The organism is Chryseobacterium sp. C2(2020) (assembly GCF_014218915.1).
GTDB lineage: Bacteria > Bacteroidota > Bacteroidia > Flavobacteriales > Weeksellaceae > Chryseobacterium > Chryseobacterium mucoviscidosis.
Genome location: NZ_JACLCT010000003.1, coordinates 115,344 through 173,014 on the forward strand (window position 1 = coordinate 115,344; position 57,671 = coordinate 173,014).

Consider the following 57,671-nt stretch of genomic DNA (forward strand, 5'->3'; position numbering starts at 1 on the left):
TTTTGTTCTCTTTCCCGAATTCCGTCTGAAATTCGAGTCCCATACTTCTCCGCTGATATTTAGCAAAATAATTTTTAGCTTCCACCAAATCCAGATGTCCCGCTCTCAATATCGATTTATCCTTGATATTAAGCTGCATATAAATTTTGTCGAATTCCTCAAGCGTTTGTGTATATCCATCTGCCTGAATCGGAAGATTGTGATCCGAAATACTCGCAAGAATAGTTACATCTTTCGAAAGTCTTCCGGAAATCTGCAAATCCATAGAACTTTGTACAGATTGCCCCTGATTGTTACCAAACGTAATCCCGCGAATGATGGATCCTTTGGAATTTAATTCCCCTAAAAATCTTTTTTTATCATTCTTTGCGAGAACACCTTCATCTACAATAATGCGGTTGTTGGTCTTTACAAAATCGAGCGTGTCTTTTGCGAAAATATCCTGCTCAAATCTGGCAGCGAGAATGCTGTCCTGCTTAAGACTGTCATTCTTAAGAGTGTCTTGCGGAAGATTGGGATTTTTCCATGTAAATACCTGAGCATTTCCTGAAAATATGCCCACGAACAACAACACGAATATCAGAATAAAATTTCGCAAATCTCTAAAAATAAAGCGTAAAAATACTTAAAAATACTTTATGGAAAGGGTTTTAGTATTATTAACAGAAAATTAACCTAATTATTGCATTACTAAAAAAAAATGGTGTACTTTTGGCCTGTAAATTATTAATAATTAAATTTTTTAAGTCATGAAAAAACTTTATTTCTTAGCCTTAATTGGCTTTTCAGGATTAACTTTTGCACAAGGGTCTGAATCATTTACAAATTTAAATGCATCAGCAAGTTCATATGTCGGGGGAAGTTATTCTGGAGATAATGGAGTTACTTGGACATATTCAGGAGCAAGAAAAGTTACCTCTACAGATAACGTTACAGGAACTTCCGTTGGGTTTGACTCAAGTGGAACAAGAAATGTAAAAGCCAATTCAGGAGCAAACGGAGTGGGTACAATTACTTATACTGTAAGATCTTATTTTACTGCAGGAACTGGTGCTAACAGAACGATGGCTGTGTATGTTAATAATATTCAGGTAGATAATTATTCATTAGCAGCAATGGATACGAATTATACAAGATCTGTAACCGTAAATACTCCTGGAGATGTTGTTATAGAATTTAGATCAACAGGAAGTAGACAGATTGTTTTAGATGATGTTTCATGGACGCAATTGGGAGGAACATTATCTGCTAACGATTTATCTAAAGCAAAAGAGACTTTTGTTAAAAACTCTTTAATAACAAATAATGAAATTGTTTTCGGAGCAGACTCTAAAGAGGTGAAAATTTATACAATGAATGGACAAATGATAAAGTCTGTTTCAGTAAAAGAGAATCAATCTGTAAATGTTTCTGAACTAAAAGAAGGGAACTATATTGTAACGGGAATACTAAACGGTAAAAAAGTTTCTGAGAAAATTATTAAAAAATAATTTTAATAATTTGTTAAATACTCACCACCATTTAATTTAAATGGTGGTTTTTTTGTAAATTTGTTCGTATAAAATATTAATATTTAAAGTTTTAAAACAATGAAAAAGATCTTTACTTTTTTGAGTATTATTGGGATAACAGCTTTAGCGAACGCCCAGATTGTAATTAATGAAATCTACGGTGGTGGAGGAAATAGTGGCTCTACTTATAAGAATGATTTTATTGAATTAAAGAATATTGGATCAACAACTGTAACATTAAGCGGTGCAACCTTACAGTATGGATCGGCTGCTAATGCTATTGCGCAGTATCATACTTTACCCGATATTACTTTAGCACCTGGTAAAACTTATCTTGTTCAGGAAGCGTTGGGTAACGCAGGAACAACAAACCTTCCAACTCCCGATTATATTGCTCCTATTCCTACAAATTTCGGAACAGGAACTAATACTACTGCTGGTTTTGCAATGTCAGCAACGGCAGGAAAAGTTGCTTTGGCAAGTAATGCAACACAAGTTACTTCGCCTACTGATGGTAATGTACTTGATTTTGTTGGATTTGGAACAACAGCAAGCCAGTATGAAGGTGCAGGACCCGCTCCGGCTCCCTCAAATACAAACTCTGTAGCAAGAATTTCAGGAGATACGAATAATAATAATACTGATTTTGCTGCGGGTGCACCAACTCCACAAAATTCTACATCAGGAACCTTAGCTGTTACAGATTTATCTACTGTAAAAGGAGGTAACTTCGTTAAAAATACTTTTGTTAAAAATGATGAGATTACTTTCGGAGCTGATGCTAAAGATATAAAAGTGTACAACATGCTAGGACAGATCGTTAAAACAGCTTCTGTAAAAGAAAATGAATCTGTAAGCGTTGCTGAATTACAAAAAGGAAATTACATTGTAACAGGTACTGTAAACAATAAGCCAGTTTCTCAAAAAATCCTGAAAGACTAATTTAGCTCTTAAGCATTAAAATAAATAAAAGCCTCAGATTTCAAATCTGAGGCTTTTTTATGAAGTAATTTCAGTTAATTTTTTAATACCAACCTCTTCTTGCCGCATTAATAATAGAACTCAGATTAAGAATTAAAGTATATCGTATTCTTTTTCCGTAATCTTTAAAGCCTGGTTCAAAACCTAAAGAAGACTGCACCGGAAGATAGATTTCAAGAAAATCGGGGATGATTCTCACTTTTACGCCACTGTCCCAGATAAATTTCGTCGATTGGTTTTTGTTGTCATAAACTCCTGCATCTGCATAGACGTGGAAAATTTTCCATACACTTGTATCTACGTTTACTGAAGCAATCCATTTATTTACACTTCCCGGAATGAAGGATTTAAATCCACCGTCTGCCAAAACATACTGTTGGGAAAGAATTCCGCCTGTTGCACTCTGTCCCAATAAATTATAGGAAAAGGAGTAGTCTGAAACTCTGGAAATCCCGTAATTAAAAGTATTGTTTCTGGTATTGTTTTTAATAAAATATCCTGCGAATAATCGTACACTTAGTTTTTGTCTTGGCGCAAATTCCCATCGGTAAAATCCTTCTGCGGTTACTTTATGAAAATCTTCCATCCACTGTGTACTTACACCCAGGCTTTTTTCATGAATACTCTGGCTGTCGTTGTATCCATATCCAACGCTCCAGAGATTATACCGGTCATAGTCGTTATTGGCAATCATCAACGCATTAAGATCTCTTTCAAAATAATTATAAGAAACACCTAAGCTTCTGCTTACCGTACTTCTCGGGTTTTTTCGGAAATTTAAATTCGAATAAATGGAAGCTTTTCGGTAGGCGAGATCATAATCATAGTGAAAATAAGAGCCTGAAACTCCGAAAGTAAGACTTCGGATGATGCTTTCAGCCGGAAGAAAAGAATAGGCAATTGCTCCCGAACCTGTCAGTTTTCCTGTTCCGGTACTGTAAGTCGGAGTAATGGAATACAGAAATTTCTGATCGAAAAACGACTGATTTTTAAAGTTAAATCCGATCAGAAATTTATCGTACGTATTGCTGAAACGTACTCTCGGATTGATGTATATTTCATTGAACTCAGGATTCGGAATATCTTTAATCAGTTTAAGCTTTATTTTACGCATATTGGAAAAGAAACCTTTTGCATACAAAAAGTTATCTATGTAATTGTCTTCCGGGAAAATGTAATCGTCATTCAGTGTTATTTTATAGGTATCTAAAGCCGGAATTGAGAATTTTTTTTCCTTTTGGTTTTCATCTGTTTCAACCCAATATTCTGTGGTTTCACCGTTTTTTGATGTCGTCTGTAATTTTACCGGAATGTTTGCAAAAGTATTTTTCTGGATGGTTACATTCAGAGAATCGCCTTCTCTTTTAAATTTTCTCAGCCTGAAATTTACCCTGTTTTTGTGTTCAAGAAATTCAGGAAGGTAAGATGTTCTTTTATCTTTTTCTGCTAATTCTTTTAAAAAATCAGCAGGATCAATTTCTTTGTCGGTATTTTTGGCAATAAAATCTTTTACAAGAGCTTCAAAATTTCCGTAACCCATTTTGTCGGCAGAATAATTGAAAAGCGTTCCAGTTTCAAAATTACTGATCGCCATATCGTTAAAATTACTCAGGTCAGAATAATTTTCATCAATTTTCTGATCCAGATTCTGAGACATGATATATTGATACGCCAAACCGTATCTTTCAATCAGTTTTACATCCGAAGCATGAAATAATTTTAAAGGTTTTACCCCGAAAATTTTCGTTTCAGGTAAATTTCCCAGCAATTTAGTATCTGCGTAGAATTTTTTGAGGTACTGAATTTCCAGATAAGATTTCAGTCCGTTTCGGAACCAGTGATGATCCTGTTTATCGGTAATGGTGATTTCATCTAAAACTTTTTTGGCAATAATTCCGAAATAGTCAAGATCCGTTTTTTCGGCATCGGTAAAAAGCTGGAATCTGAATTTCCAGAAAGCGATATCATTATTCCCAAAAAAATCTTCCTTATTTCTGAATTTATCTGAAATAAAAATTCTTTCAGGAACAGAACCGATTCTTTCTTTGATGAATTTTAAATGTAAAGGAAGATAAAATTCCAGACTTTCTTTTTCTTCAGGCTTTAAATTGTAACCGAACTTAATTTCCGTATGAATATCGTTCGTATTGATATTAATGGAGGGATATTCATTTTGTGAAATCAGGAACTCAGGATCAGAATCCAGATAACCATTGAAAGAATTGATCTGGGTCTGTAAAAGATTACTTTCTGCAAAATAATTAACCGGAAGATCTAAGTTTACCGTCCAGAATGTATTATAACTTACGGTTTCTTCGATGTCGGCATAATCTCTTTTGGAAATATTGTCCGGATCAAAGCGATCCGGAACAATAAAGAAATATTTTAACGCTACGTTGGTATCAGAAGTTCCGTATCCTGTAAATTTCTTATCAGGAAGCTGAATCTGATATTGAAGCTGAAGTTTTACTTTTTCTCCGGGTTTCAAAGTTTCTTTCAAAGGAAGAAAAATATTTTCCTCTGAAGTTTCTCCTACAGGAATTTCTTCGCCTGAATTTTTAACCTGTAAATTCAGCAGCTTACCAAGCTCATTCTTTTTAGCAAAATGAAGATCGGTATTTCTGTCTTCCAGTTTTCGGTAGACCAGAGAAGTTCCGCGCCTGTTGTAAGCGGCGACCCAATTCAAAAGCTTAATGGTGTTGAGATCTTTCTCCGAATTATTGAAATACACAATTTCTTCGGTTACATCAAGCATCTTTTTATCCTGAGATAATTTAGCCCCAATGTAAATACTATCTTTCTGTGCAGAAACTTCTGCAACACCTAAAAACAAAATAAGACAAATACTGATTCTTTTCAAAATTCCTGATAAAGTATCAAATATAACTTATTTTGCAGAGATTCCGCAAAGATTTTACTGCTGAACTGCTTTTTTTTCTAAAGAATTTAAATATGCTTTCCAGCCTTCGTTTTTATAAGTCTGAGCTGCCTGTTCTGCATTTTCAGCTTTATAAATTCCTCTTCCTACAATAATGAAATCTGTATGAAGTGTTTTAAAAACGTGTTCCGGAGTATTGTACTGCTGTCCTTTTCCGTCTCCTGAATCGGCTAAATTTACACCCGGCGTGAATAATAACATTTCCTCAGGAAGCGTATTTTGAGATACTCCTCCAATAACATTCGGGTGAGATGAAGCTATTTTTAACGCTTCTTCACGATAAGCACTTGTTGTTAATGCACCTTTCGAAGACATTCCGATGATGGCTACAACGCCTACATTTTTGAAGCAGTCTAAAGATTCAAAACCTCCGATCACCTGAGAAGTTACAAAATCTGCCCAGTCTGTAATTTTAAAAACACCGCTTGTAAACTGAAGTTCCTGCGTGTTTCCGATGTCTGCAAATTTTCTGTCTTCCATTAAAAGGAAATTGTGTTTTGCAGCAAGAGCTTTTAGCGGAGTAATGGTTTTTTCGTATTCAAAATCCGAAATAATATCGATGTGAGTTTTTAAAGCAATAACGTGTGGCCCCACTTTTTCAGCTAAATCTAATAATTCCTGAGTGGTGGTAACATCTGCTGAAGCGATTAAATTAGACTGTTTTGCTAAAGCAGTTTCCAGTAATTTTTTGGAAACGGAATGCTGTGCGGCTTCTAATTTCTGTTCGTAAGAAGGTCTTATTTTTTCTTCAAACTGAATGTGGTTTCCCTGTAAAAAATCCTGAATTCTCTTTACTTCATCATCGGTAAGTTCGCCGTTTTCACGAAGAATGGTGCAGACTTCAGAAATATTGAATAGGGTGTGAACTCTGTAACCACGGCTTTCCAGAAGCTCTTTTCCGCCCTGTTCTCTGTCTAAAACCACAACAATATCTGCAACTTTGATGTCTTCCTGCTCAACTTCTGCAATGGTTTCAATTAAAGATTTTCCGGAGGTAATGACGTCTTCCACCAAAAGACAGTTTTGTCCTTTCTGGTAAATTCCTTCGATCAGTTTTTTAGTTCCGTAGTTTTTAGCTTCTTTTCTTTTAATAATTAACGGAATATAGCTTTCCAGAGACATCGCTGTAGCCATCGGAAGTGCTGCATAAGGAACTCCGCAGATCAGATCAAAATTATCCAGAGGAAGCATATCCAGTAAATAATTGGCTAAATTTTTTAAAATTTTCGGATCTGAAGCCAAAGGTCTTAAATCTACATAAAAAGGGCTTTCGATTCCGCTTTTCAGGGTAAATCTTCCGAATTTAATGATGCCCAGTTTGTAGCACTCCAAAAAGAATTCTTTTTTACTTTCCATTATTTTTTATTAGATGTTGCAAATTTAAGGAAATGATGTTAAATGTCAATTGTGAATTTTGCTCTGTTTTTTTAACACGAATGACACTAATGTTTTCACGGATAACACAAAAATTAAAAATATCAGCATATTCGAAATCAGTAAAATCAGCGAGATTAAAAAATTACGATTCGCTTTTAGCATTTCTCCATAAAAAAACCACTCGTACGACGAATGGCTTATAAATATTATTTTCAAATTATTTTACAATTTCGGCATCAATTACTTTCGTGGTGCCTGAATTATATTTTTGCTCGGTTTCCCAGAGAAGGAATTTATCTACCTCCTTAATCAGTTTCGGTATTGCCAGTGATAAAACAGCAAGATCATCCAAAACGCCGATCACTGGGACGGCAACTTCCGGCAGAAGATCTATCGGGGAGATCACGTATAACAATCCTAACAACGGCAGAATAATATCGATGGATCTCATAGGATATTCTCCTTTTCTCCACATTTTTATCATTCTGAAAATATCAGGGATTTTTTTTACGAAACCTTTGTGGTTAATCGCTTCTTTTGCCAGATTCAGTTTAGAATACTTCATTTTGTGTTTAGGTTTAAATAATTTTTTTTAACTCTGTAAATTTCGCAAATTCTGTACCAATAATTTACAAAATTTAGTTAAAATTATTTAATAATATTATCTATAAACTGATGGGTAGATTCTGTGTTCCAGTCTCTTGAGGCATCTTCCTTGATTAAAATTCGTCCGTCTTTATCCAGAAGATAGGTTGTAGGAAACACTTTCGGAAGGATTTTCTCAGAGATCGGACTTTGTGCAATGTATACAGGAACGTTGTAATTATTCTCTTTCAGAAATTTTCTTACCGCATCCTCTTTATCTTCCATGGCGATTAAAACAAAATTTACATGATCTTTTCTGGTATCATACAGTTTCTGGATCGAAGGCCATTCTTTTCGGCACGGAGGACACCATGTTCCCCAGAAATTAAGGAAAACCGCCTTTCCTTTAAAAGCTTTAAGATTGGTACTCGGAACATTAATTCCCTTCAGATCGATATCATAATCTTCTTCGCTGATGTGTACCGCGTTTTCAATGGTGGCTACCGGAAAAAATGCTTCCTGCAGTTTTTCCTTCACTCCCGGAATAAATGCGATAACGGCAATAACTGCGATCAGTACAATGTAAATTATATTTTTTTTCATTAAATCTATATTATTTATTTTGTCCCAATATATTGAAAGTAATTATTATTAAGCTGATAAATCAGAAATTTTTTTGAAACAACACCGTCTTTATCAACAATTGGAATATACAATTTGTCTTTATCAAATGTAATCAGTTTCAGCGGACGTTCCGGTCTGTCAACAACGCTGAAAAAGTCAAAATCAACCTGAATTTTATTGAGAGTTGTTGTTTTTGTTTTAAAAATCTTATCAGAATCAATTAACTGATCTTTTCGGATCGTAAATGCCTGAATTGCCTGAGCCATATCTTTCGTAGAGAAAATTCCGTTAGAAATAACAAGATAATACATCTGATTATTAAGAGGAACTTTTATAATTTCCGAAATAAAATAAGGAGTATCAGACTGTTCTTTATTATAAATGGTTTTTACTTTTCCATTTGAGGAATATTGAATGATCTGATCAAAACTTTTCATCGTTCCTCCCAGTTCTGTATCCCAAACATAAAATCTGAGTTTTTTATCTTCGGAGGTAATAATGCTTACTTTATTATTTAAATTTTTAAAGCTATACAACAGTGTTTCAGGATTTTCGGAAATGAATTTCTTGAATTCTGCAGAAAAATGTAAAGACTGAGATTCTTTACCATCATAGTCGTCATTCTGAGAAAATTTTTCATATTCTTTTGAGAAAAATAGTTCTTTATTTTCAAGCTTTGAATTTTGAGCATTCAGAAAATTCGAAATGCATAGAATTACAACAAAAAATCTGAAAAATTTCGACATATTACAACAATTCTAAAATTTCCTGAACAGCATCTTTTCCTCTGTTCTTCGCATAATACACCTGAAGATCGTTATAGAAATGATCTTTAGTATATACTTCAGGATCAGCTTTGTATTTCATCAGAAGTTCTGTTCCGAATTTCGGACGCGGTCCCCAGGAATTTTTAACATTCAAATCTTTATCCAGAATAATCACTTTCGGAATCGATTCAGTTCCGTTCGTTAAAAACTGACTGATTAAACTCTTGTCGCTGTCTCTCAGGAAAATACGAACCTCATTTTTACCTTCGAAAAATTTAACCAAAGCAGGAACGGTTGCACTTGCATCACCACACCAAACCTCAGAAATAATTAAAATTTTACCGTCGAAATTTTTAGATTCTAACTGTTTTAGCTGTTCTTCATCCGCCACATACTTCTTTAACGTTCTGTCGATTCTCTGAAGTCCAAGTTCGTAATAAGGTTTATAATCTGCTTCCTGCTGATCGGAAGGGTTTTCTAATCTCTGTTTTCCGATTTCCACATACTCTTCGAAAGAGATGCCTTTATCCCAGTAATTTTTCACTGCTAAAATTATGATGTTTAAAAATTATTGATGTTTCTTGTTTTGTTGATAAGGAATAAATCTGCCAGAACAAACGCCGCCAGACTTTCCACCACCGGAACTGCTCTTGGAAGAACGCACGGATCATGACGTCCTTTTCCTTCTACAATTGCCGGATTTCCGTATTTATCCACACTTTCCTGAGGTCTTAAAATCGTTGCCACAGGTTTGAAAGCCACACGGAAATAAATATCCATTCCGTTGGAAATTCCACCCTGAATTCCTCCCGAAAGATTGGATTTTGTGGTAAAATCTTCGTTAAAAAGATCATTGTGTTCTTTTCCTGTCATTTTTGCACCACAGAAACCGCTTCCGTACTCAAAACCTTTTGCTGCATTAATGTTCAGCATGGCTTTTCCTAATTCAGCCTGAAGTTTTGAGAAAACGGGTTCGCCGATTCCTACAGGAACATTTTTAATCACACAGGTAATTGTTCCGCCAATCGTGTTTCCTTCTTTTTTGATTTCTTTGATTCTTTCGATCATTTTTTCTGCCGTTTCCGCATCCGGACAACGCACTTCATTGCTTTCGGTTTTCGAAAAATCCAAAGCCTGATAAGGTTTTTCACAGAAAATTTCGCCTACGGAAGAAACGTATGCGTTGATCTCGATATCCGATAAAAACTGTTTTGCTAAAGCTCCGGCAACCACCCAGTTGATGGTTTCTCTTGCAGAAGATTTTCCGCCGCCGCGATAATCCCTCAATCCATATTTCTGATCATAAGTAAAATCTGCGTGGCTCGGACGATAAGATTCTGCAATATGATCATAATCTTTTGATTTCTGATTTTCGTTTTCGATGATGAAGCCAATCGGAGTTCCAGTTGTTTTTCCTTCAAAAATTCCTGAAAGAAATTTCACTGTATCACTTTCTTTTCTTTGGGTTACGATGGCAGACTGCCCCGGTTTTCTGCGATCCAATTCATACTGAATTTTATCAAAATCTACCGTTAAACCTGCCGGAAAATTATTAATGATTCCACCGTAAGCCAGACCGTGACTTTCTCCAAATGTTGTAAGACTGAGAAGATTACCTAAAGTATTTAACATACTACAAATTTAAGGCTTTTTCTTCAGATAAAAAGGCTCCCGAAATATGATCTATTTACCGAGAGGATTGATAGTATAAATAACAGATTTTGCCTGTTTTCTTTCCTGATTATTTAATTTTTTCCAGATAAATCCTTTTTTCAGGTTTTTATCATCAATTAATTGAGGAAATATCCCAAGTTTTTCATCTTGTGAAATATAACCTGCGGAAATAGCGGGGAGTTTAGAATCATAATTAAAAGGATAATTAGAAGAAACATTAAAGTTTAAATTGCCAACCCTGAAAGAATTAAACTTTGTGCTTTCATAGACTGAAGGTTTATAAAACTGTTTTTTTTCAAATTTTCCCATAAAACTTCCCGGATTGAAGCTTGGAAAATAGGTTTTTAAAATATTCGGGAAAGTTAAAAAGCTAATAAAGAGGATACTTAAAACAGAAAATACCGCAACCGATTTCTTCTGGTTAAAATAATCTCTGAAAAGAATAAAGAAGATCACGAAAAAGACATCCATAAAAAATCTGTACTGCGCTGAAAAAAGAAGAACCAAAATACTTTTAATAATAAGCGAGATACAGATAAAAGTAATAATTCTGTTTTTTTTGATGAAAGTAAAAACAACGAAAATGATCAGACTTACAGTAAAAAGAAGATTTATTTTTGCTTTGATTCCATTGAGAAAAAGCCAGTTTCTGATGTAATCGATGGCAGAAAATTTCTGAATTTCTTCATACGAATATTGCATATCGTATGTTTTCTGAATGGCAAACTGAGAAGATATTTTTAAAATTTCAGGATTGGGTTTCCAGCTTACTCCTAAATCTATTATTGAAACAGGGAAAACCGGATATCCGAATGTGTAAATATTTTTAATGAAAAACAGGAAACTGATTAAAATTCCGAAGATTAAATTTTTTAAGTTGGATTTCAAAATAAAAACAGAGTAGAGAAAACTCAAAACCGGCAGCCAGATCATAGTAGGTTTGATGATAAAAACAAAAACTGAAAAAGCGAACAGGAGAGAGGTTTGTTTATTTTGTTTTAAAATTTCATTTAAAATGATGAGTGCAAAAACAATAACAGGCAAATCCGGACTTGGTGACTGACAGAACAATAGTAAAACCGGAATAACACACAACTGAATCCAGCTTTTTTTTTCTACTATATATAAGGTATAAATAATCAGTACAACTGAATTGATTCTTAAAAACGGATCGGAAAAATTGGAAAATCCGGCCTGAAAAATATGCCAAACCGACATTTGTCCCAATGTGAGATCGAGGTTGGATATTCCTTTTACCAAACCCAATTCTTTCAGCCATTTTATAGTGGGAACATAATATCCGAAATGGTCTAAAATATAGGGATAAAAAGATCCACTGAATAAAATAATTAATGAAACTAAGCAGATCAGCGAAAAATCTTTTTTTGAAAAGGCTGTAAAATCTTTATAAAGTTTATCCTTAAAAAAATAAACCAATCCTATTGCAATAGTAGAAAATTCTGCATAACGGTTTAAAGGAATAAAAAGTGCAAGAATTGTCCACGATAAGCTTATTCCAAGAATTCCTAAAAGAATTTTTCCGGATATTCCTTCAATTAATTTTCCTGAAAAATTTTCTACAATTTTTCCTGTTCCCATTAAAACAGGAATGAGTAAAAGCGTGGAAAGGAAAATCAAAATCATAAAAAAAGATTGCCTAAAAATAAGCAATCTTTCTCTTTTATGGTGAAAATATAATTTTATCTTGGCTGCACTCTGCCGCTTTTTCTGTCCTGCGCTCTACCTAAAGTATATCCTGTCGCACCTCCGATTACACCCCCAATGGCTGCACCGGCTCCCGGACTTTTCTTATTAACAATAGCTCCTAAAGCCGCTCCACCTACAGCACCGATGATGGTACCTTTAGCCGCTTCACTCATCCCTTTTTTCTTAGCAGTAGTCTGGGAACTTCCGTTATTGGCATAACTTCCGTTACTCGAACCTGAGCTCTGGCTAGGTCTGTCTCTGTAAACAGTACGGGTTTCTCTTATCACTTGTGGTTTTGCATTGGCAGCAGCAGTTCTTGCTTTTTGTACTTCTAAAACACTGTCTGCTTTTTTCTGTGCTTCATAAGCCATTTTCTCTTTCTCAATGGCTAATTTTTGTTTTTCAATTTCCAACTGTCTCATCTGGAACTCCATTTTCTGCTGTTCCAAAGATTGTTGTGCTATCTGGTCGTCTTTTTTACAGGCAGTCAGTAAAAATACCGACATCAATCCTGTTAATACTATACTTTTCATAACTCAAATTTTTATAAGGATTTTAAGTCAATCCAACTTCGATGTTATACTGTTTTCAATTTTGAAGCCAAAATTCAGTTAAGCAATGTTAAAAATTTTTAACAAATCTTAAATTTTTAATGTAAATCCTTTATCCATAATGGATTTTATGCTGTTAAAAATTGTTGATTTTTGCTTAAAATTTAATTAATATGAATTCTTTATCTTTGAAATACCAAATTACAGTATTATGAAAAAATCAATTGTAAAAATTATGCTTTTTGCAGCCGTAATTGCTGTCGTAAGTTCTTTTTCGGCAATTAAAGGTGATTCTGAAAAAAAATATTCACCATCTAAAAACATTTCTCAGACAGAAACCTATCAAATCCGTTTTGGACTACAGAATCAGAATGGTTCTAAAACACTTTCAGGAAGTTATGATCTTGGTAATTTTGTAGCAACAAATACCGTAACCGGAGAAACTTTTGAAACGTATGGTGGAAGCGGAATGCAGTCTTTGCCTCAGTATTTTGACGGTCTTCCTGAAGGAAATTATACCTTCACTGCCACACAAGGACAAGGAGGATGGGTAGGCTACGGTTCTGTGACGGCAGAAGTTTCTGAGGCGAAAGTAGATGCAGATGGTTATGTTACCATTTATGTTCCTATTGCCTGGGAAGAGTAGTGCAGACTTATTTACAAATTAGCAAGTATTTTAAGCCTCCTGAGTAAGGGGGCTTTTTTATTTAAGACAATAAAGCATTGTTTTATATGTATTGAGTTCTTCGTATTTAATTTGAATTTACAAATTCATAAAACACTTATACTAAAACAGAAAAGATAACGTTATTAAAAAACAAATTTGACTGTGTGAATGATTTAGATAGTTAAATTTTGATGCGTTTTCTGCAAAAAGATTGTAATTTATACTATATATTATTAAAAAACGAATTAGATTTGCAGTACAACAATAAATTTTCTGCCTATGGTGAATTTTTTTACTTTTTTTCAATTTTATCACAAACTCAATTTCCCGGATAGTTCTTATCCGAAGCAAGATTTCTTAAGTAAAATTTATAACTTTCATATCCTAAGAGGATTTAATATGTATTAATATGAAAAAATATCTATTGTTTTTTTTCTTGGCACTTTCATATATACTGAGTGCACAGGTAAATTCTTATAGTTTTTCACAATCTACGGGAACCTATACAGATTTGCCAAGTTCTGCAACGGTTTTGGCAACAGCAACAGGGAACACAGGTGCGGCATCATTAGACAATGTTGTTTATCCGGTTACTCTTCCTTTTCCTGTTTCCTTTAACGGAAGCAATTATTCTTCCATCAATGTTTCAACAAACGGATTTATTACTTTCGGAGCAACCGCCCCGGGAACCGCTACGTACAGCCCGATTTCCAGCACGGAGGCTTATGCAGGAGCTGTTTCTGCATGGGGTAGAGACTTAAATTCAGTTTTTAATATTGCTTCTAAAACAGGAAGCATCAGTTGGGCTGTTGTAGGTACAGCGCCTAACAGAGAGATTGTAGTACAATGGTCAGACTTCAGACCTTCTTATTCTACTTCTACAACCAGTGTTTATACTTTTTCTTTTCAGATCAGACTTAGAGAAACTACAAATACGATTGCAGTAGTATATAAAGGAGGAAGTTATCTTGCGGGTACTACTTCTGTAAGCGGAACAATTCAGGCGGGATTAAGAGGGGCTACCAACGCCGATTTTAATCACAGACTGAATGCTACGACTGCTTTGTTTACAGCTTCTACTTTAGCAACAGCGAACAGCAGTACTCAGGCGTTTAATACGACTGCTGCTACTCCGGGGATGCCTTCGGATGGACTTATCTATACATGGACTCCGCCATCTTGTTTCGGACCTTCTGGTTTTGCTTCTTCGGGAGTTACTACAAACAGTGCTACGGTTACTTGGGCGGCTGCTTCAACGCCTCCTGCAAATGGATATGAGATCTATTACAGTACGACTACAACGGCTCCTGCTACACCACAGATTACAGGTATTGCAGGAACAGCTACAAGTTATACTATACCGGGATTAGCTGCTAATACCACGTATTATGTATGGATTAAAGCAAAGTGCAGCTCGACAACTCAAAGTTCATTAATTGGACCTATTAGTGTTTATACGGGATATTGTACTCCTACAGGCGGTACTTCTTCCACTACGTATTATTTAAATAATGTTACAACAACTGGTGGATGGACTAATCTTGCCTACACCGCTACTTCTTATCAGGCTTATGTAAATTCTCCAGGAGTGATATTGAGCTCTCCGGGAAATACGGTGACGGCTAATTTAGCTACATCAGGTGGAAGTACTTATTATTATTACGTATGGGTAGACTGGAATAATGATCTTGATTTTAATGATCCGGGAGAAACAGTTCTGGCAACGACAAGTTACACTGCAACTGCAACTGCGAATATTGTTATTCCTGCAGGACAGGCTGTAGGAAATTACAGAGTTCGTACTTCATCATCATTTATCGGAGCTAATACTTCGTGCGGGCCTTCTCCGTATGGAAACTTCGTAGATTTTACTTTATCTATTGTAGCGCCTCCAACATGTTTACCTCCAACAGGTCTTGTTATCAGCAATGCGACAACTTCAAGTGCGACAATACAGTGGACGGTTCCGGCTACACCGCCGGCAAACGGATATGATGTTTATTACAATACAACCGGAGTTGCTCCTACAGCAGCAACTGTTCCTCAGTATACTGGTGTTACAGGACCTAGCCAGTTGATCACCGGTTTGGCAGCTAGTACAACGTATTATATTTGGGTGAGAGCAAGATGCAGCAGCTCGGATATTAGTTATTGGTCCGGACCTCGTACGGTTTACACAAACTATTGTGTTCCTACAGGAGGTTCTTCTTCTACTACTTATTATCTGAATAATATTACGACTACTGGTGGATGGACTAATTTAGCTTACACGGCATCGTCGTATCAGGCGTATGTAAATACTCCTAGTGTTGTTTTGAGTTCTCCAGGATTTACGGTAACAACAAATTTAGCGACATCTGGTGGAAGTACTTATTACTATTATGTATGGGTGGACTGGAATAATGACCTTGATTTTAATGATCCGGGAGAAACTATTCTGGCAACAACAACGTATACATCAACTGCAACAGCAAATATTGCCATTCCTGCAGGACAGGCTTTAGGAAACTACAGAGTTCGTGCTTCTTCATCATTTATTGGTGCAAACAGTGCTTGCGGACCTGCTGCATATGGAAATTATGTAGATTTTACATTATCTGTTGTAGCGCCTCCTACGTGTCTGCCTCCAACTGGTCTTGTGATTGCAAACGCAACAACATCAAGTGCAACAATACAGTGGACGGTTCCGGCTACGCCACCGGCAAATGGTTATGATGTTTATTACAACACTACAGGAGTTGCTCCTACCGCAGCAACTGTTCCTCAGTTCACAGGAGTTCCTGGACCTAGTCAATTGGTAACAGGATTAGCTTCAAGCACAACGTACTATTTCTGGGTAAGAGCAAGATGTAGTGCTTCAGATATTAGTTATTGGTCCGGACCTCGTACGGTGTATACAAATTATTGTTTGCCAACGGGAGGTTCATCATCAACAACAAATTATTTAAAAACAATTACTTCTACAAACGGATTTACAAATCTGAATTATACTGCTACAAGTTACAGTGCATATGTAAATAATTCGGCGACAAGTTTCTCTGTATTGCCTGGAGGAATTGCTAACGTTTCGATGAATGCAGGAACAAGCTCTTATTATTATTATATCTGGATCGACTGGAATAATGATTTGGTGTTTGATCCGGCTACTGAGCAGGTTTATTATTCAGGGGGTTATGTAAATTCTGTAACCAACGCTCCTGTAAGTTCGGTAGGTCGTCCTTCGGGATCATACCGTGCAAGATTTGCAGCATCTTATATTGGTACAATTACGCCTTGCGGACCGGCTCCTTATGGTAATTATGTAGATTTTACATTTATCATTAAGCCATGTTCTACAACAGCACCTACCAATGTATATGTGGATGCAATTGCTCATAATGCAGCAACTGTACACTGGACTCCTTCTCCTGATAACCTGGGTTATAAAGTATACTGGAGAAAGAACGGAACGACAGCATGGGTGAATTCCTCAGTTGTAATAGCACCACCGGCTACATCTTACACCATAACTACAGGTTTAGATCCGGCTACAAAATATGATGTAATGGTAGTTGCAGTTTGTAACAATACCGAAGGTACTGCTACTCCGGCTGTGTTTACTACGAGATGTGATCCTACACCTCCGAATGTAACCATAAGTAATATTACCACAAACTCTGCAATCGTAACTTGGGCTCCTATTGTGGCGAGTGCTACTTATGTAATCAGATACAGAATTGTTGGTACAGGAACATGGGCAACAGTGAGTATCACTGCACCTCCTTTAAATACATATCCACTTACCGGATTAACTCCGTACACTACATATGAAGTACAGGTGGCGAATATCTGTAATGGTGAAACGACTGTTAATACTTGGTCTAATCCTAAAGTATTTACAACGGAAAGAACTTGTCAGTTACCTCCTCCGGGACTTACTATTACAGCGATTACTCCAACTACAGCACAAGTAACATGGGATCCTTTCCCGGGAGCTACTTATATCTTAAGATACAGAAAAGTAGGAATTCCGAGCTGGACAATGGTTCCGTCTAATACCAATACGATTACCCTTACAGGTTTATTGGAGCTGACTAAATATGAAATGCAGGTAGCAAACGTTTGCAGCGGAACTCCGGGCACGTATACACTTCCTTATTTCTTCACAACGCCAACAATTGTTTATTGTCAGATGGCATCTACAGGAGCTATAACTTCAGAATATATTTCTAAAGTAACGGTAACGCCAAATGGCAAACCTCAGATGACAAATACTTCCGTAGGATCTAACTATACAGATTATACAGGGGTGACAACTAAATTTATTGAGCTGATTCAGGGATCTACTGATAACAAGATAGTGATCGATAAAAAATTAGCAGGAAACAATAAAGCAGGAGTTGCAGTATGGATCGATTTCAACAGAAACGGATATTTCGATATCAATGAAAGAATCCTTGCGGACGGACCAAACAGCAATCCTACAGCAAGTACAATCTTTACAGTGCCTGCAGATGCATTCATCAGTCTGGTAGACTACAAATATGTGGTGATGAGAGTGGCAATGGGCAAAGATATTATTCCGGTAAATTGTACCAACTTCCCAGATGGTGAAGTAGAAGATTACACGGTAAGAATTTCTAAGCTTCCGGTTCCTAATTCAATCAATCAGTCTGATATATTAATCTATCCGAATCCGGTTAGCACAATATTAAATGTTAAGAACATTAGTGCGAGAGGGAATTATAAGATCTATAATTCAGCCGGACAGGTGGTATCAAGCGGTATTATCTTAAACAATAAGATCGACGTTCATAACCTGATAAACGGAGTGTATGTAATCGATATTGAGGATTCTAAAGGAACTGTACAAAAGAAGTTCATTAAAGAATAAAATAATTAATAATTTACACATGATAAGCCTTCAGAAATGAAGGCTTATTTTTTTGGTTTGTTAATAAATGTTAAAACATGAATTATAGAATAAATTCGATGATTGTAGAATGGTTAATTTGTTATATGCCGGTAATTACAGCAATAAAAGAAAGTTAGGGTAGGTAAAAAAGAAAATATATCCTGTTATAATGAAATTAACAGTTTTTTAATCTTTAATAAAAATTGTTAATTGATGAAATTAATATTTCATATAGATGTATGTAAAACTAACATTTCATAAATTTGCAGTCACTCATGTTTAATTTGAGTTTTCATGGTTATTAGTTTTTATCCTCGTAGAAATACGGGGATTTTTTATTGGTTCAAAAAAGATAGCAAGAGAGAAAGAAGAATAGAAGCTTTTAGTTTTGGTTTTTGGCAAATAAGAACACTTTAAACCTGTCGTTACTACTGTACCTTTTACAGCTTTCATCCATAAACAAATCGGGCGATTTTTTAAACTCTTCAATGTACTTAAGGCCTTCTTCGTCGATACTTGGAATAATAATGTAATCGTACAGTGTTTTTGTAAACTCGCTGGAATTTTTTAAAATGTTCTTCTTGTGTTTTAATGCTTCGTTAAATGTCATGATTTTAGTTTACGCAAATTTAATCATTATTAAGTGAAAAAAGAAGTGTCCTGACGAAGAAATTTTGTATGCAATATCTAATTTTTTTACAAATGTATTGTTTAATTATTTGTATTTCAATTGATTGTGGGTTTATTTTTCGTTTTTAAATTAGAATTATTTCTATGACCAGAGTCATATGATACAAGAATAGTAATAACTAAATTTAACAAATAACATTTAAATGTTTTAGTATCTCAGTAAGTTTGCCTCTCATTAGTGAGAGGTTTTTTTATTATGACTCAGATCATATCAGGAAAAATAGTTTTTATTGTAGCTTTAAAACTTCAATTTACATTCGTTTTAGCAGTTTTAGAAACTTCTCAGTTTTTCTGGGAAGTTTTTATTTTCAGGTGCGAAAATCTGTAAAATGAGAAATTGTTGGGAAAAGGGTCTGGAAATCATAAAAAAAATCCCTAAAAGCTTGAAACAGCAATTTAGGGATTTTAAAGAGGTACCTAGCGGATTCGAACCGCTGTAGATGGTGTTGCAGACCACTGCCTAGCCGCTCGGCCAAAGTACCATTTACCATTTTTGAGGTGTGCAAATATAGTAAAATTTATTTTCGAACAAAAATTTTTAAGCAATTTCTTTCTTGCCAATGCTCTCTATTTCGCTTTTTGCCTGTCTTTCAGTCTCATAATTTTTTGTATGGATTACCCTTGTATCGCTCCAGCTATCGTGCCATCCGTTTTCGCCAAGAAAAGAAAGTACATCAAAAGGAACAAGTCTTGAAATATTCCTTATAAAATAATCCTGTAAAGTAGGAGATGTGCCGTCTGTCATAATAACTTTCGTTCCTGTAATATATTTGCCTACTGTTTTTCCTTTTGTAAAATATTCCATAAGAAAAGTATAGAGAAAATATACAACCGAAGTAAGAATAATATCGGCAAGACGACCAATTCCGGAAAGTTTATAAATCATTGGAGTGAAATAATACATTCCAAAAACATTATCAATAAAAACCAAAGCAATACCGAGAAGGAAGAAGAACAGATTCATCACCAGTTTATCAATAAAAAGATTTGCAAATCTTTGCCATTTCGTTGCTCTGTGGATATCCACAATTTTAAGATACTTTCTCATGTGTATTAGTTTTTTTATAAATTTTAAATTCCTGTTAGCGTTAATTTTAAGGTAGCTTTAGTATCAATAACGGCAGTAATTCCGTAAGGATTGAGGAGAATTTTACTGGGTTTGAGGCTGAATACTTTTCCGTTCATTTTTAAGCCTTTATAATATTCTTTATTGAATGCTTCTTCGATGCTTTTCTTTGAACTGTTTTCCAGTTCTTGGGTAGGAATTCCGTATTCTTCTTCGATCATTTTTACGATTCTTCCTCTAAAGAGCAGCGTCGCTGTTTTCTGTAGAATATTGGCTGTTTTCAGGTTGAATTTTGTATTGGACAATACAATTTTCTTTTTCGTTTCATCATACACAGGAATTCCGGAAATAAACGCTTTTCCGTTTACATAGCCTTCGGTTTCTGCCTCTATCATTACCTTATCATCAACGCCGTATACTTTAATGTCTTTAATTTTTACGGATGAACCTCTTACATCATATTCCTTATTCAAAAACATATTTCTCGCAATATTGGTCGCTTCTGTAAACGGAATATTGGCGGTGGTCTGAAGCAGAAACTGATTTCCCAAAGTCGGAATAAATGTGAAACCCGGAGCCGACTTTATCGCAGGAGCAGAACCCGGCTTATTTCCTGTAAATGTTTCAGAAAATACATCAATTCCGATGTTGGTATCAATCTGGTTGGCGTAAAATTTTAGAGGAGTGATGTTTACCTTCACCGGAGAAACTTTCAGCCACGTTTTGTATTCTTCAGAAATATTAAAAGGCTGTGAAAAAACATTCCACGCCATTACGGCGTATTGCTGAAAGTTGAGCTGGGTTGCCATTTGGCTGTCGATGGTTTTACAGAATTTCTGCTGTTGTTCCACCAGACTCTTTTCCACCAGAGAAGTAATTGGGATTTTTATTCTTCCATAATCCAAAACCGGTTTGGTTACCCATCGGAAACCATTGGGTTTTGTATTGGTGGTGATCGTCCAGTTATTCTGAAAATTTAATACCGCATTAAAGGACATCACCGTTTCAAAAGTGGTGTTCTGATACGTGTAAATTCCCAGCGTTCCGATGCCTTTTTCTGCCCAGACTTTTAAAGGAACTTCAATCAGTATGTTTTGATTGGTTCCTCCTGCAAGACGAATAGGACCGGTTTTCCAGACTTTTACTTTAAACTGGTCATTACTATTATCGGTATAAGAATCGTCCTGATAAATAAGATCTTTTACCGATGCATTAATCAGATTGCTAATCTCTGAAAGCGGAATGGCAACCGGCATCGTAATACTGGATTTTACTTTCGGAAAATTATAGTTCGGAACATCAGAACTCATCGTTGTTTGTCCCGAAACAGCCGTACAAAACAGAAGAAATATTATTTTTACAACTTTCAATTGTGTGATTTTTTATAAATGAATATCAGAATTTAAGGCTTAAAACGTTTTTCAAGCTCAATACTTGCTCCTGTCATTTCGCCTTTCATCGGTGGAGCTGTTTTCGTTATTTTTAATTTGATATAATCTACCTGCGGAAATGTCTCATGAATTTTAAGGATAATTCTTCCTGCGACGTGTTCCAGTAATTTATACTTTATTTTCATTTCATTATGAATGATATCATTGATGTCTGCATAACTGATGGTATCTTTCAGATCATCAGAAGCTGCAGCATTCCAGAGATCGGTATGAAGTTCTGCATTTACAATATAATAGGTACCAACAATATTTTCTTCCGGAAGAACACCGTGGTAAGCATATATTTTTACATTTTCTAAATAAATCCTGCTCATAACTCTTAAATTTCTGTAAGCAAAAATCGTTTTAATTCTGCAAAATCGGGACTAATTTCAATACTTTTTTTCTCTTTTTTCATCAATAATTCTAAAGATTTGGGCAAATCTGCTGAAATATGAATTGCTTTTTCTACTGCCTGAGGAAATTTTACGGGATGTGCGGTTCCCAGAATGAAGCCTTTTTTAGGATTGTCTTCAAAATATTTCTCCATAGCAGCGTATGCGACTGCGGCGTGAGGATCGAGTAGGTAATTGTATTTTTCATGCACATTTTTAATGGCAGCTAATGTTTTTTCATCATCCACAGAATATCCTGAAATCATATCCGCTAAATCCTGAAATTTATTTTCAAAAAGCGTTAAAATTCTCACGAAATTACTCGGATTTCCTACGTCCATTGCATTAGAAAGCGTAGCTACAGTTTCTTTTATCTGTAGTTTTTCTGTTTTTAAATAGTTGGGAATAACATCATTTTCGTTACACGCAGCAATAAAATGTTCTACAGGAAGTCCTCGGAAATAAGCTAAAATTCCGGCACACAGATTGCCGAAATTTCCGCTTGGGACAGCAATTACAGGCTTATCTTTTTCTGTTTTTTTCCATTGCTTCAGCGCGAGCAGATAATAAATTTGCTGAGGAAGCCATCTTGCGACATTAATGGAATTGGCAGATGTTAAAAATAATTTTGAATTAATTTCTGCGTCCGAGAAAGCCTGTTTTACCAAATTCTGGCAATCATCAAAGCTGCCATCAACTTCTAAAGCAGAAATATTTTCGCCAAGTGCCGTTAATTGTTTTTCCTGAACTTCGCTTACCCGATTTTTTGGGTAGAGAATAACTACATTAATATTCTCAGTTTTATAAAATCCATTCGCAACGGCTCCTCCTGTATCTCCCGATGTAGCAACCAAAACCGTTACTTTTTTATTTTCACTTTTCAGAAAGTAGGAGAGGCAGCGGCTCATAAATCGGGCTCCCACATCTTTAAAGGCTAAAGTCGGTCCATGAAAAAGCTCTAAAGAACAGATGTTTTCATTGATTTTTTTCAGTGGAATTTCAAAATTGATGGTCTCCGAAACGATTTCTTTTAGAACCTCTGAAGGAATTTCGTCGCCCACAAAATCTTTCATGCATCGGTAGGCAATTTCTTCATCGGTATAAAGGTCTAAATTTTCAATAAAATCTTTTTCAAATAATGGGATACACTCAGGAAAAAACAGTCCTTTTTCTTTTCCCTGTCCTTTTATGGTAGCTGTTTTGAAATCAACAACTTCTTCTTTATCTTTTAAATTATAATACTTCATAGGCTGATTTTTTTATTCTTCAATAATTTCTATTCCTTTAGGATTTACTTTAGAAACATACGCGAAACTTTCAATGTCAATTGTACGGTAAACAGATTTCATCATTTCTGCTATTTCGTATGAAATTTTTTCGTTTTCGGAAAGCATAAAAACGGAAGGTCCTGAACCTGAAATCCCTCCGCCTAAAGCGCCTAAACCGAGACTTTTTTCTTTAATTTCATTAAATTTAGGAATCAGAAGGCTTCTTACGGGTTCTACAATAACATCCTTTAAACTTCTTCCGATCAGTCCGAAATCATTGTTCTGAATTCCGGCAACCAAACCTGCAATATTTCCCCATTGCTCTATGGCATCCTTTAGAAGAATATTTTTCTTCAGAATCTGTCTTGCATCAGAAGTTTTTACTTCAATCTGCGGATGAACCGCTGTTACAAATAAGTCCGGAGAATTCAGCGGAATAATATCAATAGGATTTGAAGATTTGATTAAAGTAATTCCGCCGAAAATACAGGGCGTGATATTGTCTGCATGTTTCACTCCTGAAGCTAATTCTTCACCAAACATAGCAAAATAAATCATTTCCTCTTTAGAAAGAATGTTTCCCAGCAAACAGTTGGCTCCAAAAGCGGCTCCTGCTGCACTTGCCGCACTGGAACCCAGTCCGCTTCCGGGTTTTATCTTTTTATGGATGATTACTTCAAAGCCGTTTTTAAGATGTAATTCCTCCTGAATTTTCAACAAAACTTTTCCGGCAACATTTTCTGAAGTTTCTTCCGGCAGCCCGAAATCGTCTGTGTGTCTGATAATGATCTCAGAGGTTTCCAGCAGTTTCAGTTCCATTACATCAAACGGTTCATGGATTGCCATTCCTAAAATATCGAATCCGCAAACCAGATTGGCAATGGTAGCCGGAACTTTTAATTTAACTTTTTTCATAATCTAACTTTTAAACTGAACGGAGAATGTCTGCGAAAACACCACTTGCTGTTACTTCTGCACCGGCTCCTGCACCTTTTACAACAAGAGGCTGTTCATAATATCTCAGCGTTTTGAAAATTACGATATTATCTTTTCCATACAGGTGAAAAAGATCGCTTTCCGGAGCAATATGTTTCAGTCCTACTTTTGCTTTTCCCTCTTTAAATTCAGCAACATATTTTAAAATTTTGCCTTTATTTTTTGCTTCCTCCAAAAGATTCCTGAAATGATCTTCATATTTAGAAAGAGCATCATAAAAGTCGTTTACGCTTCCTTTCATGCATTCTTCAGGGAGAAAACTTTCATTTTCAACAGAAGTAAACTCAATGGGATAGCCTGCTTCTCTGGCAAGAATGATAATTTTTCTGGCAACGTCTGTTCCTGCTAAATCAAGTCGGGGATCGGGTTCTGTGTAACCTTCTTTTTGAGCCTGAGCCACAATTTCAGAAAATGTCCTGCTTCCGTCGTAATTGTTGAACACAAAATTTAAAGTCCCGCTGAGAACCGCCTGAATAGAAGTAATTTTATCGCCGCTTCGGATAAGATCATTAATTGTTCCGATAATCGGCAATCCTGCTCCCACATTGGTTTCAAATAGAAACTGACAGTTGTGGTTTCTGGCTGTATTTTTTAAGTTTTTATAATTTTCAAAGTCAGAAGAGGCGGCAATCTTATTACACGCAACAATATTTACACTTTTCTTCAGAAGTTGCTCATAGATATTCGGAACTTCGGAACTCGCTGTAACATCTACGAAAACAGAGTTTCTTAGATTTCTTGAAATAATTTCCTGCGCAAATTTTTCCGCAGAAGCTTCCTGTCCATTTTGATCGAAGCCAATAAATTCATCTTCTGAAATTCCTTTGTCTGAGAAAATCATCTTACGGCTGTTGGATAATCCTACAATTCTTAAATTAACTAAAAGGTGTTCTTTAAGATAGTCGTTCTGGCTATAGATCTGCTGAATTAATTTCATCCCCACATTTCCTGTTCCGCAGATGTAGAGATGTACCTGTTTTATTTCGGACTCAAAAAATTCTTCATGTAAAACATTAACCGCTTTTGTAATATCTTTTTCTGAAATAACAATACTGATGTTTTTTTCTGATGATCCCTGAGCAATTGCTCTGATATTGATGCCGTTATTTCCCAGACAACCGAACATTTTGGCACTCACGCCGCTTCTGCTTTTCATGTTTTCTCCCACCAAAGCAACAATGGCAAGATCTGTTTCAATTTTTACCGGATCAATTCTTTTGAGTTTCAAATCATCTTCAAAAGCAGAATCAATGGCGCTTTTTGCATTGAAAACATCTTTTTCGCTGATCGCAATTGTAATAGAATGCTCTGAAGAGCTTTGGGTAATTAAAATGACATTAATCTTTTCCTGACTCAGGCATTGAAATAGTTTTGCGGAAACTCCGGGAATGCCTATCATCCCGCTTCCTTCTACAGTAAGCAGAGCAATATGGCTCATATTGGATACACCGACAGCAATTTGTTCATTTTCTAAATGAGATTTTTTTACATGATGAGAAATTAATGTTCCCTGAGCTTCCGGATGGAAAGTATTTTTAATTCTCAGGTCAATATTTTTCACCATTACCGGCTGAATGGTGGGAGGATACAGAACTTTTGCCCCAAAATGAGAAAGTTCCATTGCTTCGGAATATGAAATTTCAGCAATAGGTTTTGCATGGGAAACCAATCGCGGATCTGAAGTCATCATTCCGCTTACATCGGTCCAGATTTGAAGTTCATCTGCATGGATTATAGAGGCGATGATTGATGCCGTATAATCTGAACCGCCTCTTCCTAATGTTGTTGCATTTTCTTTTGTATCTTTTGCAATGAATCCGGGAGTAATAATGATCTGATTTTTATTTTCATTCAGAAATTTTGTCAGATTATTTTCTGTAGCTTCAAAATTTACTTTTGCATTGGTGAAATTGCTGTCTGTAACGATGTGAGAATCCATCCATAATGCATCCAAACCATTTGACTTTAGTCTTGCTGTAATAATATTTGAAGAAAGAAATTCGCCGTACGATGTAATTTTATCTTTGATTCTGTCTGTAAACTCTTTCAGGATAAAAATGCTGTTACAGATGTCCTCAATATCATTAAAATGCTTTTTCACGAAACTGAGCCAAGAACTCTGTTCTGCAAAAGGAATAAGATCTTTAACAAGGTCTAAATGTTTTTCTTCAAGATTTTTAAGGATGTGAATATAATTTTCATTATTGTGAGAAGCGGCTTCTGCAGCTTTTATCAATTGATCTGTAACCCCATGAAGTGCTGAAACGACAACGATGATTCTGTTGTTCTGAGATTCTTTTTTAATAATGTTTTCTACCAACATTATATTTTTTGAATGGGCAACTGAAGTTCCCCCGAATTTTAAAACTTTCATTATTTGTTTTTTGATTATAGAAAATTGAATTTTACTCTTTAGGAAAAAGAGTACGCAGGCTTATAATGATATGTGAAAATGCACCCCGTTATGGGGTAGTTGTAGTTGTTGTAGCAATAATAGAAACAAAAGATACTTCCGAAATAGAGAAAATCGGAGTGGAAATATCAGATATGTTTATTAAAAAATTCATTGCTGTATGAACAAATGTACAATTTTTTTTGAATAATTTACTTGGTTGTTTGAATTTAATTGAATTAGTTTCACAAATTGTAACTAATTTTTTATTCAGTCAATATCCTTTAAAATACAAATTTTGTTATTAAGTTTCTGGCTTTTAGTTTTTTAATGATTTTTTATAAATGCTTTTTGCTAAATAAGAATTAATTTATCAATAAAAGGTGATTTGTTGTGTTTTTTTATTAATTTTAGGCATTCACCAAAACAAATTAATTATTATGAAAAATCTAAAAAAACTGAACAGGCAGAATCTGCGTTCAATCAGCGGAGGTATTACAGACAATTGTGTGGTAGATTCGGATTGTGGTCCAAAAGGATGTGCGGTATGTACAGACCTGAAAGGTCACAGAGTATGTCTTTATCTTAACAATTATGATCCGTCTAATCCCAATAGCTGCTTAATATTAGAAGGTTAAAAACTCAATTATAATTATTATGAAAAAACTATCAAGATCAAAATTAAAAGAAATTAAAGGAGCAACAAACTGTGGAGGATGTCCTGTTCAGAATAATTACGGGGACGGTCCGGAATATTCAGCTTCATGTGCAAGTTACTTCTCATTATCACAGAACTGCCAGATGTGCGTAGATGTAAGCGCAGACTGTTTTGAAAACTGGAACTAAAAACAAAAAAGCACTGCCAAAACAGTGCTTTTATTTATTTTATACTTTTAGAAAGATCAAGCATCGCTTCGATAGGCTTTAAAGCTCTTAATCTTAAATCTTCATCGATGATGATTTCCGGAAGCTCATATTTCATACATAAATATAATTTTTCCATGGTATTACGCTTCATGTAGAAACATTCTGAGCAGTTACAGCTTTCATCAAAAACCAGAGCAGGAATTAATTCTTTATGAGGAGCACGTTTTTTCATTTCGTGAAGAATTCCTTCTTCTGTAGCGATGATGAATTTCTGACAGTCGTCTTTTTCAACATAATTCAACAGGGCAGAAGTGGAACCTATAAAATGAGCCAGCTTTAAAACGGCTTCTTCGCTTTCAGGGTGTGCAATTAATTTTGCATCAGGATTCTCAGCCAGTTGCTTTGCAATTCTTTCCATAGAAAAAGCTTCATGTACAATGCAGCTTCCGTCCCAAAGGATCATATCGCGTCCTGTTTTCTGAGATAAATATCTTCCTAAGTTTTTATCCGGTGCGAAAATTATCGGTCGGTCTTTCGGTAAAGCTTCAATTACTGTTTCAGCGTTTGAACTGGTAACAATAATATCACTTTCAGCTTTCGTTTCTGCGTTACAGTTGATGTAGGTTGCCACCAAAGCATTTGGATGCTGTTCGCGCATTTTTCTCAGACCTTCTCCGGAGCATCCGTCTGCCAATGAACAGCCAGCCATTGTATCAGGAAGAACCACCTTTTTAGTCGGGTTGAGGATTTTAGCCGCTTCCGCCATAAAGTGAACTCCGCAAAAAACAATCATATCTGCATCCGTATCTTTTGCCTGTCTTGCCAGTTGCAGAGAATCTCCCAGAAAATCAGCAATATCCTGAATGTCTCCGGGTTGGTAATAATGCGCCAGAATAACGGCGTTTTTTTCTTCTTTCAATTTAAGAATTGCCTGTACAAGCTCTTCTCCTTGAGGAATTGCTATATCTTTTATATCCAGAAATCCTCTTACTGGGATCGCAGATTTAGCTTTTTCTAATGTTTCGGTACTCATATCAACCTCAATGTTTTAGAATCAGAAATTAAAAAATAGGAATTAAAATTAGAATTTTGAAGTTGTTTAATAAACCTCAAGCTTCTGTTTCCATTCTTTAACTTCCAATAAAATTTTTTATTAAACTTTCTATTTCTTTTTTTGCTTCGTTCAGATCGCTGTTGATGACGATTTTATCAAATTCCTTCGCGTAAGACATTTCTTCTTCTGCTTTTGCCACACGTGTTTTGATGGTTTCTGCATCATCTGTGTTCCTTGAGATCAATCTTCGTTCCAATTCTTGGATGGAAGGCGGTTCAATGAAAATCGACAAAGCCTGTTCTCCGAAATATTTCTTTAAGGAAATTCCGCCTTTTACATCAACATCAAAAATAACCACTTTTCCCTCATTCCAGATTTTTTCCACTTCGGATTTTAATGTTCCGTAGTATTTGTCGGTATAAACCTCTTCAAATTCTACAAAAGCATTTTCAGCAATCTTCTGTCTGAATTCATCGGGGGTTAAAAAATGATAATCCACTGCATGAACTTCACTGCCTCTCGGCTGTCTTGTTGTACATGAAATCGAAAACTGCAGTTCATTGAAAACCTCCAGAGAATGCTTTACCAATGTTGTTTTTCCGCTTCCAGAAGGCGCTGAAAATATGATAACTTTATTCATATAGTTGTTGGTTGATAGATTATAGTTGATAGCAGTAAAAAAATCCAACAACCATCAACTAAAAACCATCAACTAATTTATAGTACGTTCAACGTTTGTTCTTTAATCTTCTCTAAATCATCCTTCATCATCACCACCAGTTTCTGAATTTCCGAATGATTGGCTTTGGAACCTAATGTGTTGATTTCTCGACCAATTTCCTGAGAAATAAATCCAAGTTTCTTACCGTTGAAATCTTCATTGTCCATTACTTCTTTGTAATATTTCAGATGCTGGGAAAGTCTTACTTTTTCTTCTGAAATATCCAGTTTTTCTGTAAAATAAGCCATTTCCTGATAGAAACGCGTTTCATCTACATTCTCAAACTCTTTTAAAGTTTTCTGATAGCGCTCCTTCACTGCCGAAATTCTTTCTTCTTCGAACGGAATAACTTCACCCAAGTATTTATCAATATTCTGAATATTTCTTTCAAGCTCTTCATGCAAAATTTTACCTTCCGTTCTTCTGAATTCTTCAAAACGGTCAACCGCCGCATTCACAATTTTTGCCAAAGCTTCCCATTCGCCTTCGGATAATTCGTCCGGTCTTGAAGTTATCGCATCCGGAAGCCTCACTGCCATTTTCAGATATTCGAAATCGGGTCCGTCTGAAGCGATGTTTTTCAGCTCCTTCATGTAAGAATCAATTAAACTTTTATTGATTTTCACATCGTTGGACTCCTCAAGATTTTCTATATTGATGTAGCAGTCTACTTTTCCACGGATTATTCTGTCGTTCAGAATTTTTCTTACCTCAAATTCCTTCTCTTTATATCTTAAAGGAATTTTGATATTTAAATCAAAACTTTTACTGTTCAGTGATTTAATATCGATGGTAATTTTTTTACCTTCAAAAACGTCTTCGGCTCTACCAAAGCCGGTCATTGATAAAATCATAGTTTTTTATTGTCTTACAAAGATAAACAATTAAGTGTATAGTTTGGCTAATGTTGAAAGAGGGAGGCGGGGAGAAGGAAGAAGGAAGAAGGAAGAAGGAAGAGGGAAGAGGGAAGAGGGAAGAGGGAAGAGGGAAGAGGGAAGAGGGAAGAAGGGGGCGGGAAGATTGTTGTGGATATTATTGAATACCTATTTTAACATCCATCTTCGTTCTTCCCATCTTCCAGCCAATTAAATAAACTCATTTTCGTAAATTAGCGCGGTGAAAAAGAAAAAATTAATTTCTGTTGTAGGACCCACCGGAATTGGTAAAACAAGACTGGCAATTGATCTCGCAAAACATTTCAGCACAGAGATTGTTTCGTGTGATTCGAGACAGTTTTTCAGGGAAATGAAAATCGGAACAGCTTTACCGTCTGCTGAAGAACTTGCCGAAGCACCTCATCATTTTATCGGAAATCTTTCGGTGGAAGCATATTATTCGATCGGGCAATATGAGGAAGATGCTTTAAAAAAGCTCAATGAACTTTTTGAAAAATATGAAACCGTTATTTTGGTGGGCGGAAGCATGATGTATGAAAAAGCGGTGATTGAAGGGTTGAATGATCTGCCTGAAGCGAATGAAGACAATCAGAAAAAATTACAGGAAATTTTCGAAAATGAAGGAATCGAAAAACTTCAGGAAATTCTGAAAGATCTCGATCCCGAATATTTTGCAATAGTCGACTTTCACAATCACAGAAGACTGTTACGCGCCATTGATGTGATCTGGCAGACGAATAAAAAATATTCTGAACAAATAGCTGTTTCGCAGGATTCCAGAGATTTTAAAACCGTCCGGATCGGAATTGAAGCGCCGAGAGAAGAGTTGTACGACCGGATTAACAGGAGAGTGGATATGATGATGGAAAAAGGTTTATTGGAAGAAGTAAAAAGTCTGGAGAAGTTTAAACATCTCACCGCTTTGAATACGGTTGGCTATTCCGAATTATTCAAATATTTTGATGGAGAATGGGATCTTGATTTTGCCGTTTCCGAAATTAAAAAAAACAGCCGGAGATACGCAAAACGACAATTGACTTGGTATCGGAAAGCGGATGATATTCATTATCTGCAACTGGGATATTCGCAGGAGAATTTTGATGGTTTGATTGGTTATATTAATGATGAATTTCAAAAATAAATCTTTTTGAACCATTAAGATTTTTGTTAAGGAGTTTAGAATATTAAGATTGGCTTCGCTTTTAATATAGTGCTGATTGAAAAATCTATTTGATTTTTTTCTTAATTAAACTTAACTCCTTAAATATTCTTAATGGTTCAAAATTTTCGCAGATTGTCATTCTGACGAAGGAAGAATCTCTACGAAGATATTATAGATTCTTCACTCCATTTCTGAACTACGTTCGTAGATTTTTAGTCTATGTCCAGAATGACAATGCGAGCGGTTAAAAAATTTAATTTAAAAAAAAATGCAGCCCCGAAAGACTGCATCCCATAACAATATAATTTTAATTTACTACTTCCAACCGCCACCTAAAGCCCGGTACAAATCTACAATACTGCTCAATCTCTGTCTTTTTACAGACGCAAGATTAAGTTCGGCCTGTAAAGAATTTCCCTGAGCTGTTATCACTTCTAAATAGTTTGCCATCCCGCCTTTGTACAGCATTTCGGCACTTTTGATTCCGTTTTTTAAAGTTGCCACCTGTTCCGTTGCTTTTTCTTCCTGAACTTTTAAACTTTCATTGGAAACCAAAGCATCAGAAACTTCTCCCACTGCATTTAAAACCGACTGACGGAACGCCAATACGTTTTTCTCTCTCTGGATTTTAGCTACATTTAAATCTGTTTTCAATTGTCTTTTCTGGAAAATCGGCTGAGTCAGACCTCCCAAAACAGAACCGAACAATGAAGCCGGAATATGAAACCAGTTATCAATTTTAAATGAATTGACACCGCCATTTGCCGTAATTTTCAAGGAAGGATACATATTTGCCTGCGCAATTCCTACCATAGAATTGGATTCCAGTAAAACCAGTTCCTGTTGACGGACATCCGGACGACGGCTTACCATTGCTGCGGGAAGTCCTGCGGAAATGTCCTGTGGTAAAGAAGTATCAGACATTTCAATCGTTCTGTCGATTTTATTTGGATTTTCACCCACCAGAATACTCAGAGCATTTTCCTGAATGGCAATATTTTGCTCCAGTTGCGTAATCAAAAGTTCAGTCGATTGTTTCTGAGCCGTTGCCTGTTGAACGCCTAAAGAAGTGGTGTCACCGCTTTGCCATAATTTTTCTATAAGAGAAAGCGTACGGTTGCTGAGTTCCAGATTAGATTGGGCAATCTGCAATTGTTTATCCAGCATCAGCAGATTGTAATACCCTTGAGCAATGGCTGCAACAACCTGCGTCTGAATAGCTTTTGTTGCTTCATAAGTCTGCAGATACTGCATTTTTGAAACTTCCTGCCGATTTTTAATCTTTCCCCAAATATCAGCTTCCCAAGACAAATTGAATGCTGCATTGTAATCTTCAACATAGCTTTTTCCTAAGAATAGGTTCAAACTTTGTCCGTTCATGCTGTTTTTGGAAGGTTTTGAGATCTGTGCGGAAACTCCGAAACCAACGTCAGGATATTGAAGATACTTTGCCTGTTTCAGTTTTTCCTGTGATGAAGCAACCTGCTTCAAAGCAATCTGTAAATCGTAATTGTTTTTAATTCCTTTTTCGATTAAGTTTTGCAGCATCGGATCGCTGAAAAACTGTTTCCATTCCAGATTCGCAACACTTGCTGTATCTGCTGTTGCGGTATATTTGAAGGTTTCGGGAAGCTCCAGTTCAGGCTCCTTATATGCCAGTTTCGACACACAGGAGACTGAAACCAAAGCCAGTCCAAAAGTGATGATGATATTTTTTATTCTTTTCATAAAGGTTTAAATTTTTAATGGATTACAAAACTTTGAGAAATTATTTCCAAGCAGTCTTTAGTAGGAGAAAATGCTTTGCTTTTTATGATTTTAGTTTGAATAGTTTCTTCTCTATTTTTTTATTTGAACCATTAAGAAGCATTTAAGTAGTTAAGATTAATTAAGAAAAATCAAATAGATTTTTAATAAGTATTCTGCTAACAGCGAAGCCTATCTTAATAATCTTAACTTCTTAATCAAAAATCTTAATGGTTCAAATAATATTAAATTCTCAAAGTTTTGTCAATCATATATTAATGAGCGGCAGCTAAAAGTTCTGCCTCCAGTTTCTGTCTTTGAAGTCTTTTCTTTTTTCTGCTCGGCATTTTTTCATGTAAATACTGGAAGATCACAAACATCACAGGAATAATGAACACTCCGAATACAACTCCGGTTAACATTCCGCCCACAGTACTCATCCCAATGGAATGATTTCCTTTTGCGGAAGCTCCCTGAGTCCAAACTAACGGCAGCATCCCGATGATGAATGCAAACGAGGTCATTAAGATCGGTCTTAAACGTAATCTTGAAGCCTGAAGTGCAGATTCCAGCAATGATCTTCCTGCATTTCTTCGCTGTACGGCGAATTCCACAATAAGGATTGCATTTTTCGCCAGTAATCCGACCAGCATGATCAATCCGACCTGAACGTAAATGTTGTTATCAATTCCGGCCAGTCCTGTGAAAGCAAATACTCCGAAAATACCTGTAGGAATCATTAAAATAACGGCAAACGGAAGAATGTAACTTTCGTATTGAGCTGCCAGTAAGAAATAGACAAACAAAATACTTAACATAAAGATAAAAGTAGTCTGTCCGCTTGTTTTAATCTCTTCACGGGTGATTCCTGTCCATTCGTACCCATAACCTCTCGGAAGTGATTTCTGGGCTACTTCTTCCACTGCTTTAATCGCATCTCCGGTGCTGTAACCCGGCTTCGGTGTTCCATTGATTGTTACCGCATTGAACAGGTTGTTTCTGGTCACCGTTTCAGGTCCGAAACTTCTTTTTAAAGTCACCAATGTTTTTACAGGAACCATTTCGCCGGATTTATTTTTAACATAAATTCCTTCCAGAGAATTCGCATCGGTACGGTAAGGAATATCTGCCTGAGCCATTACTCTGTAGTATTTTCCGAATCGGTTGAAATCTGAAACAAAGCTGCTTCCGTAATAGATCTGCATCGTATGCATCAATTCTGTAATTGAAACGCCTAACTGATTGGCTTTATCATTATCAACTTCAATCGTGAATTGTGGATTTCCTGCTGCATACGTTGTAAAGGCGAAGGCAATTTCCGGACGTTTCATTAATTCTCCGATGAAAGCCTGAGTATTGGTTCCTAATTGTTCCAAAGAGCCGTTCGTTCTGTCCTGAAGCATAAATTCAAAACCGGAAACGTTACCAAATCCCTGAACGGTAGGGAAGTTGAAGAAGAATGCATTGGCATCTTTCACCTGCGAAACTTTCCCTGTTAATCCTGCTGCAATCTGATCCGGATCGCTGATTTCACCTCGCTGATCATGGTCTTTTAATTTAATGAAACCTGCGGAATACGGAGAAGCATTGGCATTACTGATGAAATTCAGACCGTCTGCAACCCAGAGATTTTTTTTCGCTTTTTCTCCGTTGATGATTTTATCGATCTGTTCTGTTGCGTTATGTGTTCTATCCAATGAACTTCCCGGAGGAGTATTCACTGCATACAAAATGAAACCCTGATCTTCGGTAGGAATAAATCCTGACGGTGCTTTTTTAATTAAGAAAACACTTGCGGCAGTCAGCAAAATCAGTCCTCCGACCGCAACCCATTTGTTTTTAATTAAAAATTTAAGACTGTAAATATATTTCTTCGTTAAATTATTAAAGCTTGTATTGAAAGCATTGAAAAATCTCGCTCCGAAACCTGTTTTCTTACCATGTTCACCGTGTTCTCCCTGAGGATCATTTAATAATAAAGCACAAAGAGCCGGACTTAATGTTAAGGCATTCACCGCAGAAATCATAATGGCAATTGCCAGTGTAAAGGCAAACTGTCTGTAGAAAACTCCTGCAGGTCCCTGCATAAAACCAACCGGGATAAACACGGCACACATCACCAGAGTAATGGAAATAATGGCTCCGGAAATTTCACTCATCGAACTTGTTGTGGCTTGTTCCACAGGCATTCCGGTATGTTCCATTTTGGAGTGAATCGCTTCCACAACAACAATCGCATCATCCACTACAATACCAATCGCAAGTACTAAAGCAAACAAAGTCAGCATATTGATACTGAAACCAAATAACTGTAAGAAGAAAAATGTACCGATAATCGCAACAGGAACCGCAATCGCCGGAATTAAAGTAGATCTGAAATCCTGAAGGAAAATATACACTACAATGAATACGAGGATAAATGCAATCACTAAAGTTTCAACAACCTGATGAATAGACGCGTCTAAGAAATCTTTAGAATTGTACATGATAATCGGTTCTACTCCTTTTGGAAGCGTTGTTTTGAACTGGTCTACCTGTTTTTCAATTTCTGTTAAGATCTCGTTGGCGTTGGAACCGGCAGTCTGCATAATCGCAAATCCGGCTACCGGTTTCCCGTCCACTCTGTTAGCTGCTGTATAGGTATAAGATCCGAATTCTACTCTTGCCACATCTTTTAATCTTAAAAATGAACCGTCTGTATTGGCTTTAATAGCAATGTTTTCGTAGTCTTCGTTCTTGTTTAATTTTCCTTTATACTTTAAAATATATTCATAAGTTTCCTTGCTTCCCTGTCCCAAACGACCCGGAGCGGCTTCTAAATTGTGATCTTTTACCGCGTTCAGAACTTCCTGTGGCGAAAGTCCGTTTGCTGCTAATCTGTCCGGTTTCAGCCAGAGTCTCATGGAATAATCTCTCGTTCCGAAAACCTGCGCCTGCGCCACTCCGGGAATACGCTGAATTTGTGGAATGATATTAATTTTCAGATAATTCTGTAAAAATAGTTCGTCATATTGTTTAGGATCGTTACTGGATAGCCCCATGAACATGATCATACTGTTTTGTACTTTCTGCGTAGAAACTCCGGCCTGAACAACTTCCTGCGGAAGCTGGCTCATTGCTTTCGATACTCGGTTCTGTACGTTTACTGCTGCGTTATCTGCATCAGAACCCTGCTTGAAGAAAACATTCAGCGTCATCGTACCGTCGTTACTGGAGTTGGAAGTCATGTACGTCATGTTTTCAACCCCGTTCACTGCTTCTTCGATAGGCGTAGCTACAGAACGTGCAACAACCTCCGAATTTGCTCCCGGATAAAATGCCGTTACCTGAACGCTCGGCGGAGCAATATCCGGAAAGAGAGCAATGGGTAAATTAAAGAGGGAGAGCGCCCCCAATAATAAAAGTATTATGGAGATCACGGTAGAGAGTACCGGTCTTTCTATAAATTGTTTTAACATAAGAAGTTTATTTTTTAATGTAGTTTAAACGATATTCTTACCGCAAAAGGAACAAAAGACAATGGTAATTTTTTAAGATTATTAAAAGTTTACAAAAAATGAAAATCAAAGATTTTCTGAAATTTATGTGTATTATAGTCAGTGATCTAAACTTCATTTGACTAAAATGTTTAAAAACTTTTATGACTTTTGTGGTTAAAGAAGTTTAAACGGTTATAATGGTTTTGCTTTCAGTAAGCTGTCGGATGAAATCGCTTTCGGCTTAATCGAAGCACCATCTTTTAACATTCCGATTCCGGTGAATACGATTTTTTCTCCCGGTTGTATTCCTTCGGAAATGAAATAATAGTTTTCAGTTTTTCCTGAAATTTTTACAGGCTTACCGGTTACTTTCTGGTCTTTGCCAACCACGTAAACATAAGTTTTATCCTGAATTTCAAACGTAGATTCCTGAGGAATAACCACTGCATTCGATATCAATTGAGGCATACGAACTCTGCCTGTATTTCCTGTTCTCAACGTTCCGTTGGTATTTGGGAAAACCGCACGAACGCTGATTGCTCCTGTAGATTTGTCAAACTGTCCGTCTACGATGCTCATTTTTCCTTTTTGCGGATAAATGCTGTTGTCTGCAATCACCAAATCCACCATCGGCATATTTTTCAGTTTTTCTTCCAGACTTGCGCCCTCATATTTATTCTGAAAAGCAATGAAATCAAGTTCGCTCAAAGAAAAGTAGGCGTAAATCTCGCTAATGTCTGATAATAAAGTCAGCGGATTCGGGTCTGTTCTGGAGATCAGACTTCCTTTTTTGTGAGGAATTCTTCCAATGTATCCGCTTACCGGAGCTGTAATCGTTGTAAATCCGATATTGATTTTTGCTCCTCCAACTGATGCTTTCGCCTGTGAAGCGGCGGCAACTGCGGCGGCGTAATTTGCTTTTGCCGTTCTCAATTGTACTTCAGAAACGACTTTTGCAGCAACAAGAGGTTCCAGCCTGTCAACTTCTACTTTAGTTTTCTGGATATTGGCATTGGCAACCTGTAAATTGGCATTTGCCATATTCATCTGCTCTCCGTAAGCTCTTGAATCTATTTTAAATAATGGCTGTCCGGCTCTTACGTATGCGCCTTCTTCCACATAGATTTTATCTAAATATCCGTCGACCTGAGACCGGATTTCCACGTTATTTTTTCCTTCCAAAGCAGCCGGAAATTCCTGATAGGTTGTTGCCGGTGATGAAATAACGGTGTAAACAGGAAGTTCAGGAGCGGGTGGTGCAGCGTTGGCTCCTTCTGCAGCCTTTGTGCAGTTTTGTAAAAGAATAATACTTGAGATTAGTACAATGAGTCTTATTTTTCCAAATATTTTCATTTTGAGTTTAATTTTTAATGAAGTGTTAGATTAAGTAGTGATGTTTTTAATTTGAATTATGTTATTTTTTCTAACGGTGTTAATTTTTAGTTTAAAAAAAATTCAAAATTCTTAATGTAATTTTAGATCGTTGTTTCCATGAGAAGAACTTTTTAATGTTGGTTAAATATGACTTATATGATTTGTGAAGTGTGTTACTTTTGCTAACGGTGTTAATTGTTAAAGTAAAAAAAGATCAATAATTAATTGTTTACATTCTGCATGATTGTTTTTTTAATTTTTAATTCGGTTTAAATGAATAATTTACATTAATGGGTGTTAATATTCCTAACGATGTTAATTTTTAGTTCAAAAAAATTTATAAAGACTTAATGAAAGCAGAAACTGTTTCATCTAAAGTCGTTTTGTTCATGGTAGAAGGAATATCGTCATTACGCATCATCATAATTGATATCAAACCATGAACTGCTGAAAATAAGGCGTGTGACATATGACAGGCGTTATCAGGATTTGATCCGTTTTTCTTAATAATCTCGTACGTACACTCGTAAAGCATATTCTGAAAAGAAGAAAATTCTTCCTTCATCATTCCTTTTCCGCTGCACTGCATTCCCAATCCGAACATTAGCTGATAATACTCTTTGTTTTTAAATGCAAACTTCCAGTAAGCATCCACAATAGCTTTAAGTTGTTCGTCCGGAGCTTCATATTCTCTCTGGGCTTTCAGCAGCTCTATGTGTAAACAGTTGAAACCATTCAGCGAAATTTCATACAAAATCGCTTCTTTGTTTTCAAAATAATCATAAACCACCGGTGCGCTGTATTCTATGGCATCGGCAATTTTTCTCATGGAAAGGGATGCCCATCCTTCGGTTTTAGCCAAAGAAAATGCCGCATCCAGAATACTGGCGCGTATATTTTCTTTTTCTCTTTGCCGACGTTCGTGAAGACCCATGATTTTTAATTACTAACAGTGTTAGCAAAACTACAAACTTTTGAGGATATCTTCCAAACAAATTTTACGCTTTAACTTTTAAAGTAAGATTTTGAAGATGTTTTTAATTTGGCTGGATGCTTGAAGGATGGGAGCTGGAAGTATTTTTAATGTGTTGATATTTTGATTATCGTAAAAATTAATATAGTTTATAGTCTCATTCAATCGATGGTAATTTCTGAGACTTCCATCTTCTCGCATCCATCCTCCATACTATAATAATCAAGAAATTCTATATCTTTGTAACCAAATAAAAAAGTTATGAATACTCCCTCAAATATGATCGAACTGGGTACAAAAGCTCCTTTTTTTGAGCTTCCGAACCCGTCAAAAAGTAACGAAATTCAGTCTTTGGATGATTTGAAAGGCGAAAAAGGAACTTTGGTAATCTTTATGTGCAACCACTGTCCGTTTGTTCTTCATGTAATTGATAAATTAACCGAACTGTATGAAGATTACAACGAAAGAGGAATTGAATTTATCGCCATCAACTCGAATGATGTGGAAAAATATCCCGCAGATTCTCCTGAAAAAATGATTGAATTCCAAATTGAAAGAAAGTTTGATTTCCCTTATTTATACGACGAAAGTCAGGCAATCGCAAAAGCATATGATGCAGCCTGCACACCGGATTTCTTTTTCTTCGATGAAAAGCTGGATTTAATTTACAGAGGACAGATGGATGATTCCAGACCGGGAAATCACAAAGAAGTAACAGGAGAAGATCTGATTATTGCTTTCGAAAATCTTTTGTTGGGAGAACCGCAGGAAGAAATTCAGAAACCAAGCATGGGATGCAATATCAAGTGGAAGTAATTTTTGGCTGATAATAATAGCGGGCTGTCAGTTGATGGCTTTGCAATTCAAATACATAAAGCTGTTCTTTTTGAACAGCTTTTTTTGTTTTGTAATAATTTGAAAATGAATTATTTAAATTTAGGTAAAAAAGTTATCCACAATTTTATCCACAGAGTTATCCACAATTTATTTTGCTAAAAACCGGCTTTTATTTTTACTTCTTCCTCTACCTTTAAATCTACATTCACTCTGTTCTGTGGAAAATTTTTCATGAATTCGGAAGGCGTTTTTCCGGTATATTTTTTAAACATTCTGTTGAAATACGTTACGTTATTAAAGCCACAGCTATAACTGCATTCTGAAATACTTTTGTCCTGTGCCATCAGTAAACAGGCTTTATTGATGCGGTAGCGGTTCACAAATTCGGTGAAGGTAATCTGGGTTGCTTTTTTGAAAAAATTACAAAATGCAGGTAAAGTAAGATTGGCAAGTTTGGCGACGTCCTCAATGTCAATTTCTTTATCATAATGATGTTCCACGTAAGTGAAAATATTTTCCAGTCTTGTTTTGTTTTTGGAAATAATCGTGTAAGGCATAATTTCCTTATTCAGAAGTTCGTAATCATCACATTTTGAAAGCTCAAAAAGAATTTCCAGCAATAAAAGATATCTTTTGTAGCCTTCAGATTTCAGCATCAGCTTTAGTTTCGGAAGCATATTGATATGAACCTCATCATGAAAATGAATTCCGTATTTTGACAGTTCCAGAAGATTTTTAATGGATCTTGCTTCAACTTCCTGTTGCGGAAACTGCAGAATTTCTTCCTTAAACTGTAAAACAATTTCTTCATGCGGATCGATAGAATTCAGTCCAAAACCGGAGTGGGGGATATTGGAACCTATTAACACAAGATCTCCGTTCGTATAATTGCTTTTGTGATAACCAACGTGCCTTGTTCCGCTCCCGGAAACTATACAGACGAGCTCAATTTCGGGATGATAATGGTATTCCCATTTAAATTCCGAGATGGGAGAATTGTTGTGAATGGTGCGAAAAGAGCTCTTTTCATCGGGGACAACACGTTCAAAAGTGACTTTCATTTAGTTAATCATATTTTGAAGCCTAAAATAATAATTATATTAATATAGTTCAAATATTCATTTATGATGTTAAATTAATGTTAAGGCAAATGAATATATCTTAGCCCACAAGAAATTATATGAATGAAAAATTTCAATATTAAGGCAGTTTTATTTTTAAATTATTTTGTTTTCGCGATTCTTCTGAATTCTGTGGGAACAGTAATTTTACAGATGCAGCAGAATTTCGGGATCTCCAAATCTTCAGCAAGTGTTCTGGAGGGTTTTAAAGATCTGCCGATTGCGATCTGCTCATTCATTCTGGCTTCGTTCTTACCTAAAATAGGAATTAAAAGATCGATGCTTATTGCCTTGTTTTTGGTGAGCTGCATGTGTTTCGTAATGCCTTTTGCCAACGAATTCTTGTTTTTCAAATTGCTGTTTACCATCGTCGGAGTTTCTTTTGCGTTAATTAAGATTTCCGTTTTCACTTCCATTGGTTTGGTAACGGATTCAGATAAAGAGCATTCAAGTTTTATGGGTTATCTGGAAGGTTTTTTTATGATCGGCGTATTAATGGGAAATGTTTTATTCAGCTTATTCATAGACGACCATAATCCGAGATCGACCCATTGGCTGAATGTGTATTGGGTTTTGGGAGGGATTTCCACACTTTCATTTTTGTTTTTATTCTTCACAAAATTAGATGAACATGAAGCGAGAAGCGAAAAAACAGATTTGCTCGGAGATCTGAAAAACAGCGTGAGTTTATTCAGCTATAAAAAAGTCCTGTACTTTTTACTGTGTGCTTTTCTTTTTGTTTTGGTAGAGCAGAGTTTCCAGACCTGGACGCCGACTTTTTACAAGGAAATTTTAAAAGTTCCGACTTCCATGAGTATTCAGGCGGGAGCCGTTTTGGCGGGAGCTTTCGCACTGGGAAGATTTCTTTCGGGTTTTTTCTCTAAAAAATTCAGTTGGATTTATGTGGTTTCGTTTTGCGTGGTAGGTTTTGCCATAAGTATTTTATTGGTTCTGCCTTTAACTCACAATATTAGCATTGATGCGGGAACGACTTGGTTAAATGCCCCTTTGGTTGTTTACTTATTTCCTTTGATGGGCGGTTTACTGGCTCCGATTTATCCAAGCATCAACTCGGTGATTTTAGCCTCGATTCCGAAATATTTACACAGCGCAATGTCGGGTTTAATTGTGGTTTTCTCGGCAATCGGAGGAACTATCGGATCGATTATTACAGGTTTTGTGTTTCAGGAATTCAGCGGACAGCAGGCATTTTACCTTTCATTAATACCGCTTTCACTGTTGATTGTTTCAGCAGTTATTATGAACAAATTAAAAATAAATCCTAAAAAATAAAATGAAGAAGCAGTTATATATATATGAAATTCAGGCTCTTTTTGATGATGTGCAGAGATCAGAGGTTTTTGAAGATCAGAAGATGATGACGGATGCGGTTCCCTTGTTTCCGGTCGAAGAAATTAATGCAAAATATGAAGCGGAAAAACAGTCGGAAAATTTTAATCTGAAAGAATTTGTCCTGTCAAATTTCGATTTTTTAGGAGCTAAAATTTCGATTCAGAGAGAAAATCATCTCCCGATTGAAGAACATATTGAAAAATTATGGGATGAACTGACAAGAACAGCCTATGAGGAAAAAGGAACGTTGCTGAAACTTCCAAAACCGTATGTGGTTCCGGGAGGTCGCTTCAATGAATTTTTCTACTGGGACAGTTATTACATCATGTTGGGGCTTCAGGTTTCAGGAAGGGTGGAAATGATGGAAAATATTATTGAAAACTGTTCGTATCTCATTCAGAATGTAGGATTTGTACCGAATGCAAGCCGCACTCATTTCTTAAGCCGTTCTCAGCCGCCCTATTTCTCGTTGATGCTGGATCTGCTTTTCGAAACAACGAAAGACGAAAATATTTACATCAAATATCACAATACTTTAGAAAAAGAATATGCTTTCTGGATGAACGGAGCTGAAAAACTGGAAAATGGTTCAGCGGTAAACAGAGTAGTGAAAACAATTCACGGAGATGTTTTGAACAGATATTATGATGCTGAAAACATACCGCGTCCTGAAAGTTATTTAATTGATATTGAAGACAGTGAAAATGCGGGAGAAGAATTTTACCGAAACATCAGAAGCGCCTGCGAATCGGGTTGGGATTTTTCCAGCAGATGGTTTGCAGACGGAGAACATATACAGACTATTGAAACGTTGAATCTTGCCGAAGTTGATCTGAACTGCCTTTTATGGCATTTGGAAAAAACACTCGCAAAATCCTCATCGCTTCAAAAATTAAATGAAAAAGAAATTGATTATTCTGAAAGAGCAGCAAAGCGAAGACAAATAATAGATCAGTATTTCTGGGACGAAACTTCCGGAACGTACAAGGATTATCATATTCAAAAAAACACAAACACACCGTCTGAACATATTGCTGCTCTTTATCCTTTATTCCTGAAAATTGCGAGTGAAGATCAGGCAAAGGCAGTTGCAAAAAATATTGAAGAAAAATTTCTGTATCAGGGAGGTTTGGTAACGACGACTCAAAACACAGGTCAGCAATGGGATTTTCCAAACGCCTGGGCGCCGTATCAATGGTTGGGTTATCAGTCGATGAAAAACTACGGATTTGATGATCTGGCTGAAAAAATTAAAAACAACTGGTGCAGCAATGTGGAAAGAGTGTACAAAAACACCGGAAAACTGATGGAAAAATACAATGCTTTAGACATCGAAACCGTTGCAGGAGGCGGAGAATATCCTAATCAGGATGGTTTCGGATGGACAAACGGAGTGTATCTCAAATTAAAAAAGAATTAAAACTAACAAATAAAAATCAAATAAGGCTATGAAAAAAAGATCGATGTTTTTACTTGCCGGTATTGCAACCTTGTATTACAACAATGCATACGCTCAGGAAACTCCTAAAGATTCCACGAGATCGGCTTCCATCGAACAGGTGGTTATTACGGGTAACTCTAACCCGAAAAAGAAAATAGAATCGAGTACGGCGATTTCTACTTTTACAGCAAAAGAAATCCAGAAACAAAACCCGATCAGTACGGCAGCTTTGCTACAGCGTGTTCCCGGTTTTGCGGTAGAAACTTCCGGTGGTGAAGTAGGAAACAACCTTTTCGCAAGAGGTATTCCTTCTGCGGGAGCGTATGAATTTGTACAGGTTCAGGAAGATGGTCTTCCAGTGTTTGAAGACGGAGCATTACAGTTTGCCAATGCAGATAATTTCTTCCGTGTAGACAATTCGGTAAGTCGATTAGAAGCTTTGAGAGGAGGTTCAGGTTCTATTTTTGCGAACAATTCTCCGGGAGGTTTAATTAACTTTATTACCAAAGAAGGCGGAAACGATTTCCGAGGAACGGCAAAACTGGAAACCAGTACTTATGGATTAATGCGTACTGATGTAAATGTAGGAGGAGCTTTGGTTCAGGACAAATTATTCTTCAATGTAGGAGGTTTTTACAGAACGGATGACGGAATCAGAAAAACAGGTTTTAAAGCCAATCAGGGCGGACAGATCAGAATGAATCTGAAATATGTTTTCGATAAAGGTTATGCCAAAATCTATTACAAAAAACTTGATGACAGAAATACATTCTTCCTTCCGATTCCTTTGGTACAGAACGGAAATGATCTGAAAGAGTTTTCCGGTTTTGATGCCAATTACGGAACGTACAGTTACAGAAACATCAGTCAGTTGAATATTCCACAAGTAGGCGGAGGTTTTTTCAGCAGAAATTTAGAGGATGGAATTCATCCGAAAGTTGATGTTCTGGGAGCGGAATTCAAATATGATTTGGGCAGCAATTTCTCTGTTTTAAACAAGACAAGATATACCAATATCAATATGAATTATACAGGAATTTTCCCTGCAGGCGGACCTCAAAGTGCGGCTGATTTTGCCAAAGGGGCAGGAATTGCAGGAAATACATTCCAATATTCAATGGTAAGCAACGGAGCGGTGGTAAATCCGGGCTACGTTCAGAAATTAGGTTTCTGGGCAATTGATAAGCAGATGAATAATTTTGTGAACGATTTGCAGTTCAGTTATAAGTTTGATAAAGGGAATGTAACGGCTGGCTTCTACAAATCTAACTGGAAGTCTCACCAATACTGGAACTGGAGCAATATTTTAACCACAGCCTCAGATAAACCGGAACTTTTGAATTTGGTAGATACTTCATTAACGCCAAACAGTGTAGGTTATTCTAAAACGTACAATGGGGTTACCAATATGTCGTTCCTGTTGAGAGATTCTCAGATTCAGGGAAGTCTGAATGATCTTTACCTGAATTTGGATTACAACATTACCGATGATCTTAGTTTTAACGGAGGAATTCGTTACAGCCGAGATTTCTATAAAGGTTACGGGGTGAACACAACGAGCGGAAACCTTAACAATTCCGGATTGACTACTGACGGAACGCACAGTTTTGCAACAACCACTGCGGACGAAAATATGTCTGTTTTAGGCAATAAATACACGTACTGGAATTTTGATGTGAATAAAGTTTCTTTCACAACGGCGCTGAATTATAAAATCAATAAAGAAAATGCAGTGTATGCCCGTTTCTCCAATGGTTTCAGATCGCCGAATGAGGAAGCATACTACAACAATATGAATAATTTATCTGTTGTAAAGCCGGTAACAACCAATCAGTTGGAAGTGGGATATAAGTACTATTCAAGAACGTTTGATGTGGCGGTAATTCCGTTCTATTCTACATTGAAAAATCTTTCATTTACCGATGTGTATTCAGACGGAAGCTCAGAGAACAAATTTGCAAATACCACGAACTTAGGAGTTGAGCTGGAAGGATACGCAAGATTATTCAACAACGTGTTTGAAGTAACTTTCAACGGAACGATCCAAAGTCCGAAATACAAAGACTTCACGGGAAGAAATGCAGACGGATCTACATTCAATTATGACGGAAATACCGTGAGAAGAATGCCGAAATTCTACTTTAATATTTCTCCTGCGGTAAATCTTACCAAAGAATGGAGAGCTTATGTAAGCATGAATTACTACGGAAAACGTTTTCAGGATGAGAAAAATGCGCAGACTCTGCCTTCTTTCTCAGAATTTGGAGCGGGAACTTCTTATCAGTTAGGCAAAATCCGTTTTGCGGTGGACGGAACCAATATCTTTAATACCATCGGTATTACAGAAGGTGATCCAAGAGCCGGATCTCCATCGGGAGACGGAATTATTATGGCAAGACCAATTATGGGTGCTGCGGTAAGAGCTTCCATTACGCTGGATTTCTAAAATTTATTTCTTCATATAATTGATAAAACCGTCAGGAGTTTTTCTGACGGTTTTTATTTTCAAAAGCCTTCATTTAATGTTTCCATTTTCCTTCAAATTCACCATTGCAAAATGATCCGTTGCTTTTTGCTAAAATTTCACAGTGCGGAAGTTCACGGGATATTTTTGAAAGACCATCAAATGTAAAATTATTGTTCCAAACCTGAATGGTAATCATATTCATATATTTCATTACCGTTAATTTTTTCAAACCAACTTCAGTAATTGATGTTTCCTGAATTTGCAGATTTAGTAAATTATTTATTTCTGTCAAATATGGAATACATTCGTCTGTAAGTTGTGTATTGCCTTTTAACCGAAGATATTGCAGAAATTCTAAATTTTTTAAATATTTTATGCCATCGTTCGTAATTTCAGTGTCCTGTAAATCTAAATTTTCAATTTTACAGCAATTTGAGACATGAGCTAATCCTTCATCATTGAGATTTGAACTGTAAAAATTGGCAGATATAAGATTAGGAAACTGTTTCAGATAAGATAAGTCATTAAAATTAATTGGAGATTCTTCCCATTTCAATGAGAAATGTTCACTGTTTATATCATAATAATGATTACCTATTTTTATTGGATTTTCCATAATCATTATATACTTATTTATATCTTAGTTCTTTTCATTGTTCTTTTCAAATTTTCAAAATCATCATCTTTGTATCTTCTTGAGCCGGATAAATTTATTTCTTTTAAATTTTTTGGAAAAAGATCAGGATTTAAATCTGTAAGTTTTGTCTCGCACAAACCTAAATATTTTAAGTTTAACATTTGGTTGAGGGTTTTTGGTAATTTATTCAGTTCGCAGTTTTCAATACGTAATGTTTTTAATTGATCTAATTGCGATATTGTCTCAGGAACTGTATCAATATCATTTCCTCGAATCATTAAATACTGTAACGATTTTATTCGGGTGAGCCATTCAGGAAAAACTTTTAATGGAAGATTTAGGAGTGAAATTTTTTTTAATTTTTTCAATTCAGCAATTTCTTTCGGAAGTTCAAAATCATCCAAATTATAAATAAAAGGATGTGCCTGAATTTCTAAGGTTCTTAAGTTGATAAATTGCGAAAAAATGGCACCTTTGTCCTTTAGATTGTATTCTATAAACAGCAGACTTAGTTTTTTACAATTCTTTGGATTTTCAAGTGCTTCGCTTAATGATGAAAATTTATTTTTCCTAAAAGAATACATTACAATATTATTACTATCTAAACTTTAAACATTTTGTCCTTTAGCCAATTTTCTCAAATTTTTCAATTTCCCGGTAATCTGATCTGCTCCTTCTTTATTTTTTTCTTTTTTCAGGTTTTCTCTGGCTTTTTTGAAGGAATCAATATAATGATCAAATACCTTTTCTTTAATTAACGGGTCGTCTACAACTTCGTATAATCCGCTTAAGATCCATTCGAAAATACCATATTGGCTTAAGCTTTTATTTAAGAAATTCGTAAGACCAATCACCATTTGCTCATTCCATGATTTGATATTCATAATAGCTCGGAATACATCGGTTGTTGCGGAATAGATTGTCAAGAACCATTCGCCGAGTTCTTGAAAATAGGCTGCTTCTTTATCCTTGCCCTGCTCTTTATAATATTCTGATATAGAATCGCAGGAGACTTTACTGCTCATATATCCATTACTAGCCCATAAAAATCCCGATACATCGAATATCCCATTCATTAACCCGTTAACAAAAACGGTAATTCCCATTAAATCATACTTATGGTCGGTTTGAAGTAAGTCTGAATGGTTGGGTAGCTCGCTTGTTATCTCGTCATATTTATCTTTCAAATCCTTATGGTTTGCCCAAAAAGGAAAAAGATTGACAAATAATGCACGTTCTATGATTTCCTGATTCAGTTCTCCACCATTTTTTGCATAATCCGGCAATTCGTTACATGCTTCTAAATATTCTTTAAATGATTCTCCTGCCAGTTTTCTTACCAGTTCTTCTTTGTTCATGTTTAATAATTTTATTTTAAATTTTAGGTATTAGTTTATTTACAATTGTTGTTTTGAAAGAATATGAGTAACTTTTTATTTATATCCAAAAATTCTCAGTCCCTCTTCTGTTATTTCATATTCCAACAGTCCCAAATTTTTTATGATCTGTTCAATTTTTTCTATCGGCTGAAAAAAAAATTCTGATGTCAGCTTTTCATTTCTGTTCCAACGTTCTGTTTCATGTCTTTCAGGAATCAGAATCCATTCAATTTCTTTAAATCTGAATGGTCCCAGTTCGCTTACGTCTCCAAAACCTTTCTCTTTAAAACCTCCAAGATGAAATTTGTATTTTCTGTCGTTCAGCAGAAACTTAATATATGCAGACTGAATGTTAATTTCTGCATCCTGTATTTCTATCAGTAACCTGAACCATTTTGAGTTGTTCATATAAGAAGTCCTTTTCAGAATTTCTTTCTCCAATTTGTCCATAGAGACCTTATTTATTTTTTCGGGATAAGCTCATCAATGTATTTTAGCATCGTTTCTTTTACCGTGCTTTCATTAAAATCTATGGTAACGGTTAAATTTCTTTCGTTTTCTGTAAATCTTATTGTATTGTTATCCGGCTCTTCAATCTGTCCGCCAACGATGAAAGTGAAGTTTTTTCCAAAAGCTGTTCGGGAAAGCTCAATATTCCAATCGGGAACATCTTTAAAATTTAATTCTCTTACCGGAAAAATACTTTCAAAATTTAAAATAACAGAGTGATCTGTACGTTCTGTGGATAATAATTTGCAGGCACTTCGTTCTCTGCTTTGTACTTCAATAATTCCATCGGTACCAATGTATTTGTTTAATTCCTGTTCCATATTTTTAGTTATTTGTTTTTATGAAGGTTATTCAATTTCAATTTTGTGATAAGCCATCCATCGTTTTAAATTTCCAACCATTCTTTTCAGATGATCTTCATTCAGGAAGATATTTGTCCAGAATTCAAATCTGTCGCACTGCACACTGATGTAATACATCATGACAGCTAAACAGGCGTAAGATAAGAACTTTTTTTCTTCGTTGCTGATTGCTGTTACCGTTTCATAACCCTGTAAAAAACTTTCTGATTTTACCCGATATTCTTCCTCGTTCAGGTTCGTTGCCAAAAGCTGAAACAGGAAGTAGGAAATATCAAAACATAAATAGCCGTTTCCGCAGAAATCAAAATCGAAAAAAGTAACTTCCTTTTCATTATCAATGTGCAGATTATCAAACCAGACATCAAGATGTACGCTTCCGTATCTCATTTGCTGTCTATCGAAAGTTTCGAATTTAAGGCTTAAAAATTCAGATAATTTCTCCAGAAAAATAACTTCGGGATTACCATCGTTAAAGATTTTTTTTATCTTTTCAACAGGGTTTGTAAGCAGATTTTTCGCATCATAAGAAATCCTGTTCAGTTCAAAATGCTCTGCCGACTGATGAACTCTGGCTAAAGCCTGTCCGATCAGAAAACTTGTTTCAGGTGAGAGTTTTGCCGTTTTTATGCCTTTCGCATAAGAAAATAAAACCCCGAACCTTTTTCCTTCCGTTGCTTCAATTTTCTGAATATAGTCGCCGAATTTGTCTGCAATAGGAAAAGCAACCTGCCGGTTTGCGTCTTTTAAATGAAGAAGAAGCTTTAGTTCTTCCTCAATTTCAGATTTTGTCCGCCAATGATGAGTATACCCCCTGAAAACAAATTTCTTTTCCTCATCATGAACCATGTACAAATGATTCATGGCAAGCCGAAAGATGTGGCACTCGGTTTTAGCGCTCAGTCCGTATTTTTGTTGAATAAGATATCCGAGATGTACGGGATCAAGCGTACTGTTTATAGCAGGGAATTTTTCTGTCATTAATTTAAATTTATATCCGTAAGTGAACAGTACTTTATATGAAACAACCCTGTTTGTAATCAAATGCAAATCAATTTAGATTAAAACAGTAAGGTTCGTATCTAAACTCTCTTAGCTCACCCACACTCAAACACTCTTACTTAAAAAACGGATTATACTCCTTCTCAAACCCGATTTTCGTAGGATTTCCATGTCCGGAGAAAACCTGAGTGTCGTTATCCAAAATGAAAAGTTTGGTCTTAATTCCGTCAATTAATTGTTCGTAGTTTCCTTTATAAAGATCGGTTCTTCCAATACTTCCTTCAAACAGAACATCTCCGGAAACAATAAACTTCTGGTTTTCGTTATGATAAACCACACTTCCCGGAGAGTGCCCCGGAACATGATAGATTTTAAACTTTTCTCCGTCAAAATCCAGTTCGTCACCCTCATTAATATATTGAATTTCCACATGAATATGATCCAGCTCAAAACCGAATCTCATCCCGCTGATCTGAAACATATCCAACACTTCCTTATCTTCTCTGTGCATCAGAACAGGGACTTTATACGTGTCAAAAGCCCATTGTAAGCCTAAAACATGATCAATATGAGCGTGCGTGAGAAGAATTTTTTCGATTGTCAATTCATTTTCTGAAATGAAACTTTCGATCGCTTTGGTTTCCTGTCCGTTCATATTTCCGGGATCAAATAACCATGCTTTTTTATTTTCGTTATAAAGGATATAAGTGTTTTCGCTTGCAAAATTGAATACGAAACCTTGGATCTGAAGCATATTTTGAATATTTTTATTGGAAACAAAGGTAGCTACAAAAGTTTTTGTTTAAAAATAAAACTTGTTTAAGCTAATTTCAGAATTAACCGCAAAAGGGACAAAAGATAATTTTAAAGCGAATTTTTAGAATAATCAAAGCGCTCAAAAGAATAAAAATCAAAGATTTTTAAAAACTGTTGTGAGCTTTTTCATTTATAATGATCAGCTTCAAATAAAAATAGTAGATCTTTTGTGACTTTTGCGGTTAAATAAAAGTTTAAACAGACTTATAGTTTTGATTTAAATTTTAACCGCAAAAGATTATTGGATTTATTTAAAGTATTTCAAAAGCCAGCAAAGAGAAAAAATCTTTGATTTTTTAAACTTATGTTTGCTTTTTTCCTATTTAATTATTAAACTTAAATAACCTGAGTTCGGGATAAGAAATAAATTTAGATATTTGATTTATAGCATTATATTAATTTATCGCAAAGAAAAACAAAAGATTTTTTTAATTATTAAAAGTTGGTAAGCTAAACAAAGGCACTTCGTTTATTTAAAAAAGACAAAAATGGTATTACTTTGATAAGTTTTACGCCTTCGTATATCTTAAAAGCTGAATTCCTGATAATTGAATCTCTTTGTTTAACCATTGCGGTTAAGAAGACTTATCCCGAACTCAGGTTAAATAACTAAAATGTAAAATCTTTTGCGATTAAGATAAAATTCAGGCATTTTTTAATGAATAAAGATATGTTGCTTTGTTGTTTAAAAACGATTTTTCTTTATCTTCGTCATAATGAAAACATTGCAGCTACTTTTACTTTCTTTGGGCGGACTGGTTTTTGGACAGAACATCCAGAGCATTCAACTGTTCAATCCACAGACCAATGACGAAACACCGGTTATTAATTTTAATCAGCAGTTGGTTTTAAGTTTCGATGATCTTACCAACGCAAGTGAAATTTACAGATATACGATTAAGCATTACAATAGAAACTGGGAAGACGATAATCTGTTTTTTACGGAATTTGCCAACGGAAGTTTAAATGGTTTGCTGGATAAATTTCAGTACTCTTTCAACACACTGCAATCGTACACGCATTACACACTGAACTTTCCGAATGAAAAAATGCAGCCAAAAATTTCAGGAAATTTTGAACTGATCGTTTATAAAGATTCTGCCGAGAAGCCTCTTTTTAAAAGAAGATTTTACGTCGTGGAGGATGCGGCAACTTTAGCTTTGGGGATTTCAAGATTTGCTGATGCCAGAAAACCTGATGCCAACCAAAGGGTAGAAGTGAAAGCCGTTCCGAAAGGGGGAGATTTGGCCTCGAATGTCAATTCCATGACGCTGAATGTAATGCAGAACAATAATCCTAATGTTATAATAAATAATTTAAAACCAAGTGCCACATTGGGGAACCAGCTTCTTTTTCAGCAGTTGTCATTGGTTTTTCCCGGAAATAACGAGTTTTATTATTTTGACAATAAAAATATGAATATGGCGGCAGATATGGTTCGTGCAACCGAGCAGTTGGAAGGAGTCAACCAGACTTATCTTCATCCGGTATGGGCTTTTCCGCTGAATTACCAGTATCAGCCGGACGTAAACGGAGCTTGGTATTACCGAAGAAATGATCTGGGAAGAGAAAGAGATGCCACGAGGGAAGCAGATTATTCATGGGTGCATTTTTATCTGGATTCTGAACCTACAAACAAAGAAATTTTTGTTTTGGGAGGTTTTAATAATTTTAAGCCAAGTAAAGAAAACCAGATGCAGTATGATGAAGCTTCAAAAAAATATGTAGCAAAAATATATCTGAAGCAGGGTTTTTACAACTACATTCTGGCAACAAAAAATCCTGACGGAACGCTGAATTTCGGTGAAGTGAACGGGAATTTCTGGCAGACGGAAAATCTTTATCAGGCATTTTTATATTATGCTCCTTTCGGAAGAAATTATGACGGATTAATGGGGTATGGTGAATTCAGAACGCCGGTGAGATAATCTTCTCAATGAAAAGAATATTTCTGTCACTTTCCATTTGTGTTCTTTCTTTATCATGTAGAAAAGAATATGACGTTAATGATTTCAGTGGAAATTTAAAACCTTATCTTGAAAGGCTTTCTAAAGAGAAAGCAATCCCTGTTTCTGATACAGTTGCCAAAAATTTTCTGGAAAGAAATGCATCTAAAGAAGAATTGATAGAACTGATGGATGCGAAGAAACCGCTGTTAAGAGTGGTGGCTTACAGAGCCATTATCAACAGAAGTGAACCTGAATATTTTGATCTGCTGATCAACCATCTAAGTGATACCGCTAAAGTAGCATGGTGGTATTATGAAGATGCAGGAAGTTATTTTTCAGTTTCAGATGTAATGATAAGAGAAGCTTTTGATAAAAACGGATTGTCTCCCATTCAGAAAAAAGTATTGACGGAGAGGGTTTTATTAGAGCATTCTTATTTAGATATTTCCAACTGGATGATTCAGGATATTGGTCCTGATGAAAAATATTATCATTTGATTAAAGAACGGGCAAAAACTAAAAGTAAGGACTGTGGCAATCAGCTAACATCATGCTATGCATTAAGTAAATTTAGAAAGAAACAGGATGGTAAGCTTTTGCTGTCTGTTTTTGAACAAAATATTAATGGTTATTGTCTGGAGAATATTTTTAAAAGTATCGAGATATTTCCGGATGCTGTATTTTTTCCTTTATTAAAAAGTTATTTTCAGGATAGTATTAAAGATAAACTCTCGGAAAATAAAAACGTAGACAATAATGTGCTTTATTTTGCAAAAGCGGTTGCTGCCTACAAAACTCCTGAAGCATTTGAGATGTTAAAGTATATAGCGGAGAACAATACGTACATCAATAAAGGTTTTTGGCCTCCTTATAATAAAAGATATGTTCTGAAAGCCATTAAAATTCATTATTTTCCTCTTTATGATGATTTAATAAAAGAAATCGAAAAAGAAATGAATCCTTGTGATTTACAATCGCTGATTTCTGAGATTGGTTTTGAAATACGAGGAGACGATCGGCAAAAATGGTAAATCTATAATTAAAAACCTCACAGATAAATCCGTGAGGTTTGCATATAATAATAGTGTTGAAGTTGCGTTAATTTATATTTTGAATACCGCTGTAATTAAAATGTGTTCTTCATCCTCAAAAAGATAATGAATGTTTACGGGAAAATCCTGCATTGTTTCAACAAGAGTTTCCTGAAATCTCTTTTTCTCTTTTTCTGTAATTCCGTTTACACATTTTTTCAGTTCTTCTAAAAAATCAATGCCTTTATTTTGTTCTTCGGCATTAAAAACTCTCATAAGGAGTCTTATGTCGTTTTTGGCGATAGAAGAGAGCAGTATATTCATTTTAAGCACAAAACTTTTTCAGCTCAGAAATATTTTCATAGAAATCCAGTTTGGTTTTGGGGTTTTCCTTATGAAACTGAATTCTGTATAGAATTTCATCCATGCAGAATTGTGGTATTTCTGCTGTTCTTTCTGTCTCAAAATTTTCTATCATTTGTGCAAAAGCTTCAAGCATTTCAGCATTTAAGTTCTCAATTTTATTTTTCAGAATTTCTACAGTTGCATTCATCATTTCTTTATTTAAGAGATTGAACTTTTTATTTGACAGGGTAAAGGTAATGAAAAATTATTTTATTTTAAAAATTTATTTAATTTTTAAGGGGGTGTTTTATTTATTTACTATTTTTTTTATCATTTTGCATTTTTTTTATAGGGGTATTTGTTTATTTTATCGATTATTTGTTTTTGTAGAATAGTGAAGTTTTTGTATATAATTCAAACAACTTTGAATTATAATGCACTACATAGTGAAAAATTTTAATTCAAGAATACATGATTTATATTAAATATTTTAACATAAAATCTGTTTTGAGATAAAATTTTACATTAATAATGTTAATTGTTATAAAATCGTAATTATGATTTTTTCTGTGATATATATTTTCTATTGAATAATTAATATTTATTTCGTTAATTTGGTGTAGAGTTTATGTTAATTAAATTTAAAACCATTAAATATTTATTATGAAAATGAAATTTATCCTAGTGTCAAGTGTTGCTGTATGCTCTTTTGTTTTCGGGCAAAATGTTCCTTCAAAATTAATTCCGGCGAAAGACGGATTGCATGCAGATTTTATGAGATTCGAAAAAGACAGACCTGCTTTTCAGGGCAGTCCCGTTTTGTTCGATGAAGCTTCGCAGAGACTTTCTCAGGCTCAAGGTCGTAAGTTGGGATTTGAAAAAGATCAATTGGGATTTGAAACACACAGATTCCAGCAGACCATTGATGGTATTCCTGTAGAATACGGAATGATGGCTGTACAGACAAAAGACGGCAAGATTGTAGGAGAGTCCGGAAAATGGATCGTTAAAACTCCGAAAAATTTAGAGAAAAGCGCAAAAATTTCAGAAAACATCGCTTTACAGAATGCAATGGCATTTGTAGGGGCTGAATCTTACAAATGGCAGAATAAAGAAGAAGAAGAATTCATTAAAAAAGAATCTAATGATGTCAATGCTTCTTTTGCTCCTAAAGGTGAAGTAGTTTATTACTCTGATCCGTCAGATGAAAAAATGAACGACTTAAAATTAGCCTATAAATTTGATATCTATGCAGAGAAGCCTTTAAGCAGACAATATGTTTTTGTAGATGCAAAAGACGGAAAAGTATTGGGGGTTGATGCAATCATTCATGAAGTAAACGCACCGGGAACGGCAGTTACAGGATACAGCGGTACGAGAAGCATCGTATCAGATTCTTACAACGGAAGCTACAGACTGAGAGAAACAGGAAGAAACGGCGGAACAGCAGTGCAGACCTTTAACCTGAAAAAAGGAACCAGCTATGCTTCAGCGGTAGATTTTACAGATGCGGATAACACATGGAATAACGTTAATACCAACAAAGATCAATATGCAACTGATGCGCATTGGGGAGCGGAAATGACGCTGGATTATCTGTATACTAAATTCGGAAGAAAGAGTATTGATAACAATCATTTTGCGATAAAATCTTACGTGCATTATTCTACTAACTATTTTAATGCGTTCTGGGACGGAACGAGAATGACGTATGGTGATGGAAGTTCATCTACCAATGGAGGAAAACCTCTTACAGCGTTAGATGTTTGCGGACATGAGATTGCTCACGGAATGACTTCCAAAACAGCAAACCTTGCTTACCAGAGAGAATCCGGAGCATTAAATGAAGGTTTCTCCGATATCTTTGGAAATTCAATAGAACGTTGGGCAAGACCTACACAGAATAGTTGGAAATTAGGAGAAGATTTCAGCTACGTGATCAGAGATATGGCAAACCCGAATGCTTACGGACAGCCGGATACCTATCTTGGAACATACTGGAAAACTACAACGACAACAGGTTGTGTAACTCCTTCCCAAACCAATGACTATTGTGGGGTTCATACCAATTCGGGAGTTCTTAATTTCTGGTATTATTTATTGGTAACCGGAGGAAGCGGAACCAATGACAAAGGATTTGCTTACAATGTTACAGGAATCGGTCTGGATAAAGCAGCAGCAATTGCTTACAGAACGCTGACTACTTATTTGTCTTCTTCATCTACTTTCCTGAATGCAAGAACATATTCTCTTCAGGCAGCAGCAGATTTATATGGTGCAGGAAGTGCTGAAGTTACTCAGGTTACCAACGCATGGAATGCCGTAGGAGTAGGAGGCGGAACTTCTGCAGCAGGAAAAACGGCTGTTTCGGACGCATTGCTTTACACTATCAGTCCAAATCCGGCAACAGATAAATTTACCGTTTCATTCGATGGTAAAGAAGGAAGTGGAGTAGTAGAAGTAATGAGCTTAACAGGCAAAAGAGAAATTTCCGAGAAAGTGAAATTAACAGACGGAGCAAACAGAGTGGAAATTCAGCTTCCGGGTAACATGCTTCCGGGAATTTATGTAGTAACCGTAAACGGACAAAAAGCAGGGAACTTAATTAAAAAATAATAGTATACCATAATATTTTTAAAAGCAAGACCACAGAAATTTTTCTGTGGTCTTCTTTATTGTTCTTGAGATTTAAAAGGTACTACACCAGATAAAACTCATGAAGTTTTTCCTCGCAAAGTGTTTTTACCACTTCAATCCATCGGTCTTCATCATTAAGACACGGAATGTAATGGAAACTTTCTCCACCGCCGTGTAAAAACTGCTCTTTTCCTTCTACGGAAATCTCTTCCAGTGTTTCCAGACAGTCTGAAACGAAAGCCGGACAGACAATGGCTAGGTTTTTTACCCCTTTTTTAGGAATGGTTTCAAGCGTTTCATCGGTGTAAGGTTCGATCCATTTGTCTTTTCCTAATCTCGACTGGAAAGAAACAATGGTTTTTTCCTTCGGAAGATTCAGTTTTTCAATTACCAGATTGGTTGTTTTAAAACATTGGTGACGGTAGCAAAACGTATGACTCGGATTGCTTTCTCTGGAACAGCAGTCGTTCAGATTACATGTTTTCGTTGGATCGGTTTTATAAATATGTCTTTCCGGAACACCGTGATAAGAAAACTGCAAAGCGTCGAAATTTTCAGGAAGTTTTTCTCTGATGCTTTCCGCTAAACAGTTGATGTAAATATCGCGATCGTAAAAAGGCTGAATATAATTGATCTTTACCTTCGGAAACTTCTGTTTTCTTACTTCTTCTGCTTTTTCCACCACCGTTTCTGTCGTGCTCATCGCATACTGAGGATACAGCGGGAAAAGTACAATTTCGGAAACTCCCTGATCTACCAGTTTCTGAATTCCGGCTTCAATACTCGGCTGCGCATATCTCATCCCGATTTCCACAGGAACATCCACCACTTTCTGAAGTTTCTTCTGAATTTTTTCTGTGATCACGATAAGCGGCGAACCTTCGTCCGTCCAAACCGTTTTATATGCTTCCGCAGATTTTTTCGGTCTTGTGTTCAGGATAATTCCCTGTACCAGAAGCGCGCGGAAGAACCAGCGGTAATCGATCACTTTTTCATCCATCA

Annotated in this window: 50 protein-coding genes and 1 tRNA gene (2 of these 51 cut by a window edge); 15 read left to right on the forward strand and 36 right to left on the reverse strand. The window is 35.8% G+C overall.

The annotated features are described in order from the left end of the window. Window positions 1–562 carry the beginning of a hypothetical protein gene (locus H6W52_RS02920; RefSeq protein WP_241277867.1) on the reverse strand. It extends 2,651 nt beyond the left edge of the window, so the window shows 562 of its 3,213 coding nt (coding positions 1–562); its start codon is at window positions 560–562; its stop codon lies off the left edge, out of view. 187 nt (window positions 563–749) lie between these two features. Between H6W52_RS02920 and H6W52_RS02925 the strand changes: the two genes are divergently transcribed. Together H6W52_RS02925 and H6W52_RS02930 are read left to right on the forward strand one after the other, a co-directional pair. Then, a complete protein-coding gene (locus H6W52_RS02925; protein ID WP_076390858.1) occupies window positions 750–1,490 on the forward strand; it encodes a T9SS type A sorting domain-containing protein in 741 nt (246 codons plus the stop codon). 99 nt (window positions 1,491–1,589) lie between these two features. Next, window positions 1,590–2,453, forward strand: coding sequence for a T9SS type A sorting domain-containing protein (locus H6W52_RS02930; RefSeq protein ID WP_116097195.1), 864 nt, complete (start codon window positions 1,590–1,592; stop codon window positions 2,451–2,453). Between the two features lie 82 nt (window positions 2,454–2,535). Here the strand turns inward: H6W52_RS02930 and H6W52_RS02935 are convergent, their stop codons facing one another. From H6W52_RS02935 to H6W52_RS02975, 9 genes are all read right to left on the reverse strand, one after another. Continuing rightward, window positions 2,536–5,352, reverse strand: a complete 2,817-nt coding sequence (locus H6W52_RS02935; protein ID WP_228457510.1) for an aminopeptidase — start codon at window positions 5,350–5,352, stop codon at window positions 2,536–2,538. Window positions 5,353–5,406: 54 nt separating this feature from the next. Further along, window positions 5,407–6,786: an orotidine-5'-phosphate decarboxylase gene (pyrF, locus tag H6W52_RS02940; protein ID WP_116097199.1), complete on the reverse strand. Its 1,380-nt coding sequence runs from the start codon at window positions 6,784–6,786 to the stop codon at window positions 5,407–5,409. 238 nt (window positions 6,787–7,024) lie between these two features. Further along, window positions 7,025–7,372 carry a YkvA family protein gene (locus H6W52_RS02945; protein ID WP_076390861.1) on the reverse strand — a complete coding sequence of 116 codons (348 nt, stop codon included), beginning with the start codon at window positions 7,370–7,372 and terminating at the stop codon, window positions 7,025–7,027. Window positions 7,373–7,455: 83 nt separating this feature from the next. Continuing rightward, window positions 7,456–7,995: a TlpA family protein disulfide reductase gene (locus H6W52_RS02950; RefSeq protein ID WP_076390862.1), complete on the reverse strand. Its 540-nt coding sequence runs from the start codon at window positions 7,993–7,995 to the stop codon at window positions 7,456–7,458. A gap of 14 nt (window positions 7,996–8,009) precedes the next feature. Beyond that, complete coding sequence (locus H6W52_RS02955) at window positions 8,010–8,762, reverse strand: hypothetical protein (protein WP_116097201.1); 753 nt, start codon at window positions 8,760–8,762, stop codon at window positions 8,010–8,012. A gap of 1 nt (window position 8,763) precedes the next feature. Further along, window positions 8,764–9,327, reverse strand: coding sequence for a thioredoxin family protein (locus tag H6W52_RS02960; protein WP_116097203.1), 564 nt, complete (start codon window positions 9,325–9,327; stop codon window positions 8,764–8,766). A 17-nt stretch (window positions 9,328–9,344) separates the two neighbouring features. Next, window positions 9,345–10,415 carry a chorismate synthase gene (gene aroC, locus H6W52_RS02965; protein ID WP_076390865.1) on the reverse strand — a complete coding sequence of 357 codons (1,071 nt, stop codon included), beginning with the start codon at window positions 10,413–10,415 and terminating at the stop codon, window positions 9,345–9,347. A gap of 51 nt (window positions 10,416–10,466) precedes the next feature. Then, on the reverse strand, window positions 10,467–12,101 hold the full coding sequence (locus H6W52_RS02970) for an LIC_10190 family membrane protein (protein WP_116097205.1): 1,635 nt from the start codon (window positions 12,099–12,101) through the stop codon (window positions 10,467–10,469). A gap of 56 nt (window positions 12,102–12,157) precedes the next feature. Further along, on the reverse strand, window positions 12,158–12,697 hold the full coding sequence (locus H6W52_RS02975) for a YMGG-like glycine zipper-containing protein (RefSeq protein WP_116097207.1): 540 nt from the start codon (window positions 12,695–12,697) through the stop codon (window positions 12,158–12,160). A gap of 229 nt (window positions 12,698–12,926) precedes the next feature. Between H6W52_RS02975 and H6W52_RS02980 the strand changes: the two genes are divergently transcribed. Both H6W52_RS02980 and H6W52_RS02985 read left to right on the forward strand, forming a co-directional pair. After that, window positions 12,927–13,361, forward strand: coding sequence for a hypothetical protein (locus tag H6W52_RS02980; RefSeq protein WP_116097209.1), 435 nt, complete (start codon window positions 12,927–12,929; stop codon window positions 13,359–13,361). A 430-nt stretch (window positions 13,362–13,791) separates the two neighbouring features. Continuing rightward, the gene (locus H6W52_RS02985) at window positions 13,792–18,255 is read left to right on the forward strand and encodes a fibronectin type III domain-containing protein (protein ID WP_116097211.1); all 4,464 of its coding nucleotides are present in this window, start codon (window positions 13,792–13,794) and stop codon (window positions 18,253–18,255) included. Window positions 18,256–18,658: 403 nt separating this feature from the next. On the opposite strand, the gene H6W52_RS02990 is transcribed toward H6W52_RS02985, so the two are convergent. The 8 genes from H6W52_RS02990 to thrA form a co-directional block, all read right to left on the reverse strand. Further along, entirely contained in the window at window positions 18,659–18,886 is a 228-nt protein-coding gene (locus H6W52_RS02990) for a hypothetical protein (protein ID WP_076390870.1), read from the reverse strand. 491 nt (window positions 18,887–19,377) lie between these two features. Then, window positions 19,378–19,448, reverse strand: a tRNA-Cys gene (locus H6W52_RS02995). A gap of 56 nt (window positions 19,449–19,504) precedes the next feature. Continuing rightward, window positions 19,505–20,014, reverse strand: a complete 510-nt coding sequence (locus H6W52_RS03000; RefSeq protein WP_116097213.1) for an RDD family protein — start codon at window positions 20,012–20,014, stop codon at window positions 19,505–19,507. A gap of 23 nt (window positions 20,015–20,037) precedes the next feature. Then, complete coding sequence (locus H6W52_RS03005) at window positions 20,038–21,402, reverse strand: DUF4403 family protein (RefSeq protein WP_185216451.1); 1,365 nt, start codon at window positions 21,400–21,402, stop codon at window positions 20,038–20,040. 32 nt (window positions 21,403–21,434) lie between these two features. Continuing rightward, window positions 21,435–21,797, reverse strand: coding sequence for a dihydroneopterin aldolase (folB, locus tag H6W52_RS03010; RefSeq protein ID WP_116097217.1), 363 nt, complete (start codon window positions 21,795–21,797; stop codon window positions 21,435–21,437). A 5-nt stretch (window positions 21,798–21,802) separates the two neighbouring features. Next, window positions 21,803–23,104, reverse strand: a complete 1,302-nt coding sequence (gene thrC, locus H6W52_RS03015; protein WP_116097219.1) for a threonine synthase — start codon at window positions 23,102–23,104, stop codon at window positions 21,803–21,805. 12 nt (window positions 23,105–23,116) lie between these two features. Continuing rightward, window positions 23,117–24,040, reverse strand: a complete 924-nt coding sequence (locus H6W52_RS03020; protein WP_116097221.1) for a homoserine kinase — start codon at window positions 24,038–24,040, stop codon at window positions 23,117–23,119. Window positions 24,041–24,050: 10 nt separating this feature from the next. Further along, window positions 24,051–26,495 carry a bifunctional aspartate kinase/homoserine dehydrogenase I gene (gene thrA / locus H6W52_RS03025; protein WP_116097223.1) on the reverse strand — a complete coding sequence of 815 codons (2,445 nt, stop codon included), beginning with the start codon at window positions 26,493–26,495 and terminating at the stop codon, window positions 24,051–24,053. A 458-nt stretch (window positions 26,496–26,953) separates the two neighbouring features. On the opposite strand from thrA, the gene H6W52_RS03030 reads away from it, so the two are divergent. Beyond that, a complete protein-coding gene (locus H6W52_RS03030; RefSeq protein ID WP_116097225.1) occupies window positions 26,954–27,151 on the forward strand; it encodes a bacteriocin-like protein in 198 nt (65 codons plus the stop codon). 19 nt (window positions 27,152–27,170) lie between these two features. Further along, window positions 27,171–27,359 (forward strand): hypothetical protein, encoded by a 189-nt coding sequence (locus tag H6W52_RS03035; RefSeq protein WP_087712301.1) that lies wholly within the window; start codon window positions 27,171–27,173, stop codon window positions 27,357–27,359. 34 nt (window positions 27,360–27,393) lie between these two features. Here the strand turns inward: H6W52_RS03035 and nadA are convergent, their stop codons facing one another. The 3 genes from nadA to H6W52_RS03050 all read right to left on the reverse strand — a co-directional run bounded on the left by nadA (window position 27,394) and on the right by H6W52_RS03050 (window position 30,009). Continuing rightward, window positions 27,394–28,413 (reverse strand): quinolinate synthase NadA, encoded by a 1,020-nt coding sequence (gene nadA / locus H6W52_RS03040; RefSeq protein ID WP_076390878.1) that lies wholly within the window; start codon window positions 28,411–28,413, stop codon window positions 27,394–27,396. A gap of 97 nt (window positions 28,414–28,510) precedes the next feature. Beyond that, window positions 28,511–29,074, reverse strand: coding sequence for a guanylate kinase (gmk, locus tag H6W52_RS03045; RefSeq protein ID WP_116097227.1), 564 nt, complete (start codon window positions 29,072–29,074; stop codon window positions 28,511–28,513). Between the two features lie 77 nt (window positions 29,075–29,151). Next, window positions 29,152–30,009, reverse strand: coding sequence for a YicC family protein (locus H6W52_RS03050; protein ID WP_076390880.1), 858 nt, complete (start codon window positions 30,007–30,009; stop codon window positions 29,152–29,154). 50 nt (window positions 30,010–30,059) lie between these two features. Here H6W52_RS03050 and H6W52_RS21310 point away from each other — a divergent pair, with 50 nt between their 5' ends. Together H6W52_RS21310 and miaA are read left to right on the forward strand one after the other, a co-directional pair. Next, window positions 30,060–30,194, forward strand: coding sequence for a hypothetical protein (locus tag H6W52_RS21310; RefSeq protein WP_262889720.1), 135 nt, complete (start codon window positions 30,060–30,062; stop codon window positions 30,192–30,194). A 77-nt stretch (window positions 30,195–30,271) separates the two neighbouring features. Then, window positions 30,272–31,192, forward strand: a complete 921-nt coding sequence (miaA, locus tag H6W52_RS03055; protein ID WP_185144396.1) for a tRNA (adenosine(37)-N6)-dimethylallyltransferase MiaA — start codon at window positions 30,272–30,274, stop codon at window positions 31,190–31,192. Window positions 31,193–31,528: 336 nt separating this feature from the next. Here the strand turns inward: miaA and H6W52_RS03060 are convergent, their stop codons facing one another. From H6W52_RS03060 to H6W52_RS03075, 4 genes are all read right to left on the reverse strand, one after another. Next, window positions 31,529–32,941, reverse strand: a complete 1,413-nt coding sequence (locus H6W52_RS03060; RefSeq protein ID WP_116097424.1) for an efflux transporter outer membrane subunit — start codon at window positions 32,939–32,941, stop codon at window positions 31,529–31,531. A gap of 293 nt (window positions 32,942–33,234) precedes the next feature. Next, window positions 33,235–36,417 (reverse strand): efflux RND transporter permease subunit, encoded by a 3,183-nt coding sequence (locus H6W52_RS03065; protein WP_116097426.1) that lies wholly within the window; start codon window positions 36,415–36,417, stop codon window positions 33,235–33,237. 213 nt (window positions 36,418–36,630) lie between these two features. Continuing rightward, entirely contained in the window at window positions 36,631–37,791 is a 1,161-nt protein-coding gene (locus H6W52_RS03070; protein ID WP_116097428.1) for an efflux RND transporter periplasmic adaptor subunit, read from the reverse strand. A 358-nt stretch (window positions 37,792–38,149) separates the two neighbouring features. Further along, window positions 38,150–38,746 (reverse strand): TetR/AcrR family transcriptional regulator, encoded by a 597-nt coding sequence (locus H6W52_RS03075; RefSeq protein ID WP_076390885.1) that lies wholly within the window; start codon window positions 38,744–38,746, stop codon window positions 38,150–38,152. Between the two features lie 300 nt (window positions 38,747–39,046). On the opposite strand from H6W52_RS03075, the gene H6W52_RS03080 reads away from it, so the two are divergent. After that, window positions 39,047–39,601: a thioredoxin family protein gene (locus H6W52_RS03080; RefSeq protein WP_076390886.1), complete on the forward strand. Its 555-nt coding sequence runs from the start codon at window positions 39,047–39,049 to the stop codon at window positions 39,599–39,601. Between the two features lie 176 nt (window positions 39,602–39,777). On the opposite strand, the gene H6W52_RS03085 is transcribed toward H6W52_RS03080, so the two are convergent. Next, window positions 39,778–40,683 carry an AraC family transcriptional regulator gene (locus tag H6W52_RS03085; RefSeq protein ID WP_108409470.1) on the reverse strand — a complete coding sequence of 302 codons (906 nt, stop codon included), beginning with the start codon at window positions 40,681–40,683 and terminating at the stop codon, window positions 39,778–39,780. 123 nt (window positions 40,684–40,806) lie between these two features. On the opposite strand from H6W52_RS03085, the gene H6W52_RS03090 reads away from it, so the two are divergent. From H6W52_RS03090 to H6W52_RS03100, 3 genes are read left to right on the forward strand one after another with little or no spacing between them, the layout of a single operon-like run. Next, window positions 40,807–42,036: an MFS transporter gene (locus tag H6W52_RS03090; RefSeq protein WP_116097430.1), complete on the forward strand. Its 1,230-nt coding sequence runs from the start codon at window positions 40,807–40,809 to the stop codon at window positions 42,034–42,036. A 1-nt stretch (window position 42,037) separates the two neighbouring features. Beyond that, window positions 42,038–43,516, forward strand: a complete 1,479-nt coding sequence (locus H6W52_RS03095) for a trehalase family glycosidase (RefSeq protein ID WP_116097432.1) — start codon at window positions 42,038–42,040, stop codon at window positions 43,514–43,516. Between the two features lie 28 nt (window positions 43,517–43,544). After that, entirely contained in the window at window positions 43,545–45,983 is a 2,439-nt protein-coding gene (locus H6W52_RS03100; RefSeq protein WP_116097434.1) for a TonB-dependent receptor, read from the forward strand. 73 nt (window positions 45,984–46,056) lie between these two features. On the opposite strand, the gene H6W52_RS03105 is transcribed toward H6W52_RS03100, so the two are convergent. The 7 genes from H6W52_RS03105 to H6W52_RS03135 all read right to left on the reverse strand — a co-directional run bounded on the left by H6W52_RS03105 (window position 46,057) and on the right by H6W52_RS03135 (window position 50,645). Next, window positions 46,057–46,620 (reverse strand): hypothetical protein, encoded by a 564-nt coding sequence (locus H6W52_RS03105; RefSeq protein ID WP_123891950.1) that lies wholly within the window; start codon window positions 46,618–46,620, stop codon window positions 46,057–46,059. A 17-nt stretch (window positions 46,621–46,637) separates the two neighbouring features. Then, window positions 46,638–47,225 (reverse strand): leucine-rich repeat domain-containing protein, encoded by a 588-nt coding sequence (locus H6W52_RS03110; protein WP_087712325.1) that lies wholly within the window; start codon window positions 47,223–47,225, stop codon window positions 46,638–46,640. A gap of 24 nt (window positions 47,226–47,249) precedes the next feature. Continuing rightward, window positions 47,250–47,999, reverse strand: a complete 750-nt coding sequence (locus tag H6W52_RS03115) for a hypothetical protein (RefSeq protein WP_116097438.1) — start codon at window positions 47,997–47,999, stop codon at window positions 47,250–47,252. Between the two features lie 75 nt (window positions 48,000–48,074). Then, window positions 48,075–48,470, reverse strand: coding sequence for a DUF6678 family protein (locus tag H6W52_RS03120; protein ID WP_116097440.1), 396 nt, complete (start codon window positions 48,468–48,470; stop codon window positions 48,075–48,077). Between the two features lie 11 nt (window positions 48,471–48,481). Then, entirely contained in the window at window positions 48,482–48,850 is a 369-nt protein-coding gene (locus H6W52_RS03125; protein ID WP_116097442.1) for a hypothetical protein, read from the reverse strand. A 27-nt stretch (window positions 48,851–48,877) separates the two neighbouring features. Next, the gene (locus tag H6W52_RS03130) at window positions 48,878–49,870 is read right to left on the reverse strand and encodes a phosphotransferase (RefSeq protein WP_116097588.1); all 993 of its coding nucleotides are present in this window, start codon (window positions 49,868–49,870) and stop codon (window positions 48,878–48,880) included. A gap of 136 nt (window positions 49,871–50,006) precedes the next feature. Next, a complete protein-coding gene (locus H6W52_RS03135; RefSeq protein ID WP_116097444.1) occupies window positions 50,007–50,645 on the reverse strand; it encodes an MBL fold metallo-hydrolase in 639 nt (212 codons plus the stop codon). Window positions 50,646–51,423: 778 nt separating this feature from the next. On the opposite strand from H6W52_RS03135, the gene H6W52_RS03140 reads away from it, so the two are divergent. Continuing rightward, a complete protein-coding gene (locus H6W52_RS03140) occupies window positions 51,424–52,635 on the forward strand; it encodes a type IX secretion system plug protein domain-containing protein (RefSeq protein WP_116097446.1) in 1,212 nt (403 codons plus the stop codon). Between the two features lie 8 nt (window positions 52,636–52,643). Further along, entirely contained in the window at window positions 52,644–53,687 is a 1,044-nt protein-coding gene (locus tag H6W52_RS03145) for a hypothetical protein (protein WP_116097448.1), read from the forward strand. Window positions 53,688–53,759: 72 nt separating this feature from the next. On the opposite strand, the gene H6W52_RS03150 is transcribed toward H6W52_RS03145, so the two are convergent. Then, window positions 53,760–54,011 (reverse strand): hypothetical protein, encoded by a 252-nt coding sequence (locus tag H6W52_RS03150; RefSeq protein ID WP_116097450.1) that lies wholly within the window; start codon window positions 54,009–54,011, stop codon window positions 53,760–53,762. A gap of 1 nt (window position 54,012) precedes the next feature. After that, a complete protein-coding gene (locus H6W52_RS03155; RefSeq protein ID WP_185216453.1) occupies window positions 54,013–54,243 on the reverse strand; it encodes a hypothetical protein in 231 nt (76 codons plus the stop codon). A 458-nt stretch (window positions 54,244–54,701) separates the two neighbouring features. Here H6W52_RS03155 and H6W52_RS03160 point away from each other — a divergent pair, with 458 nt between their 5' ends. Continuing rightward, entirely contained in the window at window positions 54,702–56,648 is a 1,947-nt protein-coding gene (locus H6W52_RS03160; protein WP_185144401.1) for a M4 family metallopeptidase, read from the forward strand. 82 nt (window positions 56,649–56,730) lie between these two features. Here H6W52_RS03160 and hemH read toward each other — a convergent pair whose 3' ends face one another. Beyond that, window positions 56,731–57,671, reverse strand: the 3' portion of a protein-coding gene (gene hemH / locus H6W52_RS03165; protein WP_116097456.1) for a ferrochelatase. Its footprint extends 82 nt past the window's final position; the window shows 941 of its 1,023 coding nt (coding positions 83–1,023); its start codon lies off the right edge, out of view; the stop codon is at window positions 56,731–56,733.

What these genes read in the sequence shown, in the direction of transcription:
- H6W52_RS03155 (WP_185216453.1), bottom strand. Translation starts at nt 54,243, where the DNA reads ATGATGAATGCAACTGTAGAAATTCTGAAAAATAAAATTGAGAACTTA.
- H6W52_RS03000 (WP_116097213.1), bottom strand. Translation starts at nt 20,014, where the DNA reads ATGAGAAAGTATCTTAAAATTGTGGATATCCACAGAGCAACGAAATGG.
- H6W52_RS03050 (WP_076390880.1), bottom strand. Translation starts at nt 30,009, where the DNA reads ATGATTTTATCAATGACCGGCTTTGGTAGAGCCGAAGACGTTTTTGAA.
- H6W52_RS02945 (WP_076390861.1), bottom strand. Translation starts at nt 7,372, where the DNA reads ATGAAGTATTCTAAACTGAATCTGGCAAAAGAAGCGATTAACCACAAA.
- nadA (WP_076390878.1), bottom strand. Translation starts at nt 28,413, where the DNA reads ATGAGTACCGAAACATTAGAAAAAGCTAAATCTGCGATCCCAGTAAGA.
- H6W52_RS03160 (WP_185144401.1), top strand. Translation starts at nt 54,702, where the DNA reads ATGAAATTTATCCTAGTGTCAAGTGTTGCTGTATGCTCTTTTGTTTTC.
- H6W52_RS03080 (WP_076390886.1), top strand. Translation starts at nt 39,047, where the DNA reads ATGAATACTCCCTCAAATATGATCGAACTGGGTACAAAAGCTCCTTTT.
- H6W52_RS03030 (WP_116097225.1), top strand. Translation starts at nt 26,954, where the DNA reads ATGAAAAATCTAAAAAAACTGAACAGGCAGAATCTGCGTTCAATCAGC.
- H6W52_RS02970 (WP_116097205.1), bottom strand. Translation starts at nt 12,101, where the DNA reads ATGATTTTGATTTTCCTTTCCACGCTTTTACTCATTCCTGTTTTAATG.
- H6W52_RS02990 (WP_076390870.1), bottom strand. Translation starts at nt 18,886, where the DNA reads ATGACATTTAACGAAGCATTAAAACACAAGAAGAACATTTTAAAAAAT.
- H6W52_RS03150 (WP_116097450.1), bottom strand. Translation starts at nt 54,011, where the DNA reads ATGAATATACTGCTCTCTTCTATCGCCAAAAACGACATAAGACTCCTT.
- H6W52_RS03115 (WP_116097438.1), bottom strand. Translation starts at nt 47,999, where the DNA reads ATGAACAAAGAAGAACTGGTAAGAAAACTGGCAGGAGAATCATTTAAA.
- H6W52_RS03085 (WP_108409470.1), bottom strand. Translation starts at nt 40,683, where the DNA reads ATGAAAGTCACTTTTGAACGTGTTGTCCCCGATGAAAAGAGCTCTTTT.
- H6W52_RS03110 (WP_087712325.1), bottom strand. Translation starts at nt 47,225, where the DNA reads ATGTATTCTTTTAGGAAAAATAAATTTTCATCATTAAGCGAAGCACTT.
- gmk (WP_116097227.1), bottom strand. Translation starts at nt 29,074, where the DNA reads ATGAATAAAGTTATCATATTTTCAGCGCCTTCTGGAAGCGGAAAAACA.
- H6W52_RS02980 (WP_116097209.1), top strand. Translation starts at nt 12,927, where the DNA reads ATGAAAAAATCAATTGTAAAAATTATGCTTTTTGCAGCCGTAATTGCT.
- aroC (WP_076390865.1), bottom strand. Translation starts at nt 10,415, where the DNA reads ATGTTAAATACTTTAGGTAATCTTCTCAGTCTTACAACATTTGGAGAA.
- H6W52_RS03020 (WP_116097221.1), bottom strand. Translation starts at nt 24,040, where the DNA reads ATGAAAAAAGTTAAATTAAAAGTTCCGGCTACCATTGCCAATCTGGTT.
- folB (WP_116097217.1), bottom strand. Translation starts at nt 21,797, where the DNA reads ATGAGCAGGATTTATTTAGAAAATGTAAAAATATATGCTTACCACGGT.
- pyrF (WP_116097199.1), bottom strand. Translation starts at nt 6,786, where the DNA reads ATGGAAAGTAAAAAAGAATTCTTTTTGGAGTGCTACAAACTGGGCATC.
- H6W52_RS03095 (WP_116097432.1), top strand. Translation starts at nt 42,038, where the DNA reads ATGAAGAAGCAGTTATATATATATGAAATTCAGGCTCTTTTTGATGAT.
- H6W52_RS03135 (WP_116097444.1), bottom strand. Translation starts at nt 50,645, where the DNA reads ATGCTTCAGATCCAAGGTTTCGTATTCAATTTTGCAAGCGAAAACACT.
- H6W52_RS03125 (WP_116097442.1), bottom strand. Translation starts at nt 48,850, where the DNA reads ATGGAACAGGAATTAAACAAATACATTGGTACCGATGGAATTATTGAA.
- H6W52_RS03105 (WP_123891950.1), bottom strand. Translation starts at nt 46,620, where the DNA reads ATGGAAAATCCAATAAAAATAGGTAATCATTATTATGATATAAACAGT.
- H6W52_RS03060 (WP_116097424.1), bottom strand. Translation starts at nt 32,941, where the DNA reads ATGAAAAGAATAAAAAATATCATCATCACTTTTGGACTGGCTTTGGTT.
- H6W52_RS03145 (WP_116097448.1), top strand. Translation starts at nt 52,644, where the DNA reads ATGAAAAGAATATTTCTGTCACTTTCCATTTGTGTTCTTTCTTTATCA.
- H6W52_RS02925 (WP_076390858.1), top strand. Translation starts at nt 750, where the DNA reads ATGAAAAAACTTTATTTCTTAGCCTTAATTGGCTTTTCAGGATTAACT.
- H6W52_RS03120 (WP_116097440.1), bottom strand. Translation starts at nt 48,470, where the DNA reads ATGGACAAATTGGAGAAAGAAATTCTGAAAAGGACTTCTTATATGAAC.
- H6W52_RS02950 (WP_076390862.1), bottom strand. Translation starts at nt 7,995, where the DNA reads ATGAAAAAAAATATAATTTACATTGTACTGATCGCAGTTATTGCCGTT.
- H6W52_RS02985 (WP_116097211.1), top strand. Translation starts at nt 13,792, where the DNA reads ATGAAAAAATATCTATTGTTTTTTTTCTTGGCACTTTCATATATACTG.
- thrA (WP_116097223.1), bottom strand. Translation starts at nt 26,495, where the DNA reads ATGAAAGTTTTAAAATTCGGGGGAACTTCAGTTGCCCATTCAAAAAAT.
- H6W52_RS03070 (WP_116097428.1), bottom strand. Translation starts at nt 37,791, where the DNA reads ATGAAAATATTTGGAAAAATAAGACTCATTGTACTAATCTCAAGTATT.
- H6W52_RS03130 (WP_116097588.1), bottom strand. Translation starts at nt 49,870, where the DNA reads ATGACAGAAAAATTCCCTGCTATAAACAGTACGCTTGATCCCGTACAT.
- H6W52_RS03090 (WP_116097430.1), top strand. Translation starts at nt 40,807, where the DNA reads ATGAAAAATTTCAATATTAAGGCAGTTTTATTTTTAAATTATTTTGTT.
- H6W52_RS02975 (WP_116097207.1), bottom strand. Translation starts at nt 12,697, where the DNA reads ATGAAAAGTATAGTATTAACAGGATTGATGTCGGTATTTTTACTGACT.
- H6W52_RS03065 (WP_116097426.1), bottom strand. Translation starts at nt 36,417, where the DNA reads ATGTTAAAACAATTTATAGAAAGACCGGTACTCTCTACCGTGATCTCC.
- H6W52_RS03100 (WP_116097434.1), top strand. Translation starts at nt 43,545, where the DNA reads ATGAAAAAAAGATCGATGTTTTTACTTGCCGGTATTGCAACCTTGTAT.
- H6W52_RS03035 (WP_087712301.1), top strand. Translation starts at nt 27,171, where the DNA reads ATGAAAAAACTATCAAGATCAAAATTAAAAGAAATTAAAGGAGCAACA.
- H6W52_RS21310 (WP_262889720.1), top strand. Translation starts at nt 30,060, where the DNA reads ATGTTGAAAGAGGGAGGCGGGGAGAAGGAAGAAGGAAGAAGGAAGAAG.
- thrC (WP_116097219.1), bottom strand. Translation starts at nt 23,104, where the DNA reads ATGAAGTATTATAATTTAAAAGATAAAGAAGAAGTTGTTGATTTCAAA.
- H6W52_RS03140 (WP_116097446.1), top strand. Translation starts at nt 51,424, where the DNA reads ATGAAAACATTGCAGCTACTTTTACTTTCTTTGGGCGGACTGGTTTTT.
- H6W52_RS03075 (WP_076390885.1), bottom strand. Translation starts at nt 38,746, where the DNA reads ATGGGTCTTCACGAACGTCGGCAAAGAGAAAAAGAAAATATACGCGCC.
- H6W52_RS02955 (WP_116097201.1), bottom strand. Translation starts at nt 8,762, where the DNA reads ATGTCGAAATTTTTCAGATTTTTTGTTGTAATTCTATGCATTTCGAAT.
- H6W52_RS02930 (WP_116097195.1), top strand. Translation starts at nt 1,590, where the DNA reads ATGAAAAAGATCTTTACTTTTTTGAGTATTATTGGGATAACAGCTTTA.